This is a genomic window from Mesorhizobium sp. CNPSo 4661 (assembly GCF_057784215.1).
In genome coordinates this window covers 394598-444554 of the sequence record NZ_JBWGIO010000001.1, presented here as the reverse complement: position 1 = coordinate 444554, position 49957 = coordinate 394598, and the positions used below count along the sequence as shown (strand labels likewise).

Annotated in this window: 38 protein-coding genes (1 of these 38 only partly in view); 13 read left to right on the top strand and 25 right to left on the bottom strand. The window is 62.2% G+C overall.

Annotated features, from left to right (window positions below):
- The 4 genes from AC0YKC_RS02030 to AC0YKC_RS02015 form a co-directional block, all read right to left on the bottom strand.
- On the bottom strand, nt 1-1551 hold a 1551-nt coding region (locus AC0YKC_RS02030), incomplete at its 3' end, for an ABC transporter ATP-binding protein (protein ID WP_488509597.1).
- A 1-nt stretch (nt 1552) separates the two neighbouring features.
- Nucleotides 1553-2677 carry an ABC transporter permease gene (locus AC0YKC_RS02025; RefSeq protein ID WP_488509595.1) on the bottom strand — a complete coding sequence of 375 codons (1125 nt, stop codon included), beginning with the start codon at nt 2675-2677 and terminating at the stop codon, nt 1553-1555.
- A complete protein-coding gene (locus AC0YKC_RS02020) occupies nt 2670-3593 on the bottom strand; it encodes an ABC transporter permease subunit (protein WP_320294856.1) in 924 nt (307 codons plus the stop codon). The genes AC0YKC_RS02025 and AC0YKC_RS02020 overlap by 8 nt, the downstream gene beginning before the upstream one ends.
- A gap of 174 nt (nt 3594-3767) precedes the next feature.
- Entirely contained in the window at nt 3768-5360 is a 1593-nt protein-coding gene (locus AC0YKC_RS02015; RefSeq protein WP_320294855.1) for a peptide ABC transporter substrate-binding protein, read from the bottom strand.
- 374 nt (nt 5361-5734) lie between these two features.
- Here AC0YKC_RS02015 and AC0YKC_RS02010 point away from each other — a divergent pair, with 374 nt between their 5' ends.
- Together AC0YKC_RS02010 and AC0YKC_RS02005 are read left to right on the top strand one after the other, a co-directional pair.
- Nucleotides 5735-6100 (top strand): TadE family protein, encoded by a 366-nt coding sequence (locus AC0YKC_RS02010; RefSeq protein WP_320294854.1) that lies wholly within the window; start codon nt 5735-5737, stop codon nt 6098-6100.
- 197 nt (nt 6101-6297) lie between these two features.
- Nucleotides 6298-7989 (top strand): TadG family pilus assembly protein, encoded by a 1692-nt coding sequence (locus tag AC0YKC_RS02005; RefSeq protein WP_488509592.1) that lies wholly within the window; start codon nt 6298-6300, stop codon nt 7987-7989.
- Nucleotides 7990-7996: 7 nt separating this feature from the next.
- Here the strand turns inward: AC0YKC_RS02005 and bglA are convergent, their stop codons facing one another.
- The 10 genes from bglA to AC0YKC_RS01955 all read right to left on the bottom strand — a co-directional run bounded on the left by bglA (nt 7997) and on the right by AC0YKC_RS01955 (nt 24217).
- A complete protein-coding gene (gene bglA / locus AC0YKC_RS02000; protein ID WP_488509590.1) occupies nt 7997-9652 on the bottom strand; it encodes a beta-galactosidase BglA in 1656 nt (551 codons plus the stop codon).
- The gene (glgX, locus tag AC0YKC_RS01995) at nt 9652-11649 is read right to left on the bottom strand and encodes a glycogen debranching protein GlgX (protein WP_488509588.1); all 1998 of its coding nucleotides are present in this window, start codon (nt 11647-11649) and stop codon (nt 9652-9654) included. The genes bglA and glgX overlap by 1 nt, the downstream gene beginning before the upstream one ends.
- A 199-nt stretch (nt 11650-11848) precedes the next feature.
- Nucleotides 11849-13477, bottom strand: coding sequence for an alpha-D-glucose phosphate-specific phosphoglucomutase (locus AC0YKC_RS01990; protein WP_488509586.1), 1629 nt, complete (start codon nt 13475-13477; stop codon nt 11849-11851).
- Nucleotides 13478-13480: 3 nt separating this feature from the next.
- Complete coding sequence (gene glgA / locus AC0YKC_RS01985) at nt 13481-14926, bottom strand: glycogen synthase GlgA (protein WP_320294849.1); 1446 nt, start codon at nt 14924-14926, stop codon at nt 13481-13483.
- 58 nt (nt 14927-14984) lie between these two features.
- Nucleotides 14985-16250 (bottom strand): glucose-1-phosphate adenylyltransferase, encoded by a 1266-nt coding sequence (gene glgC, locus AC0YKC_RS01980; protein WP_320294848.1) that lies wholly within the window; start codon nt 16248-16250, stop codon nt 14985-14987.
- A 63-nt stretch (nt 16251-16313) separates the two neighbouring features.
- Nucleotides 16314-18527, bottom strand: a complete 2214-nt coding sequence (gene glgB, locus AC0YKC_RS01975) for a 1,4-alpha-glucan branching protein GlgB (RefSeq protein ID WP_488509583.1) — start codon at nt 18525-18527, stop codon at nt 16314-16316.
- A 104-nt stretch (nt 18528-18631) separates the two neighbouring features.
- Nucleotides 18632-21094, bottom strand: a complete 2463-nt coding sequence (locus AC0YKC_RS01970; RefSeq protein WP_488509581.1) for a glycogen/starch/alpha-glucan phosphorylase — start codon at nt 21092-21094, stop codon at nt 18632-18634.
- Nucleotides 21095-21235: 141 nt separating this feature from the next.
- On the bottom strand, nt 21236-22018 hold the full coding sequence (locus tag AC0YKC_RS01965; RefSeq protein ID WP_320294845.1) for an ATP-binding cassette domain-containing protein: 783 nt from the start codon (nt 22016-22018) through the stop codon (nt 21236-21238).
- 2 nt (nt 22019-22020) lie between these two features.
- Nucleotides 22021-23082 (bottom strand): ABC transporter permease, encoded by a 1062-nt coding sequence (locus tag AC0YKC_RS01960; RefSeq protein WP_320294844.1) that lies wholly within the window; start codon nt 23080-23082, stop codon nt 22021-22023.
- Nucleotides 23083-23239: 157 nt separating this feature from the next.
- A complete protein-coding gene (locus tag AC0YKC_RS01955; RefSeq protein ID WP_434725682.1) occupies nt 23240-24217 on the bottom strand; it encodes a sugar ABC transporter substrate-binding protein in 978 nt (325 codons plus the stop codon).
- A gap of 268 nt (nt 24218-24485) precedes the next feature.
- On the opposite strand from AC0YKC_RS01955, the gene AC0YKC_RS01950 reads away from it, so the two are divergent.
- The 4 genes from AC0YKC_RS01950 (at nt 24486) to AC0YKC_RS01935 (ending at nt 28501) form a co-directional block, all read left to right on the top strand.
- On the top strand, nt 24486-25709 hold the full coding sequence (locus AC0YKC_RS01950; protein ID WP_320294843.1) for an ROK family transcriptional regulator: 1224 nt from the start codon (nt 24486-24488) through the stop codon (nt 25707-25709).
- Between the two features lies 1 nt (nt 25710).
- Nucleotides 25711-26157: an RbsD/FucU family protein gene (locus tag AC0YKC_RS01945; protein ID WP_488509576.1), complete on the top strand. Its 447-nt coding sequence runs from the start codon at nt 25711-25713 to the stop codon at nt 26155-26157.
- A complete protein-coding gene (locus AC0YKC_RS01940) occupies nt 26154-27077 on the top strand; it encodes a carbohydrate kinase family protein (protein ID WP_488509574.1) in 924 nt (307 codons plus the stop codon). The genes AC0YKC_RS01945 and AC0YKC_RS01940 overlap by 4 nt, the downstream gene beginning before the upstream one ends.
- A gap of 254 nt (nt 27078-27331) precedes the next feature.
- Complete coding sequence (locus tag AC0YKC_RS01935) at nt 27332-28501, top strand: DegT/DnrJ/EryC1/StrS family aminotransferase (RefSeq protein ID WP_488509572.1); 1170 nt, start codon at nt 27332-27334, stop codon at nt 28499-28501.
- 216 nt (nt 28502-28717) lie between these two features.
- Here AC0YKC_RS01935 and cysQ read toward each other — a convergent pair whose 3' ends face one another.
- From cysQ to cysD, 3 genes are read right to left on the bottom strand one after another with little or no spacing between them, the layout of a single operon-like run.
- On the bottom strand, nt 28718-29497 hold the full coding sequence (cysQ, locus tag AC0YKC_RS01930; RefSeq protein WP_488509626.1) for a 3'(2'),5'-bisphosphate nucleotidase CysQ: 780 nt from the start codon (nt 29495-29497) through the stop codon (nt 28718-28720).
- A 10-nt stretch (nt 29498-29507) separates the two neighbouring features.
- Nucleotides 29508-31445, bottom strand: coding sequence for a sulfate adenylyltransferase subunit CysN (cysN, locus tag AC0YKC_RS01925; RefSeq protein ID WP_488509570.1), 1938 nt, complete (start codon nt 31443-31445; stop codon nt 29508-29510).
- Between the two features lie 2 nt (nt 31446-31447).
- A complete protein-coding gene (gene cysD, locus AC0YKC_RS01920; RefSeq protein WP_246672342.1) occupies nt 31448-32353 on the bottom strand; it encodes a sulfate adenylyltransferase subunit CysD in 906 nt (301 codons plus the stop codon).
- Nucleotides 32354-32810: 457 nt separating this feature from the next.
- Between cysD and AC0YKC_RS01915 the strand changes: the two genes are divergently transcribed.
- Both AC0YKC_RS01915 and AC0YKC_RS01910 read left to right on the top strand, forming a co-directional pair.
- Nucleotides 32811-34103 carry an O-antigen ligase family protein gene (locus tag AC0YKC_RS01915; RefSeq protein ID WP_488509567.1) on the top strand — a complete coding sequence of 431 codons (1293 nt, stop codon included), beginning with the start codon at nt 32811-32813 and terminating at the stop codon, nt 34101-34103.
- A complete protein-coding gene (locus AC0YKC_RS01910; protein WP_488509565.1) occupies nt 34100-35044 on the top strand; it encodes an NAD-dependent epimerase/dehydratase family protein in 945 nt (314 codons plus the stop codon). The genes AC0YKC_RS01915 and AC0YKC_RS01910 overlap by 4 nt, the downstream gene beginning before the upstream one ends.
- A gap of 74 nt (nt 35045-35118) precedes the next feature.
- On the opposite strand, the gene AC0YKC_RS01905 is transcribed toward AC0YKC_RS01910, so the two are convergent.
- From AC0YKC_RS01905 to AC0YKC_RS01895, 3 genes are all read right to left on the bottom strand, one after another.
- Nucleotides 35119-35655 (bottom strand): sugar transferase, encoded by a 537-nt coding sequence (locus AC0YKC_RS01905; protein WP_488509563.1) that lies wholly within the window; start codon nt 35653-35655, stop codon nt 35119-35121.
- A 3-nt stretch (nt 35656-35658) separates the two neighbouring features.
- Nucleotides 35659-36570, bottom strand: a complete 912-nt coding sequence (locus AC0YKC_RS01900; protein ID WP_488509561.1) for a glycosyltransferase family 2 protein — start codon at nt 36568-36570, stop codon at nt 35659-35661.
- 92 nt (nt 36571-36662) lie between these two features.
- Nucleotides 36663-38696: a UDP-N-acetylglucosamine 4,6-dehydratase gene (locus AC0YKC_RS01895; RefSeq protein ID WP_488509559.1), complete on the bottom strand. Its 2034-nt coding sequence runs from the start codon at nt 38694-38696 to the stop codon at nt 36663-36665.
- Nucleotides 38697-39290: 594 nt separating this feature from the next.
- On the opposite strand from AC0YKC_RS01895, the gene AC0YKC_RS01890 reads away from it, so the two are divergent.
- The 5 genes from AC0YKC_RS01890 to AC0YKC_RS01870 are packed head-to-tail and all read left to right on the top strand — an operon-like array spanning nt 39291 to nt 44173.
- Nucleotides 39291-40421: a DegT/DnrJ/EryC1/StrS family aminotransferase gene (locus AC0YKC_RS01890; protein WP_488509556.1), complete on the top strand. Its 1131-nt coding sequence runs from the start codon at nt 39291-39293 to the stop codon at nt 40419-40421.
- A complete protein-coding gene (locus tag AC0YKC_RS01885) occupies nt 40418-41356 on the top strand; it encodes a glycosyltransferase family 2 protein (protein ID WP_488509555.1) in 939 nt (312 codons plus the stop codon). Before AC0YKC_RS01890 ends, AC0YKC_RS01885 begins: the two co-directional genes overlap by 4 nt.
- Nucleotides 41353-42297 carry a WxcM-like domain-containing protein gene (locus tag AC0YKC_RS01880; protein WP_488509552.1) on the top strand — a complete coding sequence of 315 codons (945 nt, stop codon included), beginning with the start codon at nt 41353-41355 and terminating at the stop codon, nt 42295-42297. The genes AC0YKC_RS01885 and AC0YKC_RS01880 overlap by 4 nt, the downstream gene beginning before the upstream one ends.
- Nucleotides 42294-42674, top strand: coding sequence for a hypothetical protein (locus AC0YKC_RS01875; RefSeq protein ID WP_488509549.1), 381 nt, complete (start codon nt 42294-42296; stop codon nt 42672-42674). Before AC0YKC_RS01880 ends, AC0YKC_RS01875 begins: the two co-directional genes overlap by 4 nt.
- A complete protein-coding gene (locus tag AC0YKC_RS01870; protein ID WP_488509547.1) occupies nt 42650-44173 on the top strand; it encodes a glucosyltransferase domain-containing protein in 1524 nt (507 codons plus the stop codon). The genes AC0YKC_RS01875 and AC0YKC_RS01870 overlap by 25 nt, the downstream gene beginning before the upstream one ends.
- A gap of 310 nt (nt 44174-44483) precedes the next feature.
- Here AC0YKC_RS01870 and AC0YKC_RS01865 read toward each other — a convergent pair whose 3' ends face one another.
- The 5 genes from AC0YKC_RS01865 to AC0YKC_RS01845 form a co-directional block, all read right to left on the bottom strand.
- Nucleotides 44484-45224 (bottom strand): class I SAM-dependent methyltransferase, encoded by a 741-nt coding sequence (locus tag AC0YKC_RS01865; protein WP_488509545.1) that lies wholly within the window; start codon nt 45222-45224, stop codon nt 44484-44486.
- Nucleotides 45224-46654: an ABC transporter ATP-binding protein gene (locus tag AC0YKC_RS01860; RefSeq protein WP_488509543.1), complete on the bottom strand. Its 1431-nt coding sequence runs from the start codon at nt 46652-46654 to the stop codon at nt 45224-45226. The genes AC0YKC_RS01865 and AC0YKC_RS01860 overlap by 1 nt, the downstream gene beginning before the upstream one ends.
- Nucleotides 46644-47432: an ABC transporter permease gene (locus AC0YKC_RS01855; RefSeq protein ID WP_488509541.1), complete on the bottom strand. Its 789-nt coding sequence runs from the start codon at nt 47430-47432 to the stop codon at nt 46644-46646. Before AC0YKC_RS01855 ends, AC0YKC_RS01860 begins: the two co-directional genes overlap by 11 nt.
- Before the next feature lie 64 nt (nt 47433-47496).
- Nucleotides 47497-48276: a class I SAM-dependent methyltransferase gene (locus AC0YKC_RS01850; protein ID WP_488509539.1), complete on the bottom strand. Its 780-nt coding sequence runs from the start codon at nt 48274-48276 to the stop codon at nt 47497-47499.
- A 35-nt stretch (nt 48277-48311) separates the two neighbouring features.
- Nucleotides 48312-49957 carry the 3' portion of a rhamnan synthesis F family protein gene (locus AC0YKC_RS01845; RefSeq protein ID WP_488509537.1) on the bottom strand. The gene runs 46 nt beyond the window's last position, so only the last 1646 of its 1692 coding nucleotides appear in the window; the start codon falls outside the window, past its right edge; the stop codon is at nt 48312-48314.

The window sequence follows — 49957 nt, the reverse complement described above, 5'->3', positions numbered from 1 at the left end:
CGGATTGTCGAAGATCTCCTGCGTCGGACCTTCCTCGACGATCTTTCCCTGCTTCATCACGATGATGTAGTCGGCCATGGCGCGAACCACCGCGAGGTCATGGCTGATGAACAGGTAGGACAGTTCGTGGTCGGCCTGCAGCTTGCGCAACAGCTCGACGATCTGCTTCTGCACGGAGCGGTCGAGCGCCGAGGTCGGCTCGTCCAGCACCACCACTTTCGGCTTCAAGATCATGGCGCGGGCAATGGCGATGCGCTGGCGCTGGCCGCCGGAGAATTCGTGCGGGTAGCGGTTGCGCGCGTTGGGATCGAGGCCGACCTCGCGCAGCGCCTCGACGGCGCGCTGGTCGCGCTGCTTGCCTGTGAGCGAGGGCTCGTGCACCAAAAGACCCTCGGTGATCACCTGGCCGACGGTCATGCGCGGCGACAGCGAACCGAACGGATCCTGGAAGACGAGCTGCAATTCGCGCCGGAGCGGCCGCATCGCCTGGCGATCGGCTTCGGATATATCGCGGTCGCCAAAGCGGATCACGCCGTCGCTGGGCAAGAGCCTGAGTAGCGCGCGGCCGAGCGTCGACTTGCCCGAACCGGACTCGCCGACGATGCCGATCGTCTGGTTGCGCTTCAGCCGGATCGAGATCCTATCCACCGCGCGCAGCATCAGCGGCTCGCCGCCTAGGAAGCCGCCGCCGATCTTGAAGACGACTTCGACATTGCGGCCTTCCAGCAGCACCGGCGAACTGGCGGGCGCCGCCGCCTTCGTGCCGGTGGGCTCGGCCGCGAGCAGCATCCTGGTGTAAGCATGCTGCGGGTTGGCGAAAAGCGCTTCCGCATCGCCCTCCTCCACCACCTCGCCCTGGCGCATGACATAGACCCGGTCGGCGAAGCGCCGCACGATACCTAGATCGTGGGTGATGAAGACGATGGCCATGCCGAGCTTGCGTTGCAGTTCGGCCAACAGCATCAGGATCTGCGCCTGGATGGTCACGTCGAGCGCCGTGGTCGGCTCGTCGGCGATCAGGATATCGGGGTCGTTGGCCAGAGCCATGGCGATCATGACGCGCTGGCGCTGGCCGCCCGACATCTCGTGCGGATAGGATTTCATCCGCCGTTCGGGATCGGGGATGTGCACCAGCCGCAAGAGCTTCAGCGCTTCTTCGCGCGCGGCGGCCGCGGAAAGTCCGCGATGCCGGCGGATCGGCTCCATAAGCTGGTTGCCGATGGTGTAGAGCGGGTCGAGCGAGGTCATCGGCTCCTGGAAGATCATGCTGATCTTGCGGCCGCGCACCTTGTTGAGATCGCTCTTCGACATGGCCAGAAGGTTCCGGCCGCGATAGTCGACCTGGCCCGTCGCCTCGCCGTTGGAAGACAACAGGCTCATCGCCGCCATCATCGTCTGGCTCTTGCCGGACCCGGATTCGCCGACGACGGCGACCGTCTCGCCGGCATTGACCTTGATGTTGATGCCCTTGACCGCTTCGACGGTGCCGTCGAGGGTCTGGAAGCGGACGCGCAGGTCCTTGACGCTGAGGATCGTTTCGGAAGCGGTCATCTCAGCGGTCCTTGGGGTCGAGCGCGTCGCGCAGGCCGTCGCCGACGAAATTCAGCGCGAACAGCGTCGAGACGAGAAAGAAAGCCGGGAACAACAGAAGCCAGTTGGCGTAGCCGATGTTCTTGGCGCCGACCGAGATCAGCACGCCCCAGCTGGTCATCGGCTCCTGCACGCCGAGACCGAGGAAGGAGAGGAAGCTTTCCAGGATGATGACCTGCGGCACCAGCAGCGTCATGTAGATGACGACCGGCCCGAGCAGATTGGGAATGACATGGCGCAACAGGATGCCGCGCTGGCCGACGCCCATGGCTTCCGCCGCCTGGACATATTCCTGCCTGCGGATCGACAGCGCCTGGCCGCGCACGATGCGCGCCATGTCGAGCCACAGCACGGCGCCGACAGCGAGGAACATCAGCACGAAGTTGCGGCCGAAGAACACCACCAGCATGATGACGAAGAAGATGAAGGGCAGCGAATAGAGCACGTCGACGATGCGCATCATCACCTCGTCGACCCTGCCGCCGGCGAAGCCCGCTGTCGCGCCGTAGATGACGCCGATGACGCCGGCGACGACGCCGGCGAGCAGGCCGATGGCCAAGGAGATGCGTCCGGCCATCAGCGTGCGCGAGAGCAGGTCGCGGCCGGTGTTGTCGGTGCCGAAGAAGAAATATTGCTGCTTCACGGCCGAGCTCATCGTCACTTCGAGGCCGTCGGGCGACTTGCTCTCGATCCTGGTGTCGTCGAAGGCGTCGGAGCGGTCGAGATAGCGGATGTTGCGGTCGTCGATCGGCTTGGTCGAGGTGACGGTGACGATGACGCGGTTGCCGTCCTGGTGCCACTCCTTGATGTCGGCGCGCATGCGCTTGATGGCGTCGCCCAGCGCACCCTGGATCATCTCAGGCTTCGGATAGGCCGAAACGCTCGGCGGCATGCGCACATAGTCGCCATAGATGGTGGTGTACTCATGCGGCACGACCCACGGACCGCAAATGCTGATGACGGCGATGAAAGCCAGGTAATAGAGGCTGAGCATCGCGGCGCGGTTGCGCTTGAGCCGCGCCCAGGCATTGCCCCAGAGCGAGCGGCCGACGATCGGCTCGGGTACGGCGACGGCGAGGTCAGTCATAGCGGACCCTCGGGTCGACGACCGCATAGAGCAGGTCGACGATCAGGTTGAAGACGATGGTGAAGAGCGCGATCACCACAACGGTTCCCATGACCAGCGTGTAGTCGCGGTTGAGCGCTGCATCGACGAAGTAGCGGCCGACGCCGGGGATGGAGAAGATCGTCTCGACGATGATCGAGCCGGTGAGCAGCGCGGCGGCCGCCGGGCCGGTGAACGAGACGATCGGCAGCACGGCGCCGCGCAGCGCGTGCTTGACCACCACCGACCAGTCGGACAGGCCGAGCGCGCGCGCCGTGCGGATATGGTGCGAGCGCAGGCTCTCGATCATCGAGCCGCGCATCAGGCGGGCGACGATGGCGATCTGCGGCAAGGCCAGCGTCAGCACCGGCCCGACCTTGTTGATGAAGGCGCCGTCGCCCCAGCCGCCGATCGGCAACAGCTTCCAGGACAGCCCGAAGACGAGCTGGATCACCGGCGCGATGACGAAGGTGGGGATGGTGCTGCCGGCGGTGGCGAGCGCGATCACCGAATAATCGCCTATCTTGTTCTGGTTGAGCGCGGCGATGGTGCCGAGGATGGAACCCAGCAGCAGCGCCAGCACCAGAGCCGAGGTGCCGATCTGGATCGAGATCGGCAAGCCCTTGGCGAAGAGTTCGGTGACGGTGAAATCCGGCAGGTTGTAGCTCGGGCCGAAATTGCCGCGCAAAAGATTGCCGAGATAGTGGACATATTGCAGCCAGAGCGGATCGTTGAGGCCGAACTGGGCTTCGAGATTGGCCCTGATCTCGGGGCTCAAGCCCCGCTCCTGGTTGAACGGGCCGCCAGGGGCGACGCGGATCAGGAAGAACGCCACCGTCACGATGACGAACAGCGTGGGGATGGCGGTCAACAGCCGCCGGAAGACATAACGCAGCATCGGCGCCCCGCTTCAGCCAGGGCAACGGCTCTCCAGACGAAGATCCGTGGCGCCGGCATCTCTGATCTTCGCACCGGCATTCCCGAAAATCCAACCCGATTTTCGGCCCGGCACGACGCCAGACCGCGACCGCCGCTATCGGAAGATAGCGGCGGCGCGGCCAAGGGTTGATCGTCAGTCCTTGGAGATGAAGCGGGATGGATGAACGTCCATGACGTTGTCGGTGAAGCCATGCAGCTTCGAGGACACGATGTCGTGGTAGCTGTAATAGAGCAGCGGGATCTGGCCGACATCGTCGACGAGGATGCGCTCGGCCGCGGCGAGGTCCTTCATGCGCTCCTCGGGCTTGCCGCCGGCGGCGGCGGCCTTGTCCATGGCGGCCTCGTAGGCCGGGCTGTCGTAGTCCGAGTAGTTGTTGCCGCTCGCCTTGCGCGAGATGCCGAGGAAGGTCTCCGGATCCTTGTAGTCGGCGATCCAGGCAGCGCGGGCGACGTCGTAATTGCCCTTCTGCTCGAGGAAGCCGTAGTGGGTCTTGGTGTCGGTGTTGAGCAGCGTCACCTCGACGCCGAGCGGCTTCAGCTGCTCCTGGATGGCGACCGCCGTGTTCTTATGGTTTTCCGAGGTGTTGTAGCGGATTTCCATCTTCAGCGGATGCTCGGGCGTGTAGCCTAGCTTCTCCAGGATCTTCTTGGCCTCGTCCTCGCGGTCGATCTGCGGCATGTCCGCGTATTTGGCCATCGCCGGCGTGTAGCCCTCGATGCCGGGAGGCACCATGGAATATCCAGGCAGCATGGAGTTCTGCCAGACCTTCTCGGCCAGGAAGTCGCGGTCGATCGCCATCGAAATGGCATTGCGGAGCTCGACATTGTTCCAAGGCGCTTTGTCGGTCTTGATGGCGTAATAATAGGTGCCGAGATACGGGCCGACCTTGATCTGATCGCCGAACTTGGTCTTGAGGTCGGCCAACTGCTCGGTCGGCAGATCGTCATAGCTGTCGAGCTCGCCTGCCTCGAAGCGCTTCATGGCGGAGGAACGGTCCTCGGTCGGGATGTAATTGACGGTGTCAATCTTGACGCTGGCGGCATCCCAGAATTTCGGGTTCTTGACCAGCTTGAGGTGGTCGTTGGGCACCCATTCGGCGAGCGTATAGGCGCCGTTGGACACGAGCTTGCCGGGCTTGATCCAGTCGGCGCCGAGCTTGTCCATCGAGGCCTTGTTGACCGGATAGGTCGCCTGGTGGGTCAGCATCTCCAGGAAGTAGGGTGTCGGCGCCTTGAGCGTGACTTCCAGCGTGTTGGCATCGATCGCCTTCACGCCCATGTCCTCAGCCTTGCCCTTCTTGGTGTTGAAGTCTTCGGCGCCCTTCACCGGATAGAGCATCGAGGCGTATTCCGCGCCGGTCGCGGGATCTTCCAGGCGGTGGAAGGCAAAGACGAAGTCTTCCGCCTTCACCGGGGTGCCGTCGGACCACATGCCGTCCTTGCGCAGCTTGAAGGTATAGACGGTGCCGTCGTCCGAGACGGTCCAGCTTTCGGCGGCGCCCGGGATGAGATTGGCCTTCTCGTCCTGCATCACCAGTCCCTGGAACAGGTCGCGCAGGATGTTGGCTTCGTAGACGGTCGAGGTCTTGTGCGGATCGACAGATTCCGGCTCCGCGGCGCTGCCGCGGTTGTAGACCACTTCGGCAAAAGCATGCGTGTAAAAGGAGCCCGTGGCCAGAGCCATGGTGGTGGCGAACACCGTCGCCTTCAGCATATTTTTCAGCATGAAGTTCTCCCTGTCGGCGCAGCCCCTCAGCCGCGCCTCTTTAAGTTTTAACACCTCGGAACCGTTGAAACGGCCCCGTTTCAGGCGTGCCGCCGGTCCCTTCCGGCGGCTGGTGGCAGGAGACTAGACAGAGCGAAATCTTATTTCAACCATTGCCTGCTTGACGCAAAGTGAGCGTCATCACGCTAAAACAGCAAAACCTAAAGCTTAGAGCTTGCCTTCAACTTGGTACACCTGCCGGTTGTTCGAGGCATTTTCTGTTTTTGCAGGCAGGTTTTGGCATTCTCCGTATCATGCTGAAAAACCGAAAACTCCCTGTTTCCTGGTCTCGTTTCCCGGCAGACGCCGAGGGCACGTCAGCAATCGAATTCGCCATGCTGGCACCGATCTTCATCCTGCTTCTGCTCGGCATGGTTGCATATGGAATCTATTTCGGCGCCAGCCATTCCGTCCAGCAGATCGCCGCCGATGCGGCGCGCACGGCGATTGCCGGCCTGAACCAGACCGAGCGGCAGGCACTGGTCACCGATTTCATCGCGCACGATGTCTCGGGCTATCCGTTCGTCGACCCCAACAAGCTGACCGTCAACGCGCAGGACAGCGTCGCCGACGGCAGCCAGTTCGTCGTCTCGGTCACCTACGATGCGCGCAACCTGCCGATCTGGAATCTGTTCAAGACGCTGCCGCTACCGGGCACCACGATCCAGCGCCAGTCGACGATCCGGGTCGGAGGCATATGATGCCCATCAAGGGGGGGCTTAAGCGGTTTATCGTTTCCAGGAAACGCCAAACCGCTCCATCTGTTTTCCGTGACGCAATTGCGGACGGAAGGCTACGGCGAAGTCGCCGAACCGAACCGCTTCGCACTTTTCCTGGAATTGCTCTCATAGCGGCGACGCGAAGGCTCGTCGCCGACCGTAGCGCGAATTTCGCCGTCATGACGGCGCTATGCACGCCGGTGGCGCTGGCGCTGACCGCCTTCGCGATCGACGAAGGCTCGCTTTACAATGAGCGCCGCGCTGCGCAGTCGATCGTCGACCTTGCCGCCATCACCGCGGCCTCGAACATCACCCATGCGCAGCAGGCGGTGCTGACGACGCTCAGCGACAACGGCATCACCTCGGTCGCCGTGCAGGAGCAAGGCACCACCGTGGCGCCAACCGCCAGCAAGGCGGTCGTCCAGATCGTGCCGGGACGCTACACGGGCGTCAGCGCCATTGCCGCCGGCAGCCGGTTCGAGGCGGGCAAGCTGCCTTACAATGCCGTGCAGGTGTCGCTGAAGAAGCAGGGCACGCTCTATTTCGCCGGCTCGATCATGTCGCCGCCCACTCTCGGCACGACCGCTATCGCTAGCGCGCAGCCGCAAGCGGCTTTTTCGGTCGGCTCGCGGCTTGCCAGCCTCAATGGCGGCATTCTCAACGCGCTTCTCGGCGGCCTTCTCGGCGGCAACATCTCGCTCAGCGTGATGGATTACAATTCGCTGGTGTCGGCCGATATCGATGTTCTTTCGTTCACCGATGCGCTGGCCACGCAATTGCATCTGACCGGTGTCAGCTATTCCGACGTGCTCGCCTCCAAGGCAACGGTCGGCCAGATCGCCACCGCCATGGCCAACGTGCCCGGGCTGGACCACACAGCCAAGATCGCGCTCCAGACCATGGCCTCCAGCGCCACCAACACCGTCAAGATTCCGCTCAGCAGCCTCGTCGACCTGGGCTCGGTGGGCAACCTCGGCCTTGGACAAAAACCGGCCGGGCTGTCGGTCGACGCCAGCGCGCTCAGCATGCTGACGGCGGCGGCAGCACTTGCCAACGGCACGAACCAGGTCGCGGTCAATCTCGGCGCCACCATACCTGGGCTGGCATCGACCACGCTTGCCATCGCCATCGGCGAGCCGATGCAGAATTCGGCCTGGCTGGCGGTGGGAGAGGCAGGCACGGTGGTGCGCACTGCGCAGACGCGCATCAAGCTCAACGCCAGCGTCACGCTCGGCAATGCCAATCTCGGCGGCGGCATCAGTCTGCTTGCCGTCAACCTGCCGCTCAATGTCGAGGTCGCCTATGCGGAAGCCAAGCTGACCGACATCACCTGCCCGACCGGACCCTCCAGCATCAAGGTGTCGATCGCCGCGCAGCCGGGCGTGGTCGCGGCTCATCTGGCCAAGAGCAGCGCCAGCGGTTTCGCCGACTTCACCCAGCCGCAATCCTTCTCCGACGCCGAGATCGCGGATGTCAGCCTCAAGCTGCTGCTGATCAACCTCAATCTGCTGCAGATCAATGGGCAGTCGGCCTTTTCGGTCACGAACATGGCGCCGACCACCCTGACCTACAACGCCTCCGACATCGCCAACAAGGCGATCAAGACGGTGTCGACGAAGAACCTGACGCAGTCGCTGACGACATCGCTGGTCAACAACCTGTCGCTGTCGGTCAATGCGCTGGGGCTCGGCCTCGACGTGACCGCCCTGCTCGGCACCGTGAAGCCTGCAGTGACGACGCTGCTCAACGGCGTGACCGCGCCGGTCGACGACCTGCTCTACAATGTGCTTGGGGCGCTCGGTGTCCATGTCGGAGAGGCAGACGTGCGTGTGACCGGCGCGACCTGCGGGCGCTCGGTGCTCGTCCAGTAAGCCGCCTTCAGGCAATTCTGCCTACGAAGCACCCCACGGGCGGCAGTGCCAGGCCAATCTCCTCGAGGACACCGCCAAGAACGCCGGCGACGTCAGCGGCAAGAGCCGTTATCTCGGCATCCCTGATCTCGGCCGGCAGGGCCCAGTGCGCCGGCTCCGCGGCGAAGTTGAAGACGCATAGCAATCTCTCGTCTTCGTGCTGGCGGATGAAAGCCAGCACATCGCCGTCGGCCTCGAGGAAACGGATAGAGCCAGCGATCAGCGCCGGATGGCGCTTGCGCAGAGCCAGGATCGAGCGATAAGCCGCCAGCACGGAACCGCCCTCGCCATCCTGGACATCGACCGCTCGCGCACGATGCGCTTGCGGCACCGGCAGCCAGGGCTTGGCCGTCGAGAAGCCTGCATTGTCCGCCTCAGCCTGCCAGATCATCGGCGTGCGACAGCCGTCCCTGCCCTTCACGCCCGGCCAGAAGCGGATGCCGACCGGATCACGCAGATCCTCATAGGCGAGTTCAGCTTCATCGAGGCCCAGTTCCTCGCCCTGGTAAAGGCAGATCGAGCCGCGCAGGCAGGACAAAAGCGCGATCGAGAACTTGGCCACCGCGTCCGGGCTCTCGCCAGGCCGTGTCCAGCGGCTGACATGGCGCACGACATCATGGTTGGAGAAGGCCCAGCAGACCCAGCCGTCCGGGGCGGTGGTCTTGAACGCCTCGACGCAGCCGCGCACATGGGCGGCGGAAAATTGCGGGCTGAGCAGGTCGAACGTGTAGCACATCTGCAGTTTGTCGCCGCCGGAGACATAGGCGGCGAGCGTCTGCAGCGAACGCTCCTCGTCCCCCACCTCGCCGACTGCGGCGCGGTCTTGATATTCGTCGAGCAGCGCGCGGAAGCGTTTCAGGAAGTCGAGGTTTTCGGGGCGCGTCTTGTCGAAAAGATGCTCCTGGAACCCATAGGTGCTTGTCGAGCCGTTGGTGCCGGCGACGCTTGACGCCAAGGGCGGGTTATCGCGCAGCCAGCGGTCGTGGACATAGTAGTTCACGGTATCCAGCCGGAAGCCGTCGACGCCACGCTCCAGCCAGAAGCGCACGGTGTCGAGCAGCGCGTCCTGGACCTCACGATTGTGGAAGTTCAAATCCGGCTGCGCGGCCAGGAAGTTGTGCATGTAATATTGCCGGCGGGTCGCGTCCCACTCCCAGGACGGGCCGCCGAAGACGGACAGCCAGTTATTGGGGGCGCTGCCGTCCGGCCTGGCGTCGGCCCAGACATACCAGTCGGCCTTGGCGTTGTCGCGGCTGGCGCGGCTCTCGACGAACCACTCATGCTTGTCGGAAGAATGCGAGATCACCTGGTCGATGATGAGCTTCAGGCCGAGCCGATGCGCCTCGACGACCAGCGCGTCGAAATCTTCCAGGCTGCCGAACATCGGATCGACGTCGCGATAGTCGGACACGTCGTAGCCCATGTCAGCCATCGGCGATTTGAAGAAGGGCGACAGCCAGACCGCATCGACGCCGAGCGAAGCGATATAAGCGAGCCGCGCGGCGATGCCCTTCAGGTCGCCGCTGCCGTCGCCGCTCGTGTCCTGGAAGGAGCGCGGATAGACCTGGTAGATGACACAGCCGCGCCACCATTCGGTTCCCTGCCCGGGATTGTCGCCAGCCATCACGAACCCTTCCCGCTGCGCGATTTGGCGGCACGCCGCTCGATCATGAAATTGACGCTGCGGCCGGGCAACGGCCGCGCGGGGTCGACCGGCTGAGTCTCGATTGCCGGGCGCCATTCAAATCCGTCCCGCGCCGGCAAGGAGAAGACACATTGGCGGCGGTCGCCATTGATCACGACGGCCAGGCGGTTGCCTTCGGTATCGCCAAGCAGCATGACGAGGCGATGCCGGCCGGGATCGTTCCAGTCCGTATCGCCGAGCGGCGCACCGGTCTCGGTCAGCCAGGCCACGTCGGGAATGTCCGCTCCGTCGGCCGGCTCGCCCGCCAGGAAGTGTGTATCCGCCAGAGCGGGAAAGACCCGGCGCAGCGAAGCGAGTGACGATGCATATTGCTCGAGCGCCCGATCGCGGCCTGCCCAGTCCAGCCAGGTGACGGCGTTGTCCTGCGCATAGGCGTTGTTGTTGCCTTTCTGCGTGCGGCCGAACTCGTCGCCGGCGGTCAGCATGATGGTGCCGCGCGAGGCAAAGAGCGTGGCGAGCAGCGCGCACTGGTCGGCGAAGCGGGCCCTGGCGATCGCCTCCTCATCCGTCTCGCCTTCGGCGCCGTTGTTCCAGGACAAATTGTCGTTATGGCCGTCGCGATTCTGCTCGCCATTGGCCTCGTTGTGCTTGCGCTCATAGGCGACGATGTCGGCCAGCGTCATGCCGTCATGCGCGGCGATGAAGTTGACCGTGCGACTGACAGGTTTCCCTTCTCTGCCAAAGACGTCCGAGGAGCCGGCAAGCCGGGTGGCCAAAGCGCCGATCGCGCCGGTATCGCCGCGCCAGAAGCGCCTGACATCGTCGCGGTAGCGGTCATTCCATTCCAGATAGGGCGGGCGGAAATTGCCGAGCTGGTAGCCGTTCGGGCCGATATCCCAGGGTTCGGCGATCAGCGCGCGGTCGGCAAGCAGAGGATCGCCGGCGATGGCCTGAAGCAATGGCGCTTCCGGCTCGAAGGCGCCGTCGACGCGGCCGAGCACCGGTGCCAGATCGAAGCGGAAGCCGTCGACACCGGCAAAGCGGACGAAGTGGCGAAGCGTATCGAGCACCATCTCGCGCACTACCGGATGGTCGCAGGCGACCGTGTTGCCGGTGCCGGTGTCGTTGACCAGCCTGCCGTCCTGCTGATGCCGGTAGTAGGCCAGCGCATCCAGCCCGCGCAGCGACAGCGTCGGGCCGAGCCGGTCGCTCTCGCCGGTGTGGTTGAAGACGAGATCGAGGATGGTGCCAACGCCGGCATTGCGCAGCGCGGCGACGGTATCGCGCAGTTCCTTGAGGCCGCCGGGCGCCAGACGCGGATCCAGCGCCATGAAGGTGACGGGATTGTAGCCCCAGGCGTTGCCCAGCCCCAGCGGCGGCAGATGCCGCTCGTCGATCGACGCGGTGACCGGCATCAGCTCGACCGCGGAGACGCCGAGACGCATCAGGTGCTCAACGACAGCCGGGTGGGCAAGCGCCGCGACGGTGCCGCGCTCAGCCTCCGGCACGTCCGGATGCAGTCTGGTGAAGGAGCGGACGTTGAGCTCGTAGATCAGCCCGCCGGGCTGGAACAGCGGCGGCTTGGCCGGCACTGGTTTGAGCAGGGACCGCGCAATCGCCTTCGGCATCAGCGAGGCCGTGTCGGCGCCTTCGCTGCGTTTGGCGGCAAGCCGCCAATGGTATTGGTATGGACGATCGACCTCGACGGCATACGGGTCGGAGAGAAGCTTGCTCGGATCGAACCACAGGCCGCGTTCCGGCGCGTAGTCGCCGTCGGCGCGAAAGCCGTAGCGGGTGCCGTCGCTAAGGCCGGGGACAAGCAGCGCATGCAGGCCCTCGCCTTCCGGGTTGAGCTCCAGCCGGTCGAGCTCGCGCGCGCCGGTCCCGTCGAAAAGCGAGACCCAGAGCCGTCGCGCCGATGAGGACCAGACGGCGAAGCGGATGCCTTCGGGAGTGATGGCGGCGCCGAGGGTCATGCAGGCGCCTTCCCTTCTCCCGTTGTGGGAGAAGGTGGATCGGCGCGCAGCGCCGAGACGGATGAGGGGTATTGGAAGGAATGGGGCGCAGGTGTTCTGGACGCCGGTTTGCGCCAAGCTGGAGCACCCCTCATCCGTCGCCTTCGGCGACACCTTCTCCCACAAGGGGAGAAGGTGGAGCCGCGCGGCGCCGCCGCCCTCAAGTAATCACGCTCGGCTTGTTGCGGCCGGTGTGGCTCTTGATGCCGGCGATGTCGTCAGCGGCGGCGATGAGGTCGGCCAGCGCTTCCTGCGTGTCGAGGTCATGCCGCGCCTTGTCCGGCTCGTAGCGCTCGATATAGACGCGCAGCGTCGCGCCCGACGTGCCAGTGCCCGAGAGGCGCAGCACGACGCGCGAGCCGCCCTCGAACAGGATTCGTATGCCCTGATGCTCGCTCACCGAGCCGTCGACCGGATCGTGATAGGCAAAGTCGTCGGCCTTGGCGATCTTGAGGCCGCGCACGCTGGTGCCGGGCAGCGAGTTAAGCTTGGCGCGCAGCTCGTCGACCAGCGCATTGGCGCGGTCGCTCTCGACCTCCTCATAGTCGTGGCGTGAATAGTAGTTGCGGCCGTAGGTCGCCCAGTGCTCGGTGACGATCTGCTTGCAGCTCTCGCCGCGCGCGGCGAGGATGTTGAGCCACAAAAGCACCGCCCACAACCCGTCCTTCTCGCGCACATGGTTGGAGCCGGTGCCGGCGCTTTCCTCGCCGCAGATGGTGGCCATGCCGGCGTCGAGCAGGTTGCCGAAGAACTTCCAGCCGGTCGGCGTCTCATAGATGCCGACGCCGAGCTTTTCGGCGACGCGGTCGGCAGCACCACTGGTCGGCATCGAACGGGCAATGCCCTTGAGGCCGTCCTTGTAGCCCGGCGCCAGCTTGGCATTGGCGGCAAGCATCGCCACCGAATCCGACGGCGTGACGAAGATGCCTCTGCCGATGATCAAATTGCGGTCGCCGTCGCCGTCGGACGCCGCGCCGAAATCCGGCGCATCGGGGCCCATCATCTCGTCATAGAGATGCTTTGCGTGCACAAGGTTCGGGTCGGGATGGTGGCCGCCGAAATCCGGCAGTGGCTTGAAGTTGCGGCAGGTGCCGTCCGGGGCGCCGAGGCGGTGCTCGATGATCTCCTTGGCATAGGGGCCGGTCACCGCGTGCATGGCGTCGAAACGCATGCGGAAGCCCGACTTGAAGAGCTTCCTCAGCGCATCGAAGTCGAACAGGCTTTCCATCAATTCGGCATAATCCTTGACCGGGTCGAAGATCTCGACCGTCATGTCGCCGGCCTTGACGGTGCCGATGGTGTCGATGTCGATCTCGCCGATCTCGGCGATCTTGAAGCTCTTGATCTCCTTCGACTTGGCGAAGATCGCGTCGGTGATCTTTTCAGGGGCCGGGCCGCCATTGCCGGCATTGTACTTGATGCCGAAATCCTCGTGCGGGCCGCCGGGATTGTGGCTGGCCGACAGGATGATGCCGCCGAAGGTCTTGTATTTGCGGATGACGTTGGAAGCGGCGGGGGTCGACAGAATACCGCCCTGCCCGACCATCACCTTGCCGAATCCATTGCCGGCGGCAATCGCGATGGCCTTCTGGATGACCTCGCGGTTGTAGAAGCGGCCGTCGCCGCCAATCACCAGCGTCTTGCCCTGAAAACCGTCCAGCGCATCGAAGATCGACTGGATGAAGTTCTCGGCATAGTGCTCCTGCTGGAACACCGGCACTTTCTTGCGCAGGCCCGACGTGCCAGGCTTCTGGTCGGTATAGGGTTTGGTGGGGACGGTTTTGATCATGCCTCAGGCAGCCCTTTTCGAAAGCAGCAAGCGATAGAGTTCGACGTATTTTTCGGCGCTCTTGTCCCAGGAGACATCGGCCTTCATGCCCTGGCGCTGGATCGAGGCCCAGGTCGCGGGCCGCGCATGCACCTCGACCAGCCGCTGGATGGCATGGAGCATCGCGCCGCCATTGTTGGGCGCGAACTGGAAACCGGTGGCGACACCAGCCGACAAGGCGGCCTCATTGGCGTCGATGATCGTGTCGGCCAACCCGCCGGTACGGGCGACGACCGGCACGCAGCCATAGCGCAGGCCATAGAGCTGGGTGAGCCCGCACGGCTCGAAGCGGGACGGGATGATGATGGCGTCGCAGCCGCCCTGCATGACATGCGAAAGGCCTTCGTCGTAACCGACGACGACGCCGACGCGACCGCGATGGCGGGCTGCGGCGGCAAGCAGCGTGCCCTCGAGACCGGCATCGCCCGAGCCGAGGATCGCAAGGCGCGCGCCGGCGGCGACGATGCCGTCGACGACCGCGGCGAGGATGTCCATACCCTTCTGCCAGGTCAGCCGGCTAATGACGCAGACGATCGGGCTGCCATCCGCCTCCAGGCCGAAGCGCTCTTCGACCGCCTTGCGGTTCTTGGCCCTCGCCGCAAGCTTCTCGGCCGAATAATTGGCGACCAGATGCTTGTCGGTCTCGGGATTCCAGATATCGACGTCGATGCCGTTGACGATGCCGTAGAGGTCGGTTGAGCGCATATTGATCAGCCCGTCGAGACCCATGCCGAATTCGGGCAAGCGGATTTCCTGCGCATAGGTCGGGCTAACCGTGGTGATCGCCCAGGCAGCCTGGAGGCCGGCCTTGAGAAAGCCGACGCCGCCATAATATTCGACGCCGTCGAGCTGCATGGCCACCGCCGGCAGGCCGAGCTCGCCGAAGATGCCGGCGCCGAACTGGCCCTGGAAGGCAAGGTTGTGCACGGTGATCAGCGACGGCACGCCGACGGCCTTGCCGTAGCGCATATAGGCAAGCGTCATCGCCGACTGCCAGTCATGGGCATGCACGATATCGGGCTGGTAACCGGAGATCGCACCGCCGGCAATGTCGCCGCCAACCTGGCTCAAGGCCGCGAAGCGGCGCCAGTTGTCCGGCCAGTCGGCGCCGGAGGCGGTGCCGTAAGGGCCGCCCTGGCGATCGAAGAGATGCGGCGCGTCAAGCACGAAGAGGTCGAGATCGCCGACCTTGACGGCATGAATCGAAGCTTTGCCGCCCTGCAGCAGCGGATACTGGTAGACGGCCTTCTTCTTGGCGAAGGCCGCCATCACGACGGGATAGCCGGGGATCAGCGTGCGCATCGCCACGCCCTTGCCGGCCAACGCGATCGGCAAGGCGCCGGTCACGTCGGCAAGCCCGCCGGTCTTGATCAGCGGAAAGATTTCGGGCGTGACCGACAGAACCTGCATGCGCTCCACATTCCGATCTTAAAGTGACAGTTTGTCGATCAAGCTGACAACTTGTTGATCAAACTGACAACTTGTTGATCATATCTTGCGTGATCAGGCAGATGCCTTTTTCCGATACACGGAAGCGCTTGGCGTCGAGCGCCGGGTCCTCGCCGACCACCAATCCTTCCGGGATGTGGACGCCGTGATCAATGACGACGCGCTTGAGATGCGCGTTGCGGCCGACAGTGACGTCGGGCAGCATCACCACTTCCTCGAGCTTCGAATAGGAATTGATGCGCGCGCCGGTGAAGATCAGGCTGCGGCGCAGCGAGGCGCCGGAGACGATGCAGTCGCCGGAGACCAGCGAGGAGATCGCCTCGCCGCGTCGGCCGTCCTCGTCATGCACGAACTTTGCCGGCGGCTTCAATTCGGCATAGGTCCAGATCGGCCAGTCGCGGTCGTAGAGGTCTAGCTCGGGCGTGATGTCGGTCAAGTCGATGTTGGCTTCCCAATAGGCGTCCACCGTTCCGACGTCGCGCCAATAGGGCTCGGACTCATGCGAGGAGCGCACGCAGGATTTGGCGAAGCGATGGGCGATCGCCTTACCGTGCTGGACGATGTAGGGGATGATGTCCTTGCCGAAGTCGCGGCTGGAGCCGGGCTCGGCCGCGTCGCGGCGCAGTTGTTCCATCAGGAACTTGGTCTTGAAGACATAGATGCCCATCGAGGCCAGGGCGAATTCCGGCTTGTCGGGGATGCCGGGCGGATCGGCCGGCTTCTCGACGAAGGCGATGATGTTGTCCTTCTTGTCGACATGCATGACGCCGAAGCCGGTCGCCTCCATGCGCGGCACCTCCAGGCAGCCGACGGTGACGTCGGCGCCGGCGTCGACATGCTGGCGCAGCATCAGCTCGTAGTCCATCTTGTAGATGTGGTCGCCGGCGAGGATGACCATGTATTCGGGGCCGTAGGCCTCGATGATGTCGATGTTCTGGTAGACGGCGTCGGCCGTGCCTTCATACCACTGCGTTTCCGAGACGCGCTGCGATGCAGGCAGGATGTCGAAGCTTTCGTTTCGCTCGGGCCGCAGGAAGTTCCAGCCGCGCTGCAGGTGGCGGATCAGCGAATGCGCCTTGTACTGGGTGGCGACGCCGAGGCGGCGGATGCCGGAGTTGAGCGCATTGGACAGGGCAAAATCGATGATGCGCGTCTTGCCGCCGAAATAGACCGCTGGCTTGGCGCGCCGGTCGGTCAGCTCCTTGAGGCGGCTGCCGCGGCCGCCGGCCAGCACATAGGCCATGGCATCGCGTGCCAGCGGCTGGGTTCTTTTGATCTCTGCCATTTTGTTACCCTCCCAAACAAGCTGCCCGGATTGTTGCAAGAGCAGGATGAGACATCATCTGCTTCAATCCGTGACGAATTCCAGCATGATCGTCGACAGCGGCGGCAAAAGCATCGTCGCCGATACGCCGCCTCCTTCCCCGCTCGCCTCGACCATGCCGCCATTACCCATGCCGGAGCCGCCATAGACCTCGGCGTCGGTATTGATGATTTCGCGCCACTTTCCCGCCTTCGGCAGCGGCACGCGATAGTTCTCGCGCGGCACCGGCGTAAAATTGGAGATGACGGCAATGGGATTGCCGCCCGGCGCGCTGCGCAGCCATGCGAAGACCGAATTGTCGCGGTCGTCGACGATCAGCCAGGAGAAGCCTTCCGGCTCGCAGTCGCGCGCATGCAGCGCCGGGCGCGAACGATAGAGGTAGTTCAGGTCGCGCACCGTCTGCCAGACGCCGCGATGCGGTGCGAATTCGAGCAGGTTCCAATCGAGCGCGCGCTCCTCGCTCCACTCGCGGCGCTGGGCGAATTCCTGGCCCATGAACAACAGCTTCTTGCCGGGATAGCCCCACATGAAGGCGTAATAGGCGCGCAGGGTGGCAAACTTCTGCCAGTCGTCGCCGGCCATCTTGTTGAGCAGCGTGCCTTTGCCGTGCACGACCTCGTCATGCGACAGCGGCAGCACGAAATTCTCCGAGAACGCGTAGACCAGGCCGAAGGTGATGTCGTTGTGATGGTGCTTGCGGAAGATAGGCTCCTTGGAGAGATACTCCAGCGTGTCGTGCATGAAGCCCATGTTCCACTTGAAGCCGAAGCCGAGGCCGCCTTCATGCACAGGGCGCGACACTTTCGGCCACGAGGTCGACTCCTCGGCGATCGTCATCACGCCGGGATGGTGGCCGTAGACCTCCTTGTTCATCTTCTGCAGGAAACTGACCGCTTCGAGGTTCTCGCGCCCGCCCTTCTCGTTGGGGATCCACTCGCCCGCCTTGCGCGAATAATCGAGGTAGAGCATCGAGGCGACCGCGTCGACGCGTAGGCCGTCGACATGGTATTTCTCGGCCCAGAACAGCGCGTTGTTGACCAGGAACGACACCACCTCGCGGCGGCCGAAATTGTAGATGGCGGTGTTCCAGTCGGGGTGAAAACCCTGGCGCGGGTCGGCATGTTCGTAGAGCGCCGTGCCGTCGAACTTCACCAGCCCATGCTCGTCGACCGGGAAATGCGCCGGCACCCAGTCGAGGATGACGCCGACGCCGGCGCGGTGCGCGCCGTCGACGAAGCGGGCAAAGCCGTCCGGATCGCCGAAGCGGGCCGTCGGGGCGTAGAGGCCGGTGGTCTGGTAGCCCCAGGACGGGTCGTAGGGGTGCTCGGAGATCGGCAGGAACTCGATATGGGTGAAGCCGGTGTCGATCACGTAGGGGATCAGCCGCGCGGCGAGCTCGTCCCAAGAGAGGAACGTGCCGTCGTCGCGGCGCTGCCAGGAGCCGGCGTGGACCTCATAGATCGAGATCGCCTCGCGCCTGGGATCGGCCTTTTGCCAGAAACCGCGATGCGCCTCGTCGCCCCAGCGATGCGCGATCGGCGGCGCCGTCACCGAGGCGGTGGCCGGGCGCAGTTCCGACTCGAAGGCGAACGGATCGGCCTTGAGCGGCAGGCGCACGCCGTCGGGCCCGATGATCTCGAACTTGTAGGGCTGCCCCGCGCCGAGATCGGGAATGAACAATTCCCAGATGCCGGTGTCCTTGCGGTCGCGCATGGTGTCGCGGCGGCCGTCCCAGTCATTGAAGGCGCCGACCACGGAGACGCGCCTCGCGTTCGGCGCCCAGACGGCGAAATGCACGCCGGTGGCGCCCTCGTGTTCGATGATGTGGGCGCCGAGCTTGTCGAAGAGCCTGAGATGAGAGCCCTCGGCCATGTAATAGTCGTCCATCGGACCCAATACCGGGCCGAAGGAATAGGGATCGGTCAGCCACCAGTCGCCGCCGGCATTCCTGGCGTGATAGCGCAGCGGCTGGCGCTTGCGGATCGAGATCTTGCCCTCGAAGAAGCCGGCGTCGTCACGGCGGGAGAGCTCGCCGGCCTCCTTGCCGGTCAGCGTATAGGCGGTGACGAATTCGGCGTTGGGCACGAAGCAGCGGGCGACGAAGCCTTTGCCGGCTTCCTGCACGCCCAGGACCGCGAAAGGATCGCCATGCGTTCCGGCGACAATCGCCGCGACATCGCCGGCTGGCGCCAGTCCGTCCGGCCCGCTTGTCGCAGCGGTCGCGCGCGGCTTCCTCATCAAGCGGTCGCCCTCCCCGGGCACCTTTGTTTTGGGTGCGCCCGCCCAGCACAATTGGACAGAAGACACCTGGGCCACATTGTTCGTAGCCTCATGCAATCATATCAGACGGGTACGTTCCAGATTTCTTTCGCATATTGGCGGATTGTGCGATCGGACGAGAACCAGCCCATGCGGGCAACGTTGTGGATGGCGCGCGCGTTCCAGTCTGGGCTGTCGCGCCAGACGCGGTCCACCTCGCGCTGGCAGGCGGCGTAGGAATCGAAGTCGGCCGCCACCATGAACCAGTCGCTGCTGTAGAGCCCGTTCATGAGGTCGCGGTAGCGATCGGGGTCGTCGGGCGAGAAGACGCCGGACGAGATCGCCGCTACGGCCTGCGACAATTCAGGTGACGCCTCGATGATGCCGCGCGGGTTGTAGCCATTGCTGCGTCGTTCGGCGACCTCGGCGGTGGTGAGGCCGAAGATGAAGATGTTGTCGTCGCCGACTTGTTCCTTCATCTCGACATTGGCGCCGTCGAGCGTGCCGATGGTGAGCGCGCCGTTCATGCCAAACTTCATGTTGCCGGTGCCGGATGCTTCCATGCCGGCGGTCGATATCTGCTCGGAAAGGTCGGCGGCGGGCATCAGCACTTCGGCCAGGCTGACATTGTAGTTCGGCACGAACACGACCTTCAGCAGGCCGCGCACCGACGGGTCGCCGTTGATGACTTTCGCGACGTCGTTGGCCAGTTTGATGATCAGCTTGGCGTTGTGGTAGCTCGGCGCCGCCTTGCCGCCGAAGATCTTGACGCGCGGCATCCAGTCCCGCTCGGGATGCGAGCGGATCTGGTCGTAGAGCGCGATCGCCTCGAGGATGTTGAGCAGCTGGCGCTTATATTCGTGGATGCGCTTGACCTGGATGTCGAACAGCGCCGACGGGTCGAGCCGAATGCCCAGGCGGTCGGCAATCAAATTGGCGAGCTTCACCTTGTTCTGCCGCTTCACGGCGGCGAATTTTTCGCGGAAAGCCGCGTCGTCGGCGAGCGGATCGAGATCCTTGATCGCCTCGATGTCGTCCATGAAGCGGTCGCCGATCGCCTCGCGGGCAAGCGCGGTCAGGCCGGGATTGCACTGGATCAGCCAGCGCCTGGGCGTGATGCCATTGGTCTTGTTGTTGATGCGGTCGGGATAGAGCTTGTGGAGATCGGCGAACACCGTCTCCTTCATCAGCTCGGTGTGGAGCGCCGAGACGCCGTTGATCGAATGCGAGCCGACAAAGGCCAGATTGCCCATGCGCACGCGGCGGTCGCCATTTTCCTGGATCAGCGAGATCCGGGCGATCTGATCGCCCGAGAACTGGTTGGTGGCGCGGGCCTCGAGCAGCACCTGCGCATTGATGGCGTAGACGATCTGCATGTGGCGCGGCAAAAGCCGTTCGAACAGCGGCACCGGCCAGCTTTCCAGCGCCTCAGGCAACAGCGTGTGGTTGGTGTAGCCGAAGGTGCGCTTGGTGATGTCCCAGGCCTGGTCGAAGTCCATGCCGTGGACGTCCATCAGGAGCCGCATCAATTCCGGCACGGCGACCGCGGGATGGGTGTCGTTGAGGTGGATCGCCGCTTTGTCGGGCAGCGATTTCAGGTCGCCATACTGGCTGAGATGACGCTGAACGATGTCCTGCAGCGAGGCGGTGGAGAAGAAATACTCCTGCCGCAGCCGCAGCTCCTGCCCGGCCATGTGGGAATCGGCCGGATAGAGCACGCGCGACAGCGCGTCGGCTTTGTTGCTCTCGGCCAGCGCGCCGATGTGGTCGCCGGCGTTGAACTTGTCGAGCAGGATCGGGTCGATCGGCATGCCGGACCAGAGTCTCAGCGTGTTGACGCGCCTGGCATGCCAGCCGGCCACCGGCGTGTCGTAGGCGACGGCCAGCACATGCTCGGTCGGCTTCCAGACGTGGCGTTCGAGCCGACCGTCCTTGGAGGTGATCGATTCCACCGAACCGCCGAAGCCGACCTCGAAGGAGCGCTCGCGCCGCTCGAACTCCCAGGGATTGCCGTGATCGAGCCAGGTCTCAGGCAGCTCGACCTGCCAGCCGCCGTGGATCTCCTGGCGGAACATACCGTTGGCGTAGCGGATGCCGTAGCCATGGGCGGGGATGTCGACGGTCGCCATGCTTTCCATGAAGCAGGCGGCAAGCCGGCCAAGACCGCCATTGCCGAGTGCCGCGTCCGGTTCCAGCGCGGCGATGAGATCGAGATCGACGCCAAGCGAGGACAGCGCCTCGCGCATGTTCTCCATCAGGCCAAGATTGGAGAAGGCGTCGCGCATCAGGCGACCGATGAGGAATTCGAGCGAAAGGTAATAGACGCGCTTTTCCTGCTGGTCGTAGGCTTCCTTGGTCGCCTGCATCCAGTGGTCGACGATGCGGTCGCGCACCACCTTGATCGAGGCGGTCAGCCAGTCATAGGGCGTGGCGACGGTGGTGTCCTTGCCAACCCGGTATTTGAGCGACATCAAGACTTCTTCAGCAAGGGTCTTGGGGTCTGGATTGTCGAGAACAGGGACTTCGATCGTCATGGCCGATGTCATTTCGCCTCTCGTGATTTTGCTACGATCATACCGGCTTTCATCGTTTCTCCCAGCCCATCGTACCGCATCGCAGCATACATTCAATCGATTTAGACGATCGACTCATCCGATCCCCTGCGGCGATCTACCCATCGAGGCAGATCAAGCCGCCAGAGCATCCTCCGGGGGCTTCTTGGCGCCGGTCATGAGAGCGACGGCATCCGACATGGAAATCTGCTTCGGATCGACGACGCAAAGGCGCTTTCCGAGACGGTGTATGTGAACGCGATCCGCCACTTCGAAGACATGCGGCATGTTGTGCGAGATAAGCACGATCGGCAGGCCGCGCTTCTTGACGTCGAGGATCAGTTCGAGCACCCGTCTGCTTTCCTTCACTCCAAGGGCGGCCGTCGGCTCGTCCATGATGACGACGCGGCTGCCGAAGGCCGCGGCGCGTGCCACCGCGACACCCTGGCGCTGGCCGCCCGACAATGTTTCCACCGCCTGGCTGATGTTCTGGATGGTCATCAAGCCAAGCTCGGTGAGCTTGTCGCGGGCGCGCTTTTCCATCGCCGGACGGTCGAGCATGCGAAACCAGCTGCCGAGCGGACCGGGTTTGCGGATTTCCCGGCCGAGGAACATGTTGTCGGCGATCGACAGCGCCGGCGACAGGGCCAGGTTCTGGTAGACGGTCTCGATGCCGGCTTCCCGGGCCTCCATCGGCGACTTGAAGGCGACGGGTTTGCCTTCGAGCCGTATCTCGCCTTCATCGGGCACGACAGCGCCGGAAATCGCCTTGATCAGCGATGACTTGCCGGCACCATTATCGCCGATGACGGCAAGGATCTCGCCCGGATAGAGGTCGAAGTCGGCATTATCGAGGGCAGTGACGCGGCCATAGCGCTTGACCAGACCACGAGCGGTGAGGATGGGTTCCTGGGTCATGATTATGCCGAAACCTTTCTGATCCATTGGTCGATTGCCACGGCGCCGATGATCAGCACGCCGGTGAGCAGCACCTTCCACTGCGGATCGGCGCCCAGCATATTGAGGCCCATCGAGACCACACCGACGATCATGGCGCCGAACAGGGTGCCGAGGATCGAGCCACGGCCACCAAAGAGCGATATACCGCCGATCACCGTCGCGGTGATCGCCTGCAGATTGTAGTCGGTGACGGCGGCGGACGGCGAAATCGAACCGTTGCGGCCGATGGAAACCCAGGCCGCGAAAGCGGCGATCAGCCCGGCAAGGGTGTAGACGGTCATCAGCACCTTCTTGGTCTGAATGCCCGACAGCTTGGCCGCCTCCTGGTCGTCGCCCACGGCATAGACATGGCGGCCCCAGGCCGTGTGGTTGAGAACGTACCAGAGGAGCAGCACGAGCAGGACCATGGCGATCACGCCGGCGGTCAGCACCGCGCTGCCGACCCTGAAACTCAGCGCGAACAAATGCAGCAGCGGAGCCTGGGTGTCGACGTCGGTGTCGCGGATCGTCTCATTGGCCGAATAGATGAAATTCGTGGCCATGACGATGTTCCAGGTGCCCAGCGTGACGATGAAGGGCGGCAGCTTCATGTAGGCAACGAGCAGGCCGTTGAGCAGGCCGCAAGCGGCACCGGCGGCAAGTCCGATGACCACGGCGAGCACGGCCGGCATGCCGTAGCTGACCGCGCAATTGCCCATGATGACGGCCGAGATCACCATGATGACCCCGATCGACAGGTCGATGCCGGCAGTCAGGATGACCAGTGTCTGGGCGGCGCCGAGAATGCCGACGATGGCGATCTGCTGCAGGATCAGCGTCAGTGTGTAGGATGAAAAGAAACGTCCGCCGATAGCGATGCCGAAAATGATGATCGACAGGACCAGCACGATCAGCGGCACCGCCGCCGGCGTGGAATGCAGGAAATGCTGTGCGCGTTTGACGAAGGATTTGTGCTCGTCGAAAGCGGCAACACTGGTGTCGCTGTCCGAGAGGACCTTCTCGAATTCCTGAGCTTGAGCCATGTTTTCTCCCCGTAGGGTGTCAGCCACTCGCCGACGCCCGTCCGCGCCTTTCCGGTCTGTCGCCGGGATTATTCGCGCTTATAGCGACACATCGTCCACCTGATGCGGCCGGGGATCAAGCCCCAGCCGCAAGCTTTATTAGCCATTCAGGCCAGCATCAGCCCCAGCACTTGGCAAGGCCTTCCTTGGTGTCGATCGACTTCACGCCCTTGGCCGGCTTGTCGGTGACGAGATTGACGCCGGTGTCGAAGAAGTTCTTGCCTTCGGTCGGCTTCGGCTTGGTGCCGTCCTTGGCATATTTGGCGATCGCCTCGATGCCGAGCGCCGCCATCTGCAGCGGATATTGCTGCGAGGTGGCACCGATGACGCCTTCGGTAACCGACTTCACGCCAGGGCAGCCGCCGTCGACCGAGACGATCAGCACCTGCTTTTCGAGACCGACTGCCTTGAGCGCCTGGTAGGCGCCGACAGCGGCGGGCTCGTTGATGGTGTGGATGACGTTGATGGTGTTGTCCTTCTGCAGAAGGTTTTCCATCGCCTTGCGGCCGCCTTCTTCGTTGCCGTTGGTCACGTCATGGCCAACGATGCGCGGATCGACCTCGTCGCCGATCTTGTTCGGATCCTTCACGTCAATGCCGTAACCCATCATGAAGCCCTGGTCGCGCAACACGTCGACCGTCGGCTGCGACGGGGTGAGGTCGAGGAAGCCGATCTTGGCGTCCTTGGCCTTGTCGCCGAGCGTAGCGGCAGCCCAGGCGCCGATCAGCTTGCCGGCCTCGAGATTGTCGGTGGCGAAGGTGGCGTCGGCGGCATCGATCGGATCGAGCGGAGTGTCGAGCGCGATCACCAGCAGGCCGGCGTCGCGGGCCTTCTTGACAGTCGGCACGATGCCCTTGGTGTCGGACGCCGTGATCAGGATGCCCTTGGCGCCGTCGGCGATGCAGCTTTCGATCGCGGCGACCTGGCTCTCGCTGTCGCCGTCGATCTTGCCGGCATAGGTCTTGAGATCGACGCCCAGTTCCTTAGCCTTGGCGGTGGCGCCTTCCTTCATCTTGACGAAGAAGGGGTTGGTGTCGGTCTTGGTGATCAGGCAGGCGCCGACGCCGGCGGCCGATGCCGACGAAGCGAACGCCATCAGACCCAGGCCGGCAGCCGCGAACACAGTGGACTTCAGCAGTGATTTCTTGGTCACGATTTCCTCCCAATGGAACTTGTTCCGGACGCCGGCCACCCGGCGTCTCAAGCGCATCCACCGATTTTCTCCCAGAGTGGACACACCTCAAAAAACACCAGTCCGCAACGGCTGTCAATAATTAAATCACTCTTATTTATTATTGACACTCTTGCGCTGTTCACTCATTCTAAACGAAAAGCATCGAGGGGAAACAGACGGGAGGAACAGGGTGGAGACCGGCATTGCGAGGCACGGTTCGCCCGAGGCTTTGGAAAGCCGGGTGCATCGCGGCACCAACCAGAGCGGCATGCGCGACCACAATGAGCGGCTCGTGCTGTCCCTTGTGCGTCAGCATGGCAGCCTGGCCAAATCCGATATCGCGCGCATGACCGGGCTGTCGGCCCAGACCGTGTCGGTGATCATGCGCGAGCTCGAGGAAGACAAGCTGCTCGTGCGCCAGGCGCCGCTGCGCGGCAAGATCGGCCAGCCTTCGATCCCGATGGCGCTCAACCCGGAGGGCGCCTTTTTCATCGGCCTCAAGATCGGCCGGCGCTCGGCCGAGCTCGTTCTGATCGACTTCCTGGGCAACGTGCGCGCCATGCTGCAGCATTCCTACCGTTACCCCGCACCGCGCGAGACCGTCGAATTCGTCACTGCCGGCATCAAGACGATGCGCGGCGAGCTGACGCCGGCGCAGGACAAGCGCATCGCCGGGCTCGGCATCGCCATGCCGTTCGAGCTGTGGAACTGGGCCGACACGGCCGGCGCGCCGCGCGAGATCATGGACGAATGGCGCCATCGCGATATCCGTGCCAACATCCAGGCGCAGTGCGAGTTCCCTGTCTACCTGCAGAACGACGCGACGTCGGCCTGTGGCGCGGAGCTCGTCTTCGGGCGGGCGGGCGGAGCGCGCGATTTCGTCTATTTCTACATCGGCGCCTTTGCCGGCGGCGGCATCGTGCTCAACGGCCGCCTCTACAGCGGGCCCAACGGCAACGCCGGCGCGCTGGGCTCGATGCCAGTGCCGGGGCCGGACGGCAAGCCGACGCAGCTCATCGACGTCGCCTCGATCGCGATGCTGGAAAAGGCGATCTCCGCCAAGGGCATCGATGGCTCCTATCTGTGGACCTCGCCGCAAGAATGGGGCGAAATCGGCCCCGATCTCGACGAGTGGATCGCCAGCGCCTCGCGGGCGCTCGCCTATGCCATCGTCGCCGCCTCGTCGGTCATCGATTTCGAGGCGGCGGTCATCGACGGGTGGATGCCGCTCGATGTGCGGCGCCGGCTTGTCGATGCCGTCACGGAAGCGATTGCCGGCATCGATGCCGAAGGACTGAAGCTGCCTGTCGTGCGCGAGGGAACGGTCGGCATCCATGCACGCGCCATGGGCGGCGCCAGCCTGCCGCTCTCCGAGCGCTTCCTGATCGGACCGAACACGTCCGGGGGCGCCTGACATGCTGATCGGCATCCCGTCGCTGCTCGGGCCACAGTTCCTGGCGACGCTCAGGGCGATGGGTCATGGCGACGAGATCGCGATCGTGGACGGCAATTATCCGGCCGAGGAGCAGGCGCGGCGGCTGATCCGCGCGGACGGCCACGACGTTATAGCCGTCCTCGACGCCGTGCTCAGCGTGCTGCCGGTGGACGAAGCGGTGCCGGAGGCATTGTTCCGTGCCTCGGTGAAGGGCGACCCGGCGCTGGCCGACCCCGTGCATCGCGAGATGGAAGCTGTCTGCGCCAGGCGCGCGCCGGGCCATAAGGTGGTTGCGCTGGCCGGGTCCGACTTCTATGCACGCGTCAAGGCCGCGCACGCCATCGTGGCGACCAGCGAACCCAGGCTCTTTGCCAACATCATCATCCGCAAGGGCGTGATCCATCCGCCGGAGACCAAGACGACATGATCCTTTGCTGTGGCGAAGCCCTGATCGACATGCTGCCGCGTACAACGACGGAAGGCGAAGCGGCCTTCGCACCCTATGTCGGCGGCGCGGTGTTCAACTCGGCGATCGCGCTCGGCCGGCTCGGCGCCCCGGCAGGCTTCTTCTCGGGCCTCTCCTCCGACCTGTTCGGCGGCCAGTTCCGCGAAGCGCTCGGCGCCAGCAAGGTGAGTTCCACCTATGCGCACACCTCGCCGCGTCCGACGACGCTCGCCTTCGTGCGGCTCACCAACGGCCAGGCGACCTACACCTTCTATGACGAGAATACCGCCGGGCGCATGCTGACCGTCGAGGACCTGCCGAAGCTCGGCGCCGAGATCGAGGCGATGCTGTTCGGCGCCATCAGCCTGATCTCCGAACCTGCCGGATCGGCCTATGAGGAGTTCATGCGGCGCGAGCACGAGAGCCGGGTAATGATGCTCGACCCCAACATCCGGCCGAACTTCATCCCGGACAAGGCAAAGCATCTGCGGCGCATCCGCGAGATGATGGCGATGGCCGACATCGTGAAACTCTCGGACGAGGACCTTAAATGGTTCGACGAGGCCGGCTCGCATGAGGAGGTGGTGCGCAACTGGCTGGATCGCGGACCTAAGCTGATCGTCGTCACCCATGGCAGCGAAGGCGCCGTCGGCTACAGCAGGTCGCACAAGGTAACCGTCATGCCGCGGAAGGTGAAGGTGGTCGACACGGTCGGCGCCGGCGACACCTTCAATGCCGGCATCCTGGCATCGCTGCATGAGCAGGGCCTGCTCACCAAGGCCGCCATCGGCGACCTCCCGGAAGAAGCGATCCGCAAGGCCCTGGAACTCGGCGCCAAGGCGGCGGCAGTGACTGTTTCGCGGGCCGGCGCCAATCCGCCCTGGCGGCACGAAATCGACTGATCGGGCGGCGGGATGGGCGTAAGACTGCCCTCCCCGGCCGATCACTTTATGTTTCCCATCGATGGGACGTCGCGATAAGGCAAGCCGCGAAACACCCCTCAAAGCTCGGATTTCAGGCTTTTTCAGGCATTGCGCCGGCAAAATCCGTAACGGGTGCGACACATAAGCAATTTCGCCTGGCCGCCACCGGCTTTCTCAGCCGATCCAAGTCTGTTACCAGCGGGCCGGTTTTTACAGGCAGTTTCGAGGCCGACATGCAGTTCATCGATCTTGGCGCGCAGCGCGAACGTATCCGCGACCGGCTGAAGGTCGCCATCGACAAAGTCGTCGAGGAAGGCCGCTATATCCTCGGCCCGCAGGTCACCGAATTCGAGAACAAGCTCGCGGCCTATGTCGGCGTCAAGCATGTGGTCGCCTGCGCCAACGGCACCGATGCGCTGCTCCTGCCGCTGTTTGCCGCCGGCATCGGCCCGGGCGACGCGGTGTTCGTGCCGAGCTTCACCTTCGCCGCGACGGCCGAGGTGGTGGCGCTGGCCAAGGCCGAGCCTGTCTTCATCGACGTCGACCGCGATACCTACAACATCGACATCGCCAGCCTCGAGGCGGCGATCGCGATGATCAAGAAGGAAGGAAGGCTGAAGCCGAAGGCGATCATTCCCGTCGACCTGTTCGGTCTTGCCGCCGACTACGAGGCGATCATGGCGATCGCCAAGCGCGAGAACCTTTTGGTGATCGAGGACGCCGCCCAGTCGATGGGCGGTTCCGCCGATACCACAGCGATCGGCGGTTCCGCCGACGCCAAGATGTGCGGCGCCTTCGGCCATGTCGGCTCGACCAGTTTCTATCCGGCCAAGCCGCTTGGCTGCTATGGCGACGGCGGCGCCATGTTCACCAATGACGGCGCGCTGGCCGACAAGCTCCGTTCCTTCGCCTTCCACGGCAAGGGCGAGACGCAATACGACAATGTCCGCGTCGGCATCAATTCGCGCCTCGACACGCTGCAGGCGGCGATCCTGATCGAAAAGCTCGCCATCCTCGAGGATGAGATGGTGGCGCGCCAGGTCGTGGCCGACCGCTATGCCAAGGGCCTCGGCGATATCGTCAAGGCGTCGCGCAACCTCGGCCACGGCCGCTCGGCCTGGGCGCAATATGCGATCGAAACGCCGAAGCGCGACGGGCTCAAGGCCCATCTCGGTGAAAAAGGCATCCCGTCGGTGATCTACTACGTGAAGCCGCTGCACGAGCAGGTAGCCTACAAGGATTATCCGCGCACGCCGACCGGCCTTGCCGTGTCGGAGGAGTTGCCGAAGCAGATCCTCTGCCTGCCGATGCACGCCTATCTCAGCGAGGCCGACCAGGACCGGATTATCGAGACGATCAGGAACTACATCGGCTCGAACTCGGCGCATGTCGCGGCGGCTTAGAGGCCTAAAGGTCGGCGCCAGGCCCCCCTCTCTGCCCTGCCGGGCATCTCCCCCTCAAGGGGGGAGATCAGATGTCACGCAGGCTTTCGCCAACCTTAAACGTTGAAAGAATGAGCGGCGCGCTGAAGCTGCCAATCTCCCCCCTTGAGGGGGAGATGTCCGGCAGGACAGAGAGGGGGGCTGTCCTGCCAACATCTACAATTGGCGACGCTGCGACTATGCGCTCTTCCCCGTCGCAATGAAATGCGGATTGGCGAAATCGCTGTCGCTCGCCTGGTTGCGCTTGCCGTAGGCGAGCGGCTGGCCGTCTAGGGTGCGCGTCATGCCGCCGGCGGCGCGCAGCACTGCGTCGCCCGCCGCTGTATCCCACTCCATGGTACGGCCGAAGCGCGGATAGACGTCGGCTTCCGCAGCGGCGAGCAGGCAGAATTTCAGCGACGAGCCAATCGAGACGATCTCGGCGGCGCCGAGATCGCGGATGAAGGCATCGGTTTCAGGCGTATTGTGCGAACGGCTGGCGACGACGGCGAGCGGTGTGCCCCCTGCCCGCACCGTGATCGGCCGACGGCCGAGAACGCGATAGTCGGCATCGACCTCGAGTGACTCGGCCTTGCCGGGTCGCCCGGAGAAAAAGCGTGCCGTGCACGGCGCGAAGACGACGCCGACCTCCGGCACGCCGTGGCGGACCAGCGCGATGTTGACGGTGAAATCGGTGCGGCGGTTGACGAATTCCTTGGTGCCGTCGAGCGGATCGATCAGGAAGAAGGCGCCGTCGAGATCGGGCGTTGCGATGCCCGCCGCCACCTCTTCCTCGGCCACACAAGGGATGTCCGGATAGGCGGCGCGCAGGCCGGCGAGGATGATCTTCTCGCTTTCGCGATCGGCTTCCGTCACCGGCGAAGAGTCGGCCTTGCTGTCGACGGCGCAGCCTTCGTGGAAGACACGCATCACCTCGCGCCCGGCCTCGAGCGCCAGGCGCTCGAAGACACCGAGCATCGCCTCGTCGTCAGATACCGCCGCCATTGTCGTATTGGTCTTCGGCGATGTCGCGCTCATTCAGCCAGTGCTCCAGGGCTTCCGCCATCTCCTCGGGCTTCTTGCCGAGCGTCTTGAGGTGGACTTCCGGATTCAGCGGCGCTTCATAGGGCGAATCGACGCCGGTGAAATTCTTGATCTCGCCGCTCAAGGCGCGCGCGTAGAGACCCTTCGGATCGCGGCGGGCGCATTCCTCGAACGGCGTGTCGACGAAGACCTCTACGAACTCGCCCTCGGCCATCAGCTCGCGCGCCACGCGCCGTTCGGCGGCGAAGGGCGAGATGAAGGAAACGATGACGATCAGGCCGGCATCGGCCATCAGCTTCGCCACCTCGGCGACGCGGCGGATGTTCTCCACGCGGTCGGCGTCGGTGAAGCCGAGATCGCGGTTCAAGCCGTGACGGACATTGTCGCCGTCAAGAATGTAGGTGTGGCGCCCGGACGCGAACAGCTTCTTCTCGAACAGGTTGGCGATGGTCGACTTGCCGGAACCCGAAAGCCCGGTGAACCAGAACACGGCCGGGCGCTGGTTCTTCAGGTCGGAGCGGCCACGCTTGCCGACGTCGAGCGACTGCCAATGGATGTTTTCGGCACGGCGCAACGAATGCAGGATCATGCCGGCGCCGACCGTGGCGTTGGTGATGCGGTCGATCAGGATGAAGGCGCCGGTGGTGCGGTTCTCGGCGAAGGGATCGAAAGCGATCGGCGCGCGGGTCGAGAGGTTGCAGACGCCGACCTCGTTGATGTCGAGCGACTTCGCCGCCTCATGCGCGAAGTCGTTGACGTTGACCCGGTATTTCAGATCGGTGACGGTGGCGCTGACCTGATCGGTCTCGGTGCGCAACACATAGGAGCGGCCGGGCAGCAGCGCCTGCTCGTCAAACCAGACGATGTTGGCGGCGAACTGGTCGGCGACCTGCGGGCGTGCGGCCGGCGAGACCAGCAGATTGCCACGCGACACCTCGACCTCGTCCTTGAGAACCAGCGTGATCGCCTGGCCGGCGACCGCCTGCTCGAGATCGCCGCCCTGCGCGACGATGCGCTTGACCCGGGACGCCTTGCCCGACTTGGCGACCACGACTTCGTCTCCTTGCGAAACCGTGCCCGAAGCGATGGTGCCGGCGAAGCCGCGGAAATCGAGGTTCGGGCGGTTCACATATTGGACAGGAAAGCGGAAAGGCAGCTCGACGGCGGCCTCGTCGACCGACACGTTTTCGAGATGCTCGATCAGCGACGGCCCGGAATACCAGGGCGTGCGCTCCGAGCGGCTGGTGACGTTGTCGCCGAAGCGCGCCGACATCGGGATCGGCACGACACTCACGAAGCCAAGGTCTTTCGCGAACTCGCCATAGTCGGCGACGATCTGGTCGAACACGGCCTTGTCGAAGCCGACGAGGTCGATCTTGTTGACCGCAAGAACGATGTGGCGGATGCCGAGCAGCGAGGCAATGATCGAATGGCGCCTGGTCTGGCGCAGCACGCCCTGGCGTGCGTCGATCAGCACGATGGCGAGATCGGCGGTCGAGGCGCCGGTCGCCATGTTGCGCGTGTACTGCTCATGGCCGGGCGTGTCGGCGACAATGAACTTGCGCTTCGGCGTGGCGAAGAAACGGTAGGCGACGTCGATGGTGATGCCCTGCTCGCGCTCCGCCTCGAGCCCGTCGACCAGCAGCGCGAAGTCGATGTCGTCGCCGGTGGTGCCGTGCTTGCGCGAATCCTTCTCGAGCGCGGCAAGCTGGTCCTCGAATATCTGCTTGGTGTCGGAGAGCAGCCGGCCGATCAGCGTCGACTTGCCGTCGTCGACCGAGCCGCAGGTGAGGAAGCGCAGCAGCGACTTCTTCTCCTGCGCGGCCATGTAGTCGCGGATCGAATCGGTCGGGGCGAGGGTCTTGGCCATGATGTGGCGCATTATCAGAAATAACCCTCGCGCTTCTTCTTTTCCATGGAGCCTGCCTCATCGCGGTCGATGAGGCGGCCCTGGCGCTCGGACGTGCGGGCGGTCAGCATCTCGCCGACGATGGCTTCCAGCGTGTCGGCATCGGACTCGATCGCGCCGGTCAGCGGATAGCAGCCCAGCGTGCGGAAGCGCACCAGCCGGTTCTCGACCGCCTCGCCGGGGCGCAGTTGCATGCGGTCATCGTCTTTCATGATCAGCATGCCGTCGCGCTCGACCACCGGCCGTTCCTTGGCGAAATAGAGCGGCACGATCGGGATGTTCTCCTGCAGGATGTACTGCCAGATATCGAGCTCGGTCCAGTTGGACAGCGGGAAGACGCGGATCGACTCGCCCGGCGCGATGCGGGTGTTGAAGATCTTCCACATTTCCGGCCGCTGGTTCTTCGGGTCCCAGGCATGCTGGGCGTTGCGGAAGGAAAAGATGCGCTCCTTGGCGCGCGACTTCTCCTCGTCGCGGCGGGCGCCGCCGAAGGCCGCGTCGAAGCCGTATTTGTCGAGCGCCTGGCGCAGCGCCACCGTCTTCATCACATGGGTGTGGGTGTTGGAGCCATGGTCGAAGGGGTTGATGCCTTCGCGAACGCCATCCTCATTGACGTGGACCAGGAGGTCGAAGCCGAGCTTCTGCGCCATCTGATCGCGAAAGGCGATCATCTCGCGGAACTTCCAGGTGGTGTCGACATGGAGGAACGGGAAAGGCGGCTTGGCCGGATAGAAGGCCTTCATCGCCAGATGCATCAGCACGGACGAATCCTTGCCGACCGAATAGAGCATCACCGGCTTGGAGAAAGACGCCGCGACCTCGCGGAAGATGTGGATGGATTCGGCCTCGAGCCGCTGCAGATGCGTGAGCGCGATATTCATGGAGCGTCGAGCATTCTTTCGTGCCGTCGAGCGGAAATCTTGCATTGCAGGCGCAATTCCATGCCGCCCGGGCGCAGATTTCACTTCGGACAAACTGTTTCGTGCGGGCGTTCTAACAGATCGGCGCCGCCGATAACAATGCAAGACCCGCGCGGCGCAAGGTGATTGGAGAACGAATTTTCCAAGCACAGCCGGCAAAGCGGAAAATCCTGCCAGAGCCACCGAAAACGCGGGAAGCGGGCAAAGGCCTTGGCGTCCAGGGAATTGCAGGGCTCCCCGATCCTCGCCGGATCGGGGGATTTCCGCCGCAAGATTGTCGACCGCACTATCGCAGGGCGGCGCCAGCCGCTATACGGGCTCGGGGAACGGGCAAGGCGCGGCAAACGGAGATCGGCGAGGCGGCCTCTGGCTGGCTCCGTGAATCCGGGCGCAACCTGGAAAATTGCGAAGCAAGCATTTGAACCCGTTTACAACGCTCCGGCGCCACCTCACGCCCGCACAGATCAACATCTATTTCTCGATCGCCTGCTTCTTCTCGCCGCCGGTGCTTGGATCGCTGGTCAGCATCACCTTCAATGCCGGTGGTGTGTGGTCCGCGATGTTGCTGGCTGCGAAACGGCGGCGCCTCAACATCGACCGGCCGATGCTCGCCATCACGGTGGCGATCTATGCCTATTGCGCGGCGATGGTTCTGGCTTCGATCGTCAACGGCACGCTGGCCGCCGATTTGCGGTTTTTCCTGCCGCTGGTCACCTTCCTGCTGTTCCCCATCTCCTATTCGACCTGGAGCATCACCGAGAAGAGCGTGCTGGCACGCATCGCCATTCTGGCCAGCACCGCGGCCTGCTTCGGCGCGCTGGCGATGGCCGTGTTCCAGTATCATCGGCTCGGCGTGAGGGCGGAGGGCGGCGCCGGCAATCCGATCGTCTTCGCAACCGTTACCTGTCTCGCCGTCATGACATGCCTTGCCGGCGCGCTGTCGGGCATCGAGAAACGCTGGAAGCTGCTGGTCCCGGCGGCGATCGCCGGAGCCATTGCGATTGTCTATTCCGGGTCGCGCATGATCTGGGTGGCCGTGCCGATTGCCGGCATCGTCGTGCTTCTCATCAACCGCAGCCGGTTCACCGGCGCCAGCCTGGCGCGCTTCGTGGCGATCGGCGTCGTGGTCGCCCTTGTGATCGCCGCCATCGGCTCTCACGCCATCCTGGATCGAGCCGACTTCCTGGTCAGCGACTGGGACGCGCTGAACGCCAATGGCGACCATTCGACGGCGCTCGGCCTGCGCGTGGCGATGTGGGAAATCGGCTTCAGCGCGTTTCGCGAGATGCCGATTTTCGGGCATGGCATCTCGGCGAGCCGGGCGCTGATGAAGCAGGGTTTTCAGGACCAGTACGGCCTGAGCCAGGGTTTCAGCCATTTCCACAATGGCTTCCTGACGGCGCTGGTCGAGGCCGGCCTGCTGGGGGCGCTGACCCTGGCGTCGATTTTCGTCGTCGCCGCCTGGAACGCGGCACGGACGCTGCGCCTCAGCGTCGACCCGGTGGAGCGGTTCGGCGCGACAATGGTCCTTGTCGCGGTCATCACCTATCTCACCGGCGGAATGGCCGGCATCCTCGTCGGCCACGACATCCTCGACGCCACGCTGATGGTGTTCCTGATCTCGGGGACCTACCTTGCATCCGGGCGGACGGTGGCACCAACCGGGAAAAGCGCGCCTGCGACGGCGCCGGACGCCAGCCGACACCCATGAAGGTCCTGGTCACCGGCGCGACAGGCTTCATTGGACGCCGGGTCGTCATCCGGTTGCGCGAGACCGGATTCGACATACGGATCGCCTCCCGCCTCCCGCAAGGGCTGGCCGGCGCGGACGACGCCGTCGCGCTGCCCGCCGCCGATGCGCCGCGGGAAGCCTTCCTGGCGCTGACGCGCGATGTGACGCATGTCGTCCATTGCGCGGCGCTCAACAACGACCGTGGCGCCGGCGCGGCCGACTTGCGGACCGTCAACGCGACGCTGACCGGCCGGCTCGCCCAGGCGGCGGCGACGCGCATCGACGGCCGCTTCATCTATCTCTCCTCGATCCGCGCCGTGGTAGGCCCCGGTTTCAGCGGCACCATCGACGAGGCCACGCCCCCTGCCCCGCAATGCGCCTACGGGCGCTCCAAGCGCGAAGGCGAGATCAAAATGCTGGAGGCTTTCGCGGCGTCAGGGCACGGCGGGGCGGCGGCGCTGCGGCTACCGCAGGTCTATGGCGAAGGCATGAAGGGAAATCTGCGTGGGCTGATGCGGGTGGCGGCCACCGGCCTGCCGCTGCCAACAGCCGTCCTGACGGCGGTTCGCTCGCTCGTCTCGCACGACGCCGTGGCCGCCGCCGTGACGCATCTTCTGACCCGTCCCGTGCCGCCGCGCCCGACCTATGTGCTCGGCGACGCCTCGCCGGTTGCGATGTCCGAAATCATCAGAGCGTTCCGGCGCGGATACGGCCGGCCGGCGCGGCTTCTGCCCCTGCCTGCCTGGCCGTTGCAGCTGTTGGCAACGTTGGTTGGCCGGCGGGCGTCATGGCAGGCCTTCATGGCGACGCAGATCTGCGATCCGTCGCTGCTGGTCTCGGAAGGCTGGGGGCCGGAAACCGATACGCTCGGCCGGCTCGAGGAGCTGGCTCGGCAGGGGAGCGGTTCGCCGTTTCCGTGAACGGTCAAACGCTCTATCCCTTTGTTTTGCGCAATTCCGGACGGAAAACCGCTTACACTTTTCCTGGAATTGCTCTAGGCGCGAAAGACCGTGCCCAGCAATATCTTGAGGTCCAGACCGGTCGAGGCGGCCTTGACGTAGGCCGCATCGCTTTCCGCGCAGAGTCTTGGATCGGACATATCGATCCCCTTGATCTGCGCGAGCCCTGTGATGCCTGGAAGCGCTGTGAGCACGCCCAGTTCCCTGCGCCGCTCGATCAGTTCCGCCTGTGTCGGCAGGCATGGACGAGGGCCGACAAGGCTCATCTCGCCCTTGAGCACATTCCAGAGCTGCGGCAATTCGTCGATCTTGGTTGCGCGCAGAACCTTGCCGACCGCTGTGACCGAACCGGTCGGCGCCTCGTGTGTGGGCAGCGACGGCGTTCCCCGATGCATGGTGCGCAATTTGCGGCAGGCAAAGAGGGCTCCTCCCCGGCCGACGCGGACCTGCGAAAAGATGGCGGGGCCGGCCGACGTTGCCCGGATTGCCAGCATCGCGACAAGCAGGATGGGAGCCGCCACCACCAGCATCGGAACAGCGACCGCTAGGTCGAACGCGCGCTTGGCCGTCATGGCTCAGATCCGGCGCCAAAGGAAAGCGACGTAGAGCCCGAGCGTGCCCATGAATGTCTGCCGGTAGACGCCGCTTTTGCCGAGCAGGCCGAAACGCTTGAAGATGTTGCCTTTGCGCGCCCTGATGAACAGGCGAAGGCAAAGTGCTGCATCGCGCGCGATGAGCTCGCGGTTGACGGCGAGGCCGCGCAGATTGCTGTCCGTCCAGGTGGCGAACTGGCCCTTGAACAGACGCCCCAGCCTTGAAAACCTCGCCCTCCACGAGACATTGGCGCCGACGAGGTTTGCCGCGTGCTGGCGGTATCTCACCAGCGGCCGCGGCTCGTAGCGGACCTTGCCGCCGGCGGCGGTGACGATGAGATAGGCCCACCAGTCATGGCTGACGAATTCGGTTCTCGCCGATGCTTTCGCCAGAAGCTGGCGTGCCGCGCTGTTGAAGAGCATCGTGTTGCCGCCGGCGATGCTTTGCACCAGCGCATTGCGGAAGGACGGGGGGCGACGAAACAGCGGCGAATAGCCGGCCGGAACGCCGGTCTGCGAAATGGTCGCCGTGCGCGAGCAGAACAGGAGCGGCGTTTCCATGTCCTCTCCCTCCATCCAGCGGATGGCGCTCTCCAGCCGATCCGGCTCCCAGACATCGTCCTGGTCGCAAAAGGCGTAGTAGTCGGCGTCGATGCGCGCATCGATGATCATCGAGCGGAAATTGGCGGCGAAGCCCCTTTGCGGGCCCTGCAAAAGTGTGAGCGACCCCTTGGTCCAGCGGGATCGCCACGTCTCGACGATTGCGGTCGTGGCGTCCGACGAGCCGTCGTCGGAGACCCAGAGATCGACGAGCGGCCAGGACTGTGCGAGCAAGGACTCCAATTGTTCGCCGATATATGCCGCGCCGTCCTTCGTGCCCATGAGAACGGCCACGCGCTGATCTCTTCTGGTCACGGCTTTGGAGTCACTTGCCAGAAGGGTGCTTGAACAGGTTTCAATAGCCAATTGCGGGCGTACGGCACAGGTTAACCGACCTGTCCGGCCGTTTTCGGCACCACCTCTTCGCGCGCGCCGCGAATGTCTTCTTCCGCCCCATAGAGTCCGGCAAGGATGGCAAGCGCGGCGGCCTTGTCGCGATTGTGCATCGCGGCCACCAGCGCCGGCAGAACCGCCTCGATCCTCGGCCATTCAATGACGCCGGTCTTGAGGCCGAAGATCTTGGCGATGTCGAGCTTGACCACCTCCTCGTTCTCGGCGTGCAGCGCCTCGTGCAGCTTCTCGCCGGGCCTGATGCCGGTGAAGCGGATCGGAATGTCGGTGTAGGGGCTTTTGCCAGCCATGCGGATCATGGTCTCGGCGACTTCGAGGATCGGCACGGGCTTGCCCATGTCGAGCATGTAGATGGCGTAGTCATCCGCGCCCCGGCGCCGCTCGGCGTCGGCCGCCGACATGATGACGAGGTCGACGGCCTCGGCCACGGTCATGAAATAGCGGGTCATGCGCCGGTCGGTGATGGTCACCGGCCCGCCGGCCTCGATCTGCGCCTGGAAGATGGTCGCCACCGAGCCGTTGGAGCCGAAGACATTGCCGAAACGCACGGCGATGAATTTCGTGCCCGAATGACGTAGATCGGAGACGCCGGCATGGCCGTTCGCCGCGCCGGCGCGCGGCTGCGGCGACGACGCCTGGGCTTCATGCAGCGAGGAGACGACCTGTTCGGCCGCCCGCTTGGTGACGCCCAGCACCGAAGTCGGGTCGACGGCCTTGTCGCTGGAAATCAGCAGGAACTGCGGCACCCCGCATTCGGCGGCGATCTCGGCGCAGGCGAGCGTGCCGAAGACATTCGTCTCGATCGCCGCTTCCCAGTTCTCCTCGAGCAGCGGCACGTGCTTGAGCGCCGCGGCATGGAAGATGATCGCGGGTTTGAACTCGCTGACCAGGCGCGTCATGTGAGGCCGGTCGGTGACGTCGACAATGCGGCTGGTCAGCCGGTCGCGATCGCCATCGTCGGTCTGCTGATCGAGCTGGAAAATGCCGAACTCGGAATTGTCGGCCACCAGCACCGCCTCGGCGCCCAGCTCCAGCGCGCGCTTGACGAGCACGCGGCCGATGGAGCCGGCACCGCCTGTGACCATGACGCGCTTGCCGCCGACGAAAGCGCCGATCCGCGTGGTGTCGGTGGCCACCGCCGAACGGCGCATGATGGTCTCCATCTCGACGGCATCGAGGACCAGCTTGCCGCCCTGCCCCAGTTCCGACAGGCCGGAAAACTGGACGACGCCGATGCCGCTGTGGCGGGCAATCCGCACCAGCTCGGCATAGTCCTCGATCTCGCGCTCGACCCCCTGGCCGAAGATCAGGAGGTCGAGGTTTTCCGTGCCCTTGACATAATCCTCCAGCACTTCGACCAGGCGCGCCCGCAGCGCCACGACCGGAACGCCCTGGATCTGCGTGCCGAGCGGCGCCTCGCTCTCGGTGGCCATGATCCCGGCGATCGCGTATTCGGCGGGTTGGGCCGTGCGGGTGAAGCGGACGATCAGGTCCGCCTCGCTCAGCCGGCCGATGAACAGTGCCTGTTTGGTCGAGGCATCGCCGGTGGCGCGGCGCAAAATGCGCCAGCTCGCGCCGTCGCGCAGGAAGCGATAGTAGAGCCTGGGCGCCGAAATGATGGTGAAGGAGACCAGGAAGAAGACGATGAACTGGCGCTCGTTGAGGCCGGCGACCGGCTGGAAGAAGAAGCGGAAGCCGAGCGAAGCCAGATAGAGAACCACCGTGAGGCTGCCGCAGCCCTTCAGGATATTGAAGAAGTCGGGCGTGGAGGCAAAGCGCCAGACGGTGTTGTAGAGACCGCAGGTGCGGAACAAAAGATGGGCGATGAGCACGATGAGCGCCCAGCAGGCCAGCCCACTGGCGGAGAACGCGTCGAAGGAAAGCCGCGACTGCGACAGGATCAGGCTAAGCGCCACCGCGACCAGGACCATGACGAGATCCTGGATCATGATGATGGCGCGCCGCATCCTTGGTCGGATACCCGATACGGCTTCTACGTATGCAGTCATTGGGTAGTACTGAACTCCAGGCGCCGGGATATGACTGCCAGAACAGCGCCGGACCGACCGGCGTCCGCCACCACTCTGGATTGCAAAGTCCCCAACCCCTTACCCGACTATCGCCTTAGCGCGGAGAGGGCGGGAGAGCCAGAGGTTTTTTGGGTGCATATGCGGTTGTGCAAATAATTTGTCTGGAAGCTGCAACAACTCAAGCCGGACTTGTTGGTCGCTTCAGAAAAGCCGCCGGAAGACACCCAATAGGTTCTGCTAATAAATAGCGCAGGATCGCGATTCGGCTTCACTAAGCCGCCATAAGCTTGTTGCAACGGCTATGCACGAAGAGACCAACGCTCAAAGGTGGTCGAGTGGCGTCGCTCACGGCGGCGCCGATCAAGCCTGCGGAGACGGCATTGACCAATACCGCAGCTTACCACGCTTCGCAAAGCAGTTGCGGCTGAGCCGGAATCTCAATAGTTGTGGCTCTGGTCTTGGCTTTCCCGCAGTGCCCTCGATGCAAGTATCGTCAGATGTGGTGCATCGGCAGCAGTTGAATTTTCTGGGTGTTTTGCCACGCAAGGATGCCGGAATGGATAAGAGTTGTTGATGACAACGCCCAATGCCGTTCCGATGAACGATCTCAAGCGCCTGTACCAGCGCTACGAGGCCAAGATCGCGCGCGAAGTGGCGAGCACGTTGCAGTCCGGATGGTGGCTCAACGGCGCGGCTGGGAAGCGGTTCGCTGCGAACTTTGCGAAGTTTGTAGGAGCCGCCAATTGCATCCTTGTCGCTAACGGCACGGACGCCCTTGAACTCGCCTTACGCTCGATCGTCGGACTCGATGATGCGCGCGGACGCGAGGTGATCGTGGCTGCCAATGCTGGGGGATATGCCAGTTGTGCCTGCTGGCACAACAACCTCATTCCACATTACGTCGACATCGAACCCGCAAGCCAACTTGTAAGCGTCCAATCCGTGCTGCAAGCGGTGAGTGCCGACACGGCTGCGATCGTCGTTACCCACCTTTACGGCGGGGTGGTCGACGTTACCGCTGTTCGGACGGGACTTATCGCTGCCGGCATGTCGCATATACCGGTCATCGAGGATTGCGCCCAGGCGCACGGTGCCAGCATCCGGGGTGAAATGGCTGGATCGCTTGGAGACATCGCCACTTTCAGCTTCTACCCGACCAAGAATCTCGGCGCGATGGGTGACGGTGGCGGGGTCCTCACCTCCAATCCAAGACTGGCAGACCGCGTTCGTCAGCTTCATCAATATGGCTGGAGCTCCAAATATCATGTGGGTTTGCCTGGAGGGCGCAACTCCCGCATGGATGAGGTCCAGGCCGCGATTTTGGATGTCCTTCTTCCGGATCTGAACAGCCGCAATGAACAGCGTCGCGCCATCCTCGGCCGATTCAAGGCCGTTGCCGGGCGGCGGCTGACATTCCTCGACGGCGGCGCCGGCGCGGTTGCGCACCTTGCGGTCCTGCTCTGCGACGATCGGGATGCATTCCGGGCGTTCATGAAGGACCGCGGCATCGACACTGACATTCACTATCCCGTGCTCGATTGCGATCAGGTCGGTTGGGCAGACCTGCCCATGAAAGGGGTGCAGAACCTCGCGATCTCCAGGGCAAGCATAGGCCGTCTTTGTTCCGTCCCGTGCTACCCGGACATGTCGAATGACGAGATCGAGCAAGTCTGCAAGGCCCTCGGCGAATGGGAGGCAATGTGACGGCGCGCTCCATTGTTTTTCCCATCTATCGAAACGAGGCGAATATCCCTGCCCTGATGCAGGCGGTTGCCGGCTTTCACGGCAGGTACCAAGGCGATATCGAGTTCGTCTTCGTCATCGACGGATCGCCGGATGCATCCGGCGCGCTGCTGATCACGGCTTTGAAGGATACCGACTACGACTACAAGGTCATCTTCCACAGTCGCAACTTTGGCTCCTTCACGGCCATCAGAACCGGGCTTGAGCACGCATCGGGCAAGTATGTGGCTGCAATGGCGGCCGATCTTCAGGAGCCGCCGGAACTCATTGTCGAGTTCTTTTCGATACTGGAAAGAGACGCGGCGGATGTCGTGTTCGGCAAAAGAGCGGGGCGAGACGATCCGCTGTTGACGCGGTTTCTTTCCCGGGCGTTCTGGGGCGTGTACCGCAGGCTGATCCTGCCCAGCATGCCAAGCGGGGGCGTCGATATTTTTGCCTGCAACCGCCAGGTGCTGGAAGCGATCCTGTCAATCGAGGAACCGAACAGCTCGCTTGTCGTGCAACTGTTCTGGGTAGGCTTCAGGCGGGAATTCGTGCCCTATCACCGCCGCGAACGGGAGCATGGGAAAAGCGCCTGGGGCATGGGGCGCCGACTCCGGTATATGATGGACTCGATCTTGTCGTTTTCCGACTTTCCGATCGTTCTTACACTCTGGGTGGGGATCGCAGGCTGCGTTCTCAGCCTTGTGTTTGCGGCAATCACCATCATCGCCCGCTTGCTTGGCAAGATCGACCCGGCCGGATACACGACACTGGTGCTGCTCATCGTGGGATTTGGGTCGGCGATCCTCGCGGTGCAGGGCATCCTGGGCTGTTATCTTTGGCGAGCGGTTGAAAATACCAAATCGCGCCCACTGCGGATAATAAGTCGCATTGTCGATGGGACGTCTGCATGAACGACAAGACTTTCTTTGTTCATGACCGCGGCATCTGCGAAAGCACGAACGTCGGCGACGGCACACGCATATGGGCATTCGCCCATGTCCTTCCGGGTGCCGTGATCGGCGCCAATTGCAACATCTGCGATCATGTGTTTGTCGAGAATGACGTGACGGTCGGCGACGACGTCACCATAAAAAGCGGCGTTCAGTTGTGGGATGGCGTGCGCATCCGCAACCGCGTCTTCGTCGGGCCCAATGTCGCATTCACCAACGACCGGTTCCCGCGCTCGAAGCACTATCCGGAGACGTTTCTCCAGACGATCGTCGAGGACGGCGCTTCGATCGGCGCCAATGCAACGATCCTGCCGGGAATAACCATCGGCCGCCAGGCAATGGTCGGCGCTGGCGCCGTGGTGACCAAGAATGTGCCGGCCAACGCCGTGGTCGTCGGAAATCCGGCCGTCATCGTCGGCTATCAGACCGGTCCGCAGGTTGAAGCGACGGTAACCCAGGCGACACCCGGCGCTGCCGGCGACAGGATGGCGTTGGACGTCGGCGGCTGCGAGCTCTGGCGGTTGCCGCATTTCAGCGACCTGCGCGGCGAACTGGCCCCGCTCGAGTTCGGACGGAACCTGCCCTTCAAACCGTTGCGCTCGTTTCTCGTCTATGGCGTTCGTTCCGACAAGGTCAGGGGCGAGCACGCGCACCGCCAGTGTCACCAATTCCTGATTGCCACCCATGGCCGCCTCTCGGTGGTCGTCGATGACGGCCGCGAAAGGAAGGAAGTGTTGCTGGCGGATCCCTCGATCGGCCTCTACCTGCCGCCCGGGGTATGGGGCATCCAGTACAAGTTCCAGCCGGATACGGTTCTGCTGGTCATGGCCTCACATCCGTATGATGCAAGCGACTACATCAGGGACTATTCGGATTTCCTCGCGACAGTCCAGGCCGGATGAGCACTGAACGGATAGGCCCGGATGCGCTGCGTTTTCTTGCGGCGGGCGGGTTGAACACCGCATTGACGAGCGCCGTCTACTTTGCCGGGCTGACAGTTCTGTCGTCAGGCGTTTCCTACACGATCGCCTGGCTGGCGGGCCTCGCATTCGTGATGGCGTTCTATCCGGACCGCGTCTTTCCAGGCGGGCGTACCGGCTTCGCGGACCGGCTGGCGGTCGGCGGTTCGGTCGGCGCGGTGTTCGTGGCCGGCCTGGTAACCCTTCATCTTCTCGAGCGAGCGCTGCAAAGCCGCGCGGCGGCCTTCTTTGCAACGCTTGCGATCACGACTACGCTCAATTTTCTGGTTTCCCGATGGATCCTGCGCAGACGCTACTGAGACGCCCGATCCGGGCGGCTATCAATCTCTTCGCGATCTTTGTCGCAATGTACTTTTCCGAGCTGGCCTCGTTTTCGCTGTCCATTGACGAGGAGGTAGCTGCGTTCAGAACAGATGCGTCGATCTGGATTGCCCAAGGGCGCTGGGGCGCATATCTGATCGAGACGTTTCTTATCCCAAATCCAGTAATGCCGGTGCTGGCGCCTGCGGTTTTCGGCGCCGGTTGCGTTGCCGCCTACCTGCTCGTTATGGACGCCATCGACAAGCGTGAGTTGTCCGTCGCCGAGTACGCTTGTTTCACGATCTTCTGCGCCTTCCCGACCTGGTTCTTCATTGTCGAGTTCTATTCGAACATCGCAGCAGTCGGGATCGGCTTGGCCGCGAGCGCCCTTGCGGTTTGGCTGATCGGCAAAAAAAATATCCCGGTAGCGAGTCCGCGCTTCCTCGTTGCGATCTCTGCCGGCAGTTTTGCGATCTCAATTTATCAGAGTTTCGCGCCGGCTATCCTGGTATTGGGCATCGCTGTCTGGGTTTTGCAGGCACGGGCCGGCATCGAAAGACCGCTGCCGAAAGACCTGATCCGCGTCGGCATCCTGGTAGCCGTCTCCGCGATTTTCTACGCTTTCGGAAATGCGATTTTCAAGTCGTTCACTTCCAGAAGAAGTGGTTATCTCGAGTCGCTTTTTCAGCCAGCATTTCTGTTTCAACATCCGATGGTGCTGACAGGCCGTGTGCTCGAGGCGATAAGAGGGGCGTTTGGTCTAGACCATGACACCTATGGCGTCGTTTTGTGGGCGATTCCGCTGCTGCTGATTTGTGGCTGCTGGACGCTTTTCAAGGAGACGTCTCGCGCAAGGTTGCCACTGCTCGTAGCCGCTTTGGTCTGCCTGTTCATTCCATTCAGTGTCCACGCTCTGGCGGCTGGCATCATGCCCGTCAGAAGTCTGGTAGGGCTGCCGATAGCGGTTTGGCTCTTCGTCTACCTTGCGGTGACAAGCAGCAATACCCGGCTCAGCGCCGTGTCGGCGATCCTGCTTGGAGTGCTGATCTTCCAGATCCAGGTGATCCAAAACTATCGCCAGGCATCCAGCTATCTCGTCGAAAAGCACGACACGCTCCTGGCCGCCGCCATCTACGACAGACTGACGGCGACGTTCGGCTTTGACGCCAAACACTCATACGCTCTAAGCGTGTTTGGCGGGCTGCCATTTGCCACCAATTATCCCAGGCCCCCGAGTTCAACCATCGGCTATTCATTCTTCGAGTGGGACGGCGGCAGTGCCTGGCGCATCACCTCCTATATGAAACTGCTCGGCTATTCCAATCTGGAGCAACCGACGGACCAGCAAGTCGATCAGACAATTTTGCGGCTTTCAACGATGCCTATATGGCCCACGCCAGGCAGCCTGGAAATACAGGGCGACATTGTAATGATCCGGCTTGGCGAGACCCCGAGCTACGCAAATCAACAAGCGCTCGCGAGGGTAGCCAACCGCTGAAGGCGTGGCCAGCTCAGATGGACTCTTCTCGGCGCGGTATGACCGGTTCCTCGCCGCAAAGAACTCCGGGCGCGGAATACGACCACCAGAATGGCACCCGGACCGACCAGCGTCCGCAACCACTCTGGATTGCAACGTCCGCAGCTCCCGGTCACCGCCTCAGCGCAGCGTTGGCGGGAGAGCAGAGGTTTTTTGGGGGCGTATTGCCGTCGCTCAAAAATGTGCTCTTCGCCAAGGGCAAGTATGGCTAATGCCGCGAAAAAGAATGTTCTGGAATTCGGTCGCCCCATCTGATCTCAACCACCGTGAGCTAGGCGACCGGCTGGTTCTTTAGCACTTGACCCTGAAGATGCTTAGCGGCAGTTTCAGCGCTTGGGAGACTCCCCGCATCCTTTGAAAACAAAAACCAAGTCTGCCGAGGATGATACCAAGGAATCCGTATGTATTTTAATGAGCAGATCGAGGCAAAATAACCAATCGTATCCTCAGAATACGAAACGCACCCCGGATAAACCCATTCATCTTGAGTGTGATCTAATTCTTTGTCTTTAGCCACTACGAAAGTGGCAGCAGCGATACCGTCGTCTTTTATATTTTCGCAAAATCCTGTAAGAGTCCTTATGACCTGACTCCTTCCGGCGTGAGATAATATAGACTGAGCAACAATAAAGTCGAACTTTACTCCAAAAACAGAAGAATCGAATTCATTATTATAATCGAATCTACAGTTCTTTCTTTCGACTAACCACTTTCCAACTTCATTTTCTACAGCGTCTTCTATCAGCCACTTATTTGGCTCTATGCCAAAGTAGCCACCCTCTTGCAGATACGGAATGAAAAGCCGCCCAGCCCGGAGGCTACCACAACCGAAGTCTAATAGCGTATGATCTTCGCGAAGGCCCAGCGCGCACAATAGACGGAATTGAGTAGCACCCATGAAGTCATATTGATCTGGGGGGCCAACATAGGCCGAATAATGCTCGGACGATCCAGCGGGAAGATTCTTTGCAGGATGCCTGTCGGAACCAGACGGATACATCGCAACTCCCATCAATCCACCAACTCATAACTGCCTACAACACCAAGATCGACGATCCCGGTGGCCTCCAGATCCGCAACAGGCGCTATTCGAAACGCCAATCCATCGATAATACGATGAACAAATCCCCCTCCACCGGAGGTCGTTCCGGTTATTCCCGCGTTAATGAAATAAACGTCCGGCAGCAAATCAGCCACAAAATCAATAGACACCCTAACCTTGGAGCCTCTTTCTACCTTCTTAATAACAGGGCTTCCAGTTGTCCCCTTCCCGATACCCGCTATCCCCATTCCTGATTTGGTATTTATCAGCATTCCAAACCCAAAATTGTATATATCATCTGTAAAAGTTATATCGTACTTGTATGTATATCTCCGGCCGTGCGTGAGGACATTTACTTTCTTCCCTTCAAGATCAACAATTCTGAGTTGACTTATTTCAGCCCCTTGACTCTCGTACTCGACCCTCGAATGCGAGACCAACGACGGATCGAACCAACCTTCGTCATCAAATTGCACGGCTTCGCGCTGCGGGTGGAAAATTTGTCGATCGGACACCTGGCTTAGGTGAGGCTCGTCAGGGCTTACGATGGCCGCTTCACCCATTTCGACAATTTGTTTTCGGACGCTCCGTGCTTCCTCTCCGGCGAGATTCACCAATCGCTGGTACTGACTAACTACCCTCTTCGGCCGACCTTCAAGTATCTTCTCACCGCCATCGATTAGCAGCGCCCGTGTGCACAGTTGCACGATGGTTTGAGCGCCGTGGCTGACGAAAAGGATGGTGCCGCCCCTGTCCTTGATATCTTCGATGCGAGCGAAGCATTTGCGCTGGAATGCCTCGTCGCCCACCGCAAGCGCTTCGTCCACGACCAGAATGTCCGGATCGACATTAATCGCGGTGGCGAAGGCCAGGCGCACATACATTCCGGACGAATAGGTCTTCACGGGCTGGTCGATGAAAGGACCGATATCCGCGAAGCGGACGATATCGTCGAACCGCCACTCCATCTCCTTGCGTGGAACACCAAGGATCGTAGCATTGAGGAAGACATTTTCTCGGCCAGTGAATTCGGGATTGAAACCAGCGCCGAGTTCCAACAGCGCAGCGATGCGGCCATGGACCTCGACCGAGCCACTGGTTGGCTGCAACGTGCCGCAGATAATCTGCAGCAGCGTCGATTTGCCCGACCCATTACGCCCGATGATGCCCACCGTTTCACCACGACCGACCTCAAACGAAACTTTGGACAGAGCGGCGAAATCCCGAAAGTAGCGGCGAGGTGACCGGCCGACCAACCGCTCCAGCCGCGGGACCACCATCTGCTTGAAACGATCCTCCGGTCGCTCGAACATCACATAATGTTTCGACACATCATGGACGCGAATGGCGACATCTGTGTCGCGGACTCCAGTTTGGACAGCGAACCTATCAGAGGACATCGGCAAAGCCTCTGCGAGTCTTCTGGAAAAACTGATAGCCGAAAAAAGCGACAGCAATCGCCACAAGTGAGTAATAAGCTAAGGCCATCCAGTCTGGCTGCGCGCCAAATATGACCACATCGCGGAAACTCTCCACCGGGATAGCGAGCGGATTGAGCGAAAGCCAAGGCTGCAGCCAAGTCGGCAGCGCCGTTCTCTGGAAAAACACCGGTGACAAGAACAGCGTTGCGGTGACTAAAGGAGCTACAATCTGCCCCATATCGCGAAAATAGACGCCGACCGACGCCAATATCCAGGCGATGCCAACCACTAGAACTATTAGCGGCGCAAAAACCATCGGCGCCAGAGCCACAGTTAGCGGAATGTCACCGAAAACGATATAGGCAAAGGTGAGTAGCACTAACAAGCTGACAACCGCGTGGAACAACGCCGCTCCTGCCGACACCACAGGCAAAATCTGGATCGGGAAGACGATCTTCTTGACGTAGTTGGCGTTGCCCACGACCAAGCCAGGCGCCAGCGAAACCACCTCGGCGAAGAACTGAAAGACGATCAACCCGCAGAACAAGATGATTGCAAACTCGCCTGTTGAGTGTGTGCCACTCTGCTGATCGGGGATTGTCCAGCGGGCTTTCATTACTACGCCAAAAACAAACGTATATACCGCAAGCATAAGCAGCGGATTTAACAAGGACCACAGTATCCCAAATGCAGAACCGCGATAGCGGCCGGACACCTCTCGACGAATCAGAGAAACAATAAGTTGAGCAATGTTCATAGTGCTGCCTGAACCGCCTTCTTGGTCACAGTTACCAGGTAGGTCTCCTTGCAGAGGCGCGCCCCTAAGCTGAGCGCCGGCCGGTCGCCAGTTCCAGGATGACAGCGTCTTGCCCCCCGCCTGGGTTGGAGCGCCGGCCGCTCCAAATTCCCCAAATCGGAGGCCTAGCCAATTGGAGATTGGCATCCGCTACCATCGCAGCTATCGTCGCCTCTTCATAGGCAACAGCATGTGTTGGCTTCTCTAGCTCGTGGACGTAGCAGCCGTCGCCGAGTGAATGATTGAAGGTGATATACGACTTCGGGCCTTGGCTCAGGAGGATGTCGCTGTCAACTATGAAAACTGTGGCGAGAACCTTTCCGCGAGGCTTCAATATCCTAGCAAATTCATTGAGGTAGTGAGCGATATCCTGTCGCATCATGTGAGTAAAAACAGAGTGTAAAATAATGACGTCGACCGAAGAATCCGGCACTGGTATTTTGCATTGCTGAAGCAGCATCGTACCGTCCGGATTATACCACTTCTCAGCCACATCAAAGTGGACAAATTTGAAGTTTTGGTGCTTTGAAGTGATCGCCTTTTGGCACCAATCAATCATCGGCTTAACTACATCAATTCCCAAATATTGACCATTTTCAGCTAAGCGCTCGGTGAGCGGTATCGCGTCACGGCCGATACCGCATCCGATCTCAACTATGGAGTTATCCGGTTGAATGCCGATATACTCGTCGGCCTGACGCATATGCTCCTTCGAAATATGGTCAAAGGTGTCTTCAGCTCCTCCAGTCATATGAGCGAGATGTACCGGAATGTCGAAACCCTTATAATTGAATGTATCAGTCATTCTCACTCCTCAATGCGCCATTTTCACTAAAACCATCATAGTACAGGAACTTCATTTGCATCCGTACAAGATTCGCGAATATCCTCACCGCGCAGAATAATAGTTGACGCAGTGAAGCCCTGGCTACGCGCTATCGAACAAAATATTCTTTCTATCGCATGCGCTAGTGTACCATCTTGTCGACCGTCTTCCTGTTCGAAAGTCAGACTTGCTTCGGGAATATCCTTTAACGGTTCCAAAGCTCGTGGCGAGAACCAAAACATCGAACCGGCGAAGAATCCCAGCTCAAAATGTTCCTCGACGTCGAATGCAGTCATATCATGTAGCAACCTGCGCATCGTTTCGCGATTCGCGCCCCAGAAACGATCGTTGGTAAGATAGTAGCGATGCGGGCCAACTATGCCGACCTTGCCGGAATTTACCAGATCTATAGATCTCAATACTGTCAGGGAGTCGCCGGCAACCGATTGATATAACCGATCCCTCCAAAAGGATCCCTGGGTACTGTAGGTGCTCTTCTTGGAATGCATCTTTAAGATGACATCATATCGGTCCAGCACACCGCTACGATAGATCGAAACGAAAGGACCAATATCGCGACCGCGGTTCTCTGAACAATAGACAGAAACACTTCTAGCCAACCCGGAAAAATTCGAAAATATCTCAGTGACATCCCCTTCGAACGGCGTCGTGACATGAAGGTCGAACGGCAAAACGATGTTTTTCAAAAGGCGGCATATTTCGGGAATCATTTCGACGTAATATAGATGCAAGACTACCGCGACGCTGACCGCCCCAGCATTCGGCTGGCGCCAGCGCGCAAGTTTGAAGGACGGGATAGGCCCACTATCCGACTTAAGAGCGGAAAGGCTGTCGGTTCCTCGGGCATATCGTAAACGGTTACGGCTCACCATTTCCTGGATTGCGCTAAGGCGACTTGGCTCGCAAAGTTCGTCGACAAACGAGAGATCAATCTCGTGCGGGTTGTCTCTCAACACCTCAAACTTCACATAACCTAGCCGACGAGCCACAAGCTCCGCCAGGTGGTGCACTGGATTAAACTTCTGCGATAAGGAGTTGGTATTGGAAACGACAGATCTGCTAGTCGCATATCTTTTTTTCCCGTCATTGGCCCAGTAATCATCAGCGCTGCCGAGCTCTACAAGCTGCGGCCTGATCAAGGTCGTGACTTTAGCATTGTTGCGCCTTAGTCCGACAGACAAGCCAAGCTCAAATCGCGCAATCGTATCAAATTTCGAGTTCGTTGGCTCTATGCTTGTAATAAATGGGCGGAACCAGGCCGCTTCGAGAACATTTGATCCTAAGAGCATCAAGTATGATTGAATATGCCACGAAAATTGTAACGATTCAGTCGCTCCAACCACATCGTAGCTGTCGATCAGTTCCAGCATTCTTCCCAATGCGTTACAAAAAGTATCGCGCGACAGTATCGCAAAGCTGGAGTTTACCAGTAAGGCAGCGCCAACCTGCCAATTCTCAAGTGCGAACGTCAATCCGACACGATAACTGTAAAAATCATACCCGAAATTTGGGCGAGTTATTACCGTTAGGTTGGGGAACTCCTTCACCAAATCGGAATCGATTTGGCTGGTCGTAACCAGAACCGTGCGGTCGAATGCTTCCGCAAGGCAGGCCAGCAAGTCTAAAAAATTGGCCTCTA

Bases quoted from the DNA above. Each gene is read 5' to 3' on its own strand.
- AC0YKC_RS01890 (WP_488509556.1), top strand. From the start codon at position 39,291: ATGACAACGCCCAATGCCGTTCCGATGAACGATCTCAAGCGCCTGTAC.
- AC0YKC_RS01945 (WP_488509576.1), top strand. From the start codon at position 25,711: ATGCTGATCGGCATCCCGTCGCTGCTCGGGCCACAGTTCCTGGCGACG.
- cysQ (WP_488509626.1), bottom strand. From the start codon at position 29,497: ATGCTCGGTGTCTTCGAGCGCCTGGCGCTCGAGGCCGGGCGCGAGGTG.
- AC0YKC_RS01965 (WP_320294845.1), bottom strand. From the start codon at position 22,018: ATGACCCAGGAACCCATCCTCACCGCTCGTGGTCTGGTCAAGCGCTAT.
- AC0YKC_RS01870 (WP_488509547.1), top strand. From the start codon at position 42,650: ATGGATCCTGCGCAGACGCTACTGAGACGCCCGATCCGGGCGGCTATC.
- AC0YKC_RS01910 (WP_488509565.1), top strand. From the start codon at position 34,100: ATGAAGGTCCTGGTCACCGGCGCGACAGGCTTCATTGGACGCCGGGTC.
- AC0YKC_RS01960 (WP_320294844.1), bottom strand. From the start codon at position 23,082: ATGGCTCAAGCTCAGGAATTCGAGAAGGTCCTCTCGGACAGCGACACC.
- AC0YKC_RS01865 (WP_488509545.1), bottom strand. From the start codon at position 45,224: ATGGGAGTTGCGATGTATCCGTCTGGTTCCGACAGGCATCCTGCAAAG.
- cysN (WP_488509570.1), bottom strand. From the start codon at position 31,445: ATGCGCCACATCATGGCCAAGACCCTCGCCCCGACCGATTCGATCCGC.
- glgX (WP_488509588.1), bottom strand. From the start codon at position 11,649: ATGACCCTCGGCGCCGCCATCACTCCCGAAGGCATCCGCTTCGCCGTC.
- bglA (WP_488509590.1), bottom strand. From the start codon at position 9,652: ATGGCTGGCGACAATCCCGGGCAGGGAACCGAATGGTGGCGCGGCTGT.
- AC0YKC_RS01855 (WP_488509541.1), bottom strand. From the start codon at position 47,432: ATGAACATTGCTCAACTTATTGTTTCTCTGATTCGTCGAGAGGTGTCC.
- AC0YKC_RS01990 (WP_488509586.1), bottom strand. From the start codon at position 13,477: ATGATCAAAACCGTCCCCACCAAACCCTATACCGACCAGAAGCCTGGC.
- glgB (WP_488509583.1), bottom strand. From the start codon at position 18,527: ATGAGGAAGCCGCGCGCGACCGCTGCGACAAGCGGGCCGGACGGACTG.
- glgC (WP_320294848.1), bottom strand. From the start codon at position 16,250: ATGGCAGAGATCAAAAGAACCCAGCCGCTGGCACGCGATGCCATGGCC.
- cysD (WP_246672342.1), bottom strand. From the start codon at position 32,353: ATGAATATCGCGCTCACGCATCTGCAGCGGCTCGAGGCCGAATCCATC.
- AC0YKC_RS01970 (WP_488509581.1), bottom strand. From the start codon at position 21,094: ATGACATCGGCCATGACGATCGAAGTCCCTGTTCTCGACAATCCAGAC.
- AC0YKC_RS02015 (WP_320294855.1), bottom strand. From the start codon at position 5,360: ATGCTGAAAAATATGCTGAAGGCGACGGTGTTCGCCACCACCATGGCT.
- AC0YKC_RS02010 (WP_320294854.1), top strand. From the start codon at position 5,735: ATGCTGGCACCGATCTTCATCCTGCTTCTGCTCGGCATGGTTGCATAT.
- AC0YKC_RS01850 (WP_488509539.1), bottom strand. From the start codon at position 48,276: ATGACTGATACATTCAATTATAAGGGTTTCGACATTCCGGTACATCTC.
- AC0YKC_RS01935 (WP_488509572.1), top strand. From the start codon at position 27,332: ATGCAGTTCATCGATCTTGGCGCGCAGCGCGAACGTATCCGCGACCGG.
- AC0YKC_RS02020 (WP_320294856.1), bottom strand. From the start codon at position 3,593: ATGCTGCGTTATGTCTTCCGGCGGCTGTTGACCGCCATCCCCACGCTG.
- AC0YKC_RS01860 (WP_488509543.1), bottom strand. From the start codon at position 46,654: ATGTCCTCTGATAGGTTCGCTGTCCAAACTGGAGTCCGCGACACAGAT.
- AC0YKC_RS01955 (WP_434725682.1), bottom strand. From the start codon at position 24,217: ATGGCGTTCGCTTCGTCGGCATCGGCCGCCGGCGTCGGCGCCTGCCTG.
- AC0YKC_RS01940 (WP_488509574.1), top strand. From the start codon at position 26,154: ATGATCCTTTGCTGTGGCGAAGCCCTGATCGACATGCTGCCGCGTACA.
- AC0YKC_RS01875 (WP_488509549.1), top strand. From the start codon at position 42,294: ATGAGCACTGAACGGATAGGCCCGGATGCGCTGCGTTTTCTTGCGGCG.
- AC0YKC_RS02005 (WP_488509592.1), top strand. From the start codon at position 6,298: ATGACGGCGCTATGCACGCCGGTGGCGCTGGCGCTGACCGCCTTCGCG.
- AC0YKC_RS01895 (WP_488509559.1), bottom strand. From the start codon at position 38,696: ATGACTGCATACGTAGAAGCCGTATCGGGTATCCGACCAAGGATGCGG.
- AC0YKC_RS02025 (WP_488509595.1), bottom strand. From the start codon at position 2,677: ATGACTGACCTCGCCGTCGCCGTACCCGAGCCGATCGTCGGCCGCTCG.
- AC0YKC_RS01905 (WP_488509563.1), bottom strand. From the start codon at position 35,655: ATGACGGCCAAGCGCGCGTTCGACCTAGCGGTCGCTGTTCCGATGCTG.
- glgA (WP_320294849.1), bottom strand. From the start codon at position 14,926: ATGCAGGTTCTGTCGGTCACGCCCGAAATCTTTCCGCTGATCAAGACC.
- AC0YKC_RS01880 (WP_488509552.1), top strand. From the start codon at position 41,353: ATGAACGACAAGACTTTCTTTGTTCATGACCGCGGCATCTGCGAAAGC.